This is a genomic window from Alsobacter sp., from assembly GCF_059501845.1.
Window position 1 is genome coordinate 1 of record NZ_JCACDK010000003.1, and the last position, 55,273, is coordinate 55,273.

At 67.4% G+C, this 55,273-nt stretch carries 55 protein-coding genes (1 of these 55 cut by a window edge); 31 read left to right on the plus strand and 24 right to left on the minus strand.

From position 1 onward, the window contains the following. Positions 1 to 127: 127 nt before the first annotated feature. Positions 128 to 970 (plus strand): alpha/beta fold hydrolase, encoded by an 843-nt coding sequence (locus tag AC5JCN_RS04160; RefSeq protein WP_495753763.1) that lies wholly within the window; start codon positions 128 to 130, stop codon positions 968 to 970. 72 nt (positions 971 to 1,042) lie between these two features. On the opposite strand, the gene AC5JCN_RS04165 is transcribed toward AC5JCN_RS04160, so the two are convergent. Both AC5JCN_RS04165 and AC5JCN_RS04170 read right to left on the minus strand, forming a co-directional pair. Continuing rightward, positions 1,043 to 1,324 (minus strand): hypothetical protein, encoded by a 282-nt coding sequence (locus tag AC5JCN_RS04165; RefSeq protein WP_495753764.1) that lies wholly within the window; start codon positions 1,322 to 1,324, stop codon positions 1,043 to 1,045. Between the two features lie 98 nt (positions 1,325 to 1,422). Next, on the minus strand, positions 1,423 to 1,545 hold the full coding sequence (locus tag AC5JCN_RS04170) for a hypothetical protein (protein WP_495753765.1): 123 nt from the start codon (positions 1,543 to 1,545) through the stop codon (positions 1,423 to 1,425). A gap of 140 nt (positions 1,546 to 1,685) precedes the next feature. Between AC5JCN_RS04170 and AC5JCN_RS04175 the strand changes: the two genes are divergently transcribed. After that, positions 1,686 to 1,823: a hypothetical protein gene (locus AC5JCN_RS04175; RefSeq protein WP_495753766.1), complete on the plus strand. Its 138-nt coding sequence runs from the start codon at positions 1,686 to 1,688 to the stop codon at positions 1,821 to 1,823. A gap of 46 nt (positions 1,824 to 1,869) precedes the next feature. Here AC5JCN_RS04175 and AC5JCN_RS04180 read toward each other — a convergent pair whose 3' ends face one another. From AC5JCN_RS04180 to AC5JCN_RS04195, 4 genes are all read right to left on the minus strand, one after another. Beyond that, entirely contained in the window at positions 1,870 to 2,280 is a 411-nt protein-coding gene (locus tag AC5JCN_RS04180) for a hypothetical protein (protein ID WP_495753767.1), read from the minus strand. Positions 2,281 to 2,409: 129 nt separating this feature from the next. Further along, a complete protein-coding gene (locus tag AC5JCN_RS04185; protein ID WP_495753768.1) occupies positions 2,410 to 3,483 on the minus strand; it encodes an NAD(P)-dependent alcohol dehydrogenase in 1,074 nt (357 codons plus the stop codon). A gap of 186 nt (positions 3,484 to 3,669) precedes the next feature. Beyond that, positions 3,670 to 4,611 (minus strand): dihydrodipicolinate synthase family protein, encoded by a 942-nt coding sequence (locus AC5JCN_RS04190; RefSeq protein ID WP_495753769.1) that lies wholly within the window; start codon positions 4,609 to 4,611, stop codon positions 3,670 to 3,672. A 61-nt stretch (positions 4,612 to 4,672) separates the two neighbouring features. Then, positions 4,673 to 5,449 (minus strand): LamB/YcsF family protein, encoded by a 777-nt coding sequence (locus AC5JCN_RS04195; protein ID WP_495753770.1) that lies wholly within the window; start codon positions 5,447 to 5,449, stop codon positions 4,673 to 4,675. Positions 5,450 to 5,533: 84 nt separating this feature from the next. On the opposite strand from AC5JCN_RS04195, the gene pxpB reads away from it, so the two are divergent. The 5 genes from pxpB (at position 5,534) to AC5JCN_RS04220 (ending at position 9,879) form a co-directional block, all read left to right on the plus strand. Further along, positions 5,534 to 6,274 carry a 5-oxoprolinase subunit PxpB gene (gene pxpB, locus AC5JCN_RS04200; RefSeq protein WP_495753771.1) on the plus strand — a complete coding sequence of 247 codons (741 nt, stop codon included), beginning with the start codon at positions 5,534 to 5,536 and terminating at the stop codon, positions 6,272 to 6,274. Beyond that, positions 6,267 to 7,313, plus strand: coding sequence for a 5-oxoprolinase subunit C family protein (locus AC5JCN_RS04205; RefSeq protein ID WP_495753772.1), 1,047 nt, complete (start codon positions 6,267 to 6,269; stop codon positions 7,311 to 7,313). Before pxpB ends, AC5JCN_RS04205 begins: the two co-directional genes overlap by 8 nt. Positions 7,314 to 7,379: 66 nt before the next feature. Continuing rightward, a complete protein-coding gene (locus AC5JCN_RS04210) occupies positions 7,380 to 8,249 on the plus strand; it encodes a CBS domain-containing protein (RefSeq protein WP_495753773.1) in 870 nt (289 codons plus the stop codon). A 54-nt stretch (positions 8,250 to 8,303) separates the two neighbouring features. Continuing rightward, on the plus strand, positions 8,304 to 8,669 hold the full coding sequence (hpf, locus tag AC5JCN_RS04215) for a ribosome hibernation-promoting factor, HPF/YfiA family (protein ID WP_495753774.1): 366 nt from the start codon (positions 8,304 to 8,306) through the stop codon (positions 8,667 to 8,669). Between the two features lie 163 nt (positions 8,670 to 8,832). Further along, positions 8,833 to 9,879: a sensor histidine kinase gene (locus tag AC5JCN_RS04220; RefSeq protein WP_495753775.1), complete on the plus strand. Its 1,047-nt coding sequence runs from the start codon at positions 8,833 to 8,835 to the stop codon at positions 9,877 to 9,879. 15 nt (positions 9,880 to 9,894) lie between these two features. On the opposite strand, the gene AC5JCN_RS04225 is transcribed toward AC5JCN_RS04220, so the two are convergent. The 5 genes from AC5JCN_RS04225 to AC5JCN_RS04245 form a co-directional block, all read right to left on the minus strand. Continuing rightward, positions 9,895 to 11,355: a pilus assembly protein gene (locus tag AC5JCN_RS04225; RefSeq protein WP_495753776.1), complete on the minus strand. Its 1,461-nt coding sequence runs from the start codon at positions 11,353 to 11,355 to the stop codon at positions 9,895 to 9,897. Between the two features lie 184 nt (positions 11,356 to 11,539). After that, positions 11,540 to 12,109 carry an SCO family protein gene (locus AC5JCN_RS04230; protein WP_495753777.1) on the minus strand — a complete coding sequence of 190 codons (570 nt, stop codon included), beginning with the start codon at positions 12,107 to 12,109 and terminating at the stop codon, positions 11,540 to 11,542. Then, on the minus strand, positions 12,106 to 12,657 hold the full coding sequence (locus AC5JCN_RS04235; RefSeq protein WP_495753778.1) for a hypothetical protein: 552 nt from the start codon (positions 12,655 to 12,657) through the stop codon (positions 12,106 to 12,108). The genes AC5JCN_RS04230 and AC5JCN_RS04235 overlap by 4 nt, the downstream gene beginning before the upstream one ends. Positions 12,658 to 12,659: 2 nt before the next feature. Continuing rightward, positions 12,660 to 13,088 (minus strand): hypothetical protein, encoded by a 429-nt coding sequence (locus AC5JCN_RS04240; protein ID WP_495753779.1) that lies wholly within the window; start codon positions 13,086 to 13,088, stop codon positions 12,660 to 12,662. 59 nt (positions 13,089 to 13,147) lie between these two features. Then, a complete protein-coding gene (locus tag AC5JCN_RS04245; RefSeq protein ID WP_495753780.1) occupies positions 13,148 to 13,999 on the minus strand; it encodes a CE1 family esterase in 852 nt (283 codons plus the stop codon). A 144-nt stretch (positions 14,000 to 14,143) separates the two neighbouring features. Here AC5JCN_RS04245 and AC5JCN_RS04250 point away from each other — a divergent pair, with 144 nt between their 5' ends. From AC5JCN_RS04250 to AC5JCN_RS04265, 4 genes are all read left to right on the plus strand, one after another. Then, a complete protein-coding gene (locus tag AC5JCN_RS04250; RefSeq protein ID WP_495753781.1) occupies positions 14,144 to 15,484 on the plus strand; it encodes a tetratricopeptide repeat protein in 1,341 nt (446 codons plus the stop codon). Continuing rightward, entirely contained in the window at positions 15,484 to 17,094 is a 1,611-nt protein-coding gene (locus tag AC5JCN_RS04255; RefSeq protein ID WP_495753866.1) for a thiamine pyrophosphate-binding protein, read from the plus strand. The genes AC5JCN_RS04250 and AC5JCN_RS04255 overlap by 1 nt, the downstream gene beginning before the upstream one ends. Further along, entirely contained in the window at positions 17,078 to 18,295 is a 1,218-nt protein-coding gene (locus AC5JCN_RS04260; protein WP_495753782.1) for an OpgC family protein, read from the plus strand. The genes AC5JCN_RS04255 and AC5JCN_RS04260 overlap by 17 nt, the downstream gene beginning before the upstream one ends. 104 nt (positions 18,296 to 18,399) lie before the next feature. Then, positions 18,400 to 18,795 (plus strand): DUF1622 domain-containing protein, encoded by a 396-nt coding sequence (locus AC5JCN_RS04265; RefSeq protein WP_495753783.1) that lies wholly within the window; start codon positions 18,400 to 18,402, stop codon positions 18,793 to 18,795. Between the two features lie 11 nt (positions 18,796 to 18,806). Here AC5JCN_RS04265 and poxB read toward each other — a convergent pair whose 3' ends face one another. The 3 genes from poxB to AC5JCN_RS04280 form a co-directional block, all read right to left on the minus strand. After that, positions 18,807 to 20,540: a ubiquinone-dependent pyruvate dehydrogenase gene (gene poxB / locus AC5JCN_RS04270; protein ID WP_495753784.1), complete on the minus strand. Its 1,734-nt coding sequence runs from the start codon at positions 20,538 to 20,540 to the stop codon at positions 18,807 to 18,809. Positions 20,541 to 20,655: 115 nt separating this feature from the next. Then, complete coding sequence (locus AC5JCN_RS04275) at positions 20,656 to 22,869, minus strand: putative bifunctional diguanylate cyclase/phosphodiesterase (protein WP_495753785.1); 2,214 nt, start codon at positions 22,867 to 22,869, stop codon at positions 20,656 to 20,658. Between the two features lie 142 nt (positions 22,870 to 23,011). Beyond that, positions 23,012 to 24,043, minus strand: a complete 1,032-nt coding sequence (locus tag AC5JCN_RS04280; protein ID WP_495753786.1) for an aldo/keto reductase — start codon at positions 24,041 to 24,043, stop codon at positions 23,012 to 23,014. A 265-nt stretch (positions 24,044 to 24,308) separates the two neighbouring features. Between AC5JCN_RS04280 and AC5JCN_RS04285 the strand changes: the two genes are divergently transcribed. Together AC5JCN_RS04285 and AC5JCN_RS04290 are read left to right on the plus strand one after the other, a co-directional pair. Beyond that, positions 24,309 to 24,770: a RidA family protein gene (locus AC5JCN_RS04285; protein ID WP_495753787.1), complete on the plus strand. Its 462-nt coding sequence runs from the start codon at positions 24,309 to 24,311 to the stop codon at positions 24,768 to 24,770. Positions 24,771 to 24,785: 15 nt separating this feature from the next. Continuing rightward, positions 24,786 to 25,976, plus strand: a complete 1,191-nt coding sequence (locus AC5JCN_RS04290; RefSeq protein ID WP_495753788.1) for an aminotransferase class V-fold PLP-dependent enzyme — start codon at positions 24,786 to 24,788, stop codon at positions 25,974 to 25,976. 15 nt (positions 25,977 to 25,991) lie between these two features. Here AC5JCN_RS04290 and AC5JCN_RS04295 read toward each other — a convergent pair whose 3' ends face one another. Further along, complete coding sequence (locus AC5JCN_RS04295; protein WP_495753789.1) at positions 25,992 to 26,177, minus strand: hypothetical protein; 186 nt, start codon at positions 26,175 to 26,177, stop codon at positions 25,992 to 25,994. 141 nt (positions 26,178 to 26,318) lie between these two features. Beyond that, positions 26,319 to 29,948, minus strand: a complete 3,630-nt coding sequence (locus tag AC5JCN_RS04300; protein ID WP_495753790.1) for a tetratricopeptide repeat protein — start codon at positions 29,946 to 29,948, stop codon at positions 26,319 to 26,321. A gap of 305 nt (positions 29,949 to 30,253) precedes the next feature. Between AC5JCN_RS04300 and AC5JCN_RS04305 the strand changes: the two genes are divergently transcribed. Then, positions 30,254 to 31,093, plus strand: a complete 840-nt coding sequence (locus AC5JCN_RS04305) for an alpha/beta fold hydrolase (RefSeq protein WP_495753791.1) — start codon at positions 30,254 to 30,256, stop codon at positions 31,091 to 31,093. Between the two features lie 26 nt (positions 31,094 to 31,119). Here the strand turns inward: AC5JCN_RS04305 and AC5JCN_RS04310 are convergent, their stop codons facing one another. Next, positions 31,120 to 31,518 (minus strand): (R)-mandelonitrile lyase, encoded by a 399-nt coding sequence (locus tag AC5JCN_RS04310; protein WP_495753792.1) that lies wholly within the window; start codon positions 31,516 to 31,518, stop codon positions 31,120 to 31,122. A gap of 88 nt (positions 31,519 to 31,606) precedes the next feature. Here AC5JCN_RS04310 and AC5JCN_RS04315 point away from each other — a divergent pair, with 88 nt between their 5' ends. Continuing rightward, positions 31,607 to 33,013, plus strand: a complete 1,407-nt coding sequence (locus AC5JCN_RS04315; protein WP_495753793.1) for an SNF2-related protein — start codon at positions 31,607 to 31,609, stop codon at positions 33,011 to 33,013. Positions 33,014 to 33,087: 74 nt separating this feature from the next. Here the strand turns inward: AC5JCN_RS04315 and AC5JCN_RS04320 are convergent, their stop codons facing one another. Then, on the minus strand, positions 33,088 to 33,567 hold the full coding sequence (locus AC5JCN_RS04320; RefSeq protein ID WP_495753794.1) for a VOC family protein: 480 nt from the start codon (positions 33,565 to 33,567) through the stop codon (positions 33,088 to 33,090). 253 nt (positions 33,568 to 33,820) lie between these two features. Here AC5JCN_RS04320 and AC5JCN_RS04325 point away from each other — a divergent pair, with 253 nt between their 5' ends. The 8 genes from AC5JCN_RS04325 (at position 33,821) to AC5JCN_RS04360 (ending at position 38,332) form a co-directional block, all read left to right on the plus strand. Further along, a complete protein-coding gene (locus AC5JCN_RS04325; RefSeq protein ID WP_495753795.1) occupies positions 33,821 to 35,761 on the plus strand; it encodes an amidohydrolase in 1,941 nt (646 codons plus the stop codon). 370 nt (positions 35,762 to 36,131) lie between these two features. Further along, positions 36,132 to 36,365 (plus strand): CsbD family protein, encoded by a 234-nt coding sequence (locus AC5JCN_RS04330; protein WP_495753796.1) that lies wholly within the window; start codon positions 36,132 to 36,134, stop codon positions 36,363 to 36,365. Positions 36,366 to 36,393: 28 nt separating this feature from the next. After that, the gene (locus AC5JCN_RS04335; protein ID WP_495753797.1) at positions 36,394 to 36,654 is read left to right on the plus strand and encodes a DUF1488 family protein; all 261 of its coding nucleotides are present in this window, start codon (positions 36,394 to 36,396) and stop codon (positions 36,652 to 36,654) included. A 37-nt stretch (positions 36,655 to 36,691) separates the two neighbouring features. Next, positions 36,692 to 36,820: a hypothetical protein gene (locus tag AC5JCN_RS04340; protein WP_495753798.1), complete on the plus strand. Its 129-nt coding sequence runs from the start codon at positions 36,692 to 36,694 to the stop codon at positions 36,818 to 36,820. Between the two features lie 32 nt (positions 36,821 to 36,852). Then, complete coding sequence (locus AC5JCN_RS04345) at positions 36,853 to 37,098, plus strand: hypothetical protein (protein WP_495753799.1); 246 nt, start codon at positions 36,853 to 36,855, stop codon at positions 37,096 to 37,098. Between the two features lie 131 nt (positions 37,099 to 37,229). Continuing rightward, positions 37,230 to 37,577 (plus strand): DUF6481 family protein, encoded by a 348-nt coding sequence (locus AC5JCN_RS04350; protein WP_495753800.1) that lies wholly within the window; start codon positions 37,230 to 37,232, stop codon positions 37,575 to 37,577. Positions 37,578 to 37,624: 47 nt separating this feature from the next. Beyond that, positions 37,625 to 37,885: a hypothetical protein gene (locus tag AC5JCN_RS04355; RefSeq protein WP_495753801.1), complete on the plus strand. Its 261-nt coding sequence runs from the start codon at positions 37,625 to 37,627 to the stop codon at positions 37,883 to 37,885. A 237-nt stretch (positions 37,886 to 38,122) separates the two neighbouring features. After that, positions 38,123 to 38,332, plus strand: a complete 210-nt coding sequence (locus tag AC5JCN_RS04360; RefSeq protein WP_495753802.1) for a cold-shock protein — start codon at positions 38,123 to 38,125, stop codon at positions 38,330 to 38,332. A gap of 124 nt (positions 38,333 to 38,456) precedes the next feature. On the opposite strand, the gene AC5JCN_RS04365 is transcribed toward AC5JCN_RS04360, so the two are convergent. The 3 genes from AC5JCN_RS04365 to AC5JCN_RS04375 form a co-directional block, all read right to left on the minus strand. Beyond that, positions 38,457 to 39,140, minus strand: a complete 684-nt coding sequence (locus tag AC5JCN_RS04365) for a spermidine synthase (protein ID WP_495753803.1) — start codon at positions 39,138 to 39,140, stop codon at positions 38,457 to 38,459. A 211-nt stretch (positions 39,141 to 39,351) separates the two neighbouring features. Further along, a complete protein-coding gene (locus AC5JCN_RS04370) occupies positions 39,352 to 41,766 on the minus strand; it encodes a YbcC family protein (RefSeq protein ID WP_495753804.1) in 2,415 nt (804 codons plus the stop codon). Between the two features lie 15 nt (positions 41,767 to 41,781). Further along, positions 41,782 to 43,341: a proton-conducting transporter transmembrane domain-containing protein gene (locus tag AC5JCN_RS04375; protein ID WP_495753805.1), complete on the minus strand. Its 1,560-nt coding sequence runs from the start codon at positions 43,339 to 43,341 to the stop codon at positions 41,782 to 41,784. A 107-nt stretch (positions 43,342 to 43,448) separates the two neighbouring features. Here AC5JCN_RS04375 and AC5JCN_RS04380 point away from each other — a divergent pair, with 107 nt between their 5' ends. Continuing rightward, on the plus strand, positions 43,449 to 44,333 hold the full coding sequence (locus tag AC5JCN_RS04380; RefSeq protein WP_495753806.1) for a LysR family transcriptional regulator: 885 nt from the start codon (positions 43,449 to 43,451) through the stop codon (positions 44,331 to 44,333). Positions 44,334 to 44,885: 552 nt separating this feature from the next. Here the strand turns inward: AC5JCN_RS04380 and AC5JCN_RS04385 are convergent. From AC5JCN_RS04385 to AC5JCN_RS04395, 3 genes are all read right to left on the minus strand, one after another. Further along, the gene (locus tag AC5JCN_RS04385; RefSeq protein ID WP_495753807.1) at positions 44,886 to 45,194 is read right to left on the minus strand and encodes a putative quinol monooxygenase; all 309 of its coding nucleotides are present in this window, start codon (positions 45,192 to 45,194) and stop codon (positions 44,886 to 44,888) included. Between the two features lie 301 nt (positions 45,195 to 45,495). After that, the gene (locus AC5JCN_RS04390) at positions 45,496 to 46,086 is read right to left on the minus strand and encodes an Hsp20/alpha crystallin family protein (protein ID WP_495753808.1); all 591 of its coding nucleotides are present in this window, start codon (positions 46,084 to 46,086) and stop codon (positions 45,496 to 45,498) included. 100 nt (positions 46,087 to 46,186) lie between these two features. Next, complete coding sequence (locus AC5JCN_RS04395; protein WP_495753809.1) at positions 46,187 to 46,630, minus strand: SRPBCC family protein; 444 nt, start codon at positions 46,628 to 46,630, stop codon at positions 46,187 to 46,189. A gap of 288 nt (positions 46,631 to 46,918) precedes the next feature. On the opposite strand from AC5JCN_RS04395, the gene AC5JCN_RS04400 reads away from it, so the two are divergent. The 7 genes from AC5JCN_RS04400 to AC5JCN_RS04430 form a co-directional block, all read left to right on the plus strand. Further along, positions 46,919 to 47,209, plus strand: coding sequence for a co-chaperone GroES (locus AC5JCN_RS04400; RefSeq protein ID WP_495753810.1), 291 nt, complete (start codon positions 46,919 to 46,921; stop codon positions 47,207 to 47,209). Positions 47,210 to 47,344: 135 nt separating this feature from the next. Continuing rightward, entirely contained in the window at positions 47,345 to 48,457 is a 1,113-nt protein-coding gene (locus AC5JCN_RS04405; RefSeq protein WP_495753811.1) for a baeRF11 domain-containing protein, read from the plus strand. 470 nt (positions 48,458 to 48,927) lie between these two features. Further along, entirely contained in the window at positions 48,928 to 50,139 is a 1,212-nt protein-coding gene (locus tag AC5JCN_RS04410; RefSeq protein WP_495753812.1) for an alkene reductase, read from the plus strand. A 99-nt stretch (positions 50,140 to 50,238) separates the two neighbouring features. After that, on the plus strand, positions 50,239 to 50,805 hold the full coding sequence (locus tag AC5JCN_RS04415; RefSeq protein ID WP_495753813.1) for a type 1 glutamine amidotransferase domain-containing protein: 567 nt from the start codon (positions 50,239 to 50,241) through the stop codon (positions 50,803 to 50,805). After that, positions 50,795 to 51,676: an aldo/keto reductase gene (locus tag AC5JCN_RS04420; RefSeq protein WP_495753814.1), complete on the plus strand. Its 882-nt coding sequence runs from the start codon at positions 50,795 to 50,797 to the stop codon at positions 51,674 to 51,676. Before AC5JCN_RS04415 ends, AC5JCN_RS04420 begins: the two co-directional genes overlap by 11 nt. Before the next feature lie 121 nt (positions 51,677 to 51,797). Further along, on the plus strand, positions 51,798 to 54,395 hold the full coding sequence (locus AC5JCN_RS04425) for an excinuclease ABC subunit UvrA (RefSeq protein ID WP_495753815.1): 2,598 nt from the start codon (positions 51,798 to 51,800) through the stop codon (positions 54,393 to 54,395). A 149-nt stretch (positions 54,396 to 54,544) separates the two neighbouring features. Beyond that, positions 54,545 to 55,273, plus strand: the 5' end (the start) of a protein-coding gene (locus AC5JCN_RS04430; RefSeq protein ID WP_495753816.1) for an aldehyde dehydrogenase family protein. It continues 813 nt past the right edge of the window; 729 of the gene's 1,542 nt are visible here — the first part of the coding sequence; the start codon lies at positions 54,545 to 54,547; the stop codon falls past the right edge of the window.

The window sequence follows — 55,273 nt, forward strand, 5'->3', positions numbered from 1 at the left end:
AAGCTCCGACGTCAACACCGCCATACAGGACACCATCGCCAAAGCCGAAGGGTGATCCCGCGAAACGGCGCCCGCCCCCGCGGGGCGGTCGGGCGCCGTCTCGACCGCCCCGCCTGGGAGGGCAGCCGTGGAACGGATCACCATCGCAGTGCCGGACGGCCCGGCCCTGTCGGCCCTCGTGGCCGGCAAGGGCCGTCCGCTCGTCATGATTCCGGGCTGGTCGCAGACGGCGGCCGAGTTCGGGCGGAACATCGAGGCGTTGGCGGACGCCGGCTCCCGCGTCATCGCGCTCGACATGCGCGGCCACGGCGAGAGCGAGAAGCCTGCCGGCGGCTACAGGATCGCGCGGCTCGCCCGCGATCTCGCCGGCGTTCTCGACGCGCTCGGGCTGGAGCGGGCAGACGTGCTCGGCCACTCGATGGGCTCTTCCGTCATCTGGGCTTACCACGATCTCTTCGGCCCGAGCCGGCTCGGCAAGATCGTCATCGTCGACCAGGCGCCCTCGGTGATCGCCAAGCCGCACTGGACCGACGCGCAGCGGCTCGACGCCGGCTGCCTGTTCCCGTCTCCGGCCGAGTTCGGCGGCTTCTACCAGGCCGTGCGGACGACGTCGGACCCGGCGGGCACCGCGGCCCTGCTGAAGGGCATGTTCACGCCGCAGGCCAGCGAAGCCGACCTGGCCTTCGTCGCCAGCGAGAACCTGAAGTTTCCCCGGCAGCAGGCGGCAGACCTGCTGCACGACCACTGCTATCTCGACTGGCGCGACACGATCGAGGCACTTCGCCGGCCCACCCTCGTCGTTGGGGGTGAAGCGAGCATCTTCTCGGCCCAGTCGCAGCGCTGGATCGCCTCGCGAATTCCAGGCGCGGAGGTCGACATCGTCCCCGCGGCCGAGGGCGGAGGGCATTTCATGTTCTTCGAGAACCCGCGCCGGTTCAACACGCTGGTCTCGAGCTTCCTGGCCCGTTGAGGGCACGCCAGCATGCGCATCCGCCGGGCGCCGCGCCCGGCGGACTATCAGACCAGACCAATTGGCGACCGACTACTTGCAGGTCGGGGACAAGCGGCTGGGCTGGCTGAGATCGCCAAACGAGTCGCAGCGCTGGATGGGCTCGTTCACTGCGTCATTCTGCTCCGCCGCGTTATTGCGGGAGATCGAGCCGGTCTGGTCGGAGTTGCCGCCGCCGGAGAAAGGCGCGTTTGGCGTGCCCATCTGGCCGTTCACGTCGTTGCCGGTGGCTCTGTTGTTCTGGTTCGTGGAGGTCTGGGCTGAAGCGAGCGTGGTAGCTGCGCACAGCGCCGTCGCGAGCAATAGGGCTCTCATCGCGGTCTCCCCTGTTTTCCATGTGCGGACCCGACGAACGCCGGTGCCCGCAAAAGGTTCGGGAGAGACCCGGTGCCGGAGAGGTCCCGGCGGCGCCGCTACACGCTTCCGTTGGCGATGGAGAGCAGGGTCGAGACCGCGATGACGACGGCGTAGGCGAGCAGGGAGACCTGGAGGACGCGAAAGAGCAGGCGGGACTGGGTAGTGCTGATCGGTTCCATGGCTGCCTCCTGTGTGGCAACCGGAGACTGACACCTGCCTGACCGCGTAGAGGTGCCGGCGCGCACAAGGCAGCGACGGGGCACAGCGGAACGCGCGAGGCATGGCCGCGTTATCGTATCCCCAAGCAGAGAAGGCGTTCATGACCGACTTTGAGATCGGCCGCGGGCGCGTCGAGCCCGACTGGGCTCGCGAAGCCCGCTTGCAGGCAACCCTGGCCGCGGCGGCCGTCCTGGCTGTCGCAGTGGCGGCCACGGGCTGGATGATCGGCTACTGGTAGCCCGTCCGTGCGGGCGCCGCCCGAAGCGGCGCCCGGTTCGCGCCCTTCAGAGAGGCGCCCAGGTGCCGAGGTCGTCGATGTTGTCGGGCGCGAGCCCGGGATCGATCTGGTCGACGGAGCCCGGCATCTGCTGGGTCATGATGTCCATCGTGTTCTGCATGCCCTTGTACCGGCCGAGTGCGGCCTTGTCGCCGACATAGACGCAACCGCAACCGTTGGGATCGGCATAGAGGTAGGACACCTTGCCCTTCTTCGTCTGCCTGACCATGGCGTTGGCGGGCAGGCTGGCGAAGTAGTTCGCCTGGGCCTCGTTGGTCGGACGTTTCGCCACGAAGCCAGCATCGATCAACGGCTGGTTCGCCGAGGCCACGGGAGCCTGCGCCGGCGGCGGCGCCGCGGTCTGGCAGGCTGCGAGCGTGAGGGCGGCGCCGGCCAGGACTGTCACGGCAAGCTTCATGGACACACCCTCGCGCTGGACCACACGCCGTCCGAAAAGGCCGGCACGGGGTGACAATGCATCCCGGACGCCGGCCGCGGCTTGACACTCCGTGACGGCGGCTTGTCCTTCCGGGACAGGATCGTCCTGCTAGGGCGTGATCGCGACCTTCAGCACGCCGTCCCGCTGGTGGGAGAAGAGGTCGTAGGCTGCCTCGATGTCCTCCAGCCGGAACCGGTGCGTCACCAGGGCGCCGAGGTTGGCCCGGCCCGACGCGACCACCTCCATCAGCCGCCGCATCCGCTCCTTGCCGCCGGGGCAGAGCGTCGTGACGATGCTGAGGTCACCGAGCCCGGCCGCGAACGCACCGAGCGGAATCGTGAGGTCGGAGGAGTAGACGCCAAGGCTAGACACCGTCCCGCCGGGGCGCACCACGCGCAGGCAGGATTCGAAAGTGCCCTGCGTGCCCAGCGCCTCGATGGCCACGTCGACGCCGCGGCCCTCGGTGAGCCGCATGATCTCCGCGACGGGGTCGCCCGCCGTGAAGTCCACAACGTGGTCGGCTCCCAAAGCCCGCGCCGTCTCGAGGCGCTTGGCCACCGTGTCGACTCCGATGATCCTCGTCGCCCCCATCAGCTTCGCGCCGGCCACGGCGCACAGGCCGATAGGCCCAAGCGCAAAGACCGCCACGGTGTCGCCGATGCGGATGCCGCCGCGTTCCGCGCCCGAGAAGCCCGTCGACATGATGTCCGGGCACATCAGCACCTGCTCGTCCGTGAGCCCGTCGGGGATGGGACTGAGGTTGACCATGGCGTCGGGCACGAGGACGAAGTCGGCCTGGCAGCCGTCGATCGTGTTGCCGAACTTCCAGCCCCCGATCGCCTTGAAGCCGCTGCGCGTTCCCGCCCCGTCCTGGGAATGGCATCCGCACAGGCAGGCATAGCTGTGGCCACTCGGCGTGATGGCACCGGCGATGACGCGCTGTCCCTCGCTGTACCCCGTCACGGCCGAGCCGAGTTTCTCGATGATGCCGACGGGCTCGTGGCCGACCGTGAGGCCGCTCGCCACCGGGTACTCGCCCTTCAGAATGTGGACGTCCGTTCCGCAGATCGTCGTGGTCGTGATCCGCACGAGGGCGTCCGTGGGTCCGACGTCGGGAACAGGCTTGTCGTCAAGGACGATCCGCCCCGGCTCGACAAAGATCGCAGCACGCATTCTGGCCATCACCGTCTCCTCTGCTGCGCCGGATGTAGCCCGGCGTCCGCAGCGGGTCGTTGACCTCCCTCAGTCATGTTTCCGTTATCGTGGGATGAGCGTCAGGGCCCGGAATCGATGCTTGTGGCCACCGTGTGTGGTCCGATTTTTATAAGAAGCCGGTCCGTTCGGCCGCCAGTGCGCTCGGGCCCAGCCTCAGCGCCGGCCGGTCTCCGCCAGCCGGCGTTCGAGCCTCGCCATGAGCTCGTCGAGTTCCTGCAGGTCCCTCGCCGTCAGCTTCGGGCCGGGATGACGGGTCGCCGCGCTGGCGATGGCGCCGCGCCGTCGCAGGATTTCCTTGCGCACCGCAAGTCCGAAGCCGAGCTGCTGCTCGTGCCTCACGATGGGCAGGTAGATGTCGAAGAGGTCCTCGGCTGCCTCCGGATCGCCTTTCGCAAACAGGCCGCACACCTGCACCAGCATCTCCGGGTAGCCGAAGCCCGTCATCGCCCCATCGACGCCACGGCGCAGTTCCTGCGGCAGGTGCAGCGCGCCATTGCCGACGAGAATGCTGACCCGCCGTCCTTGACCCTTTTCGGAGCGCTCCCGCATCCTGGTGATCTTGGCGAGCCCGGGCGCCTCCTCGTGCTTCAGCATGACGAAGCCGGGAAAGGCGTCGATCAGCCTGTGCAGGACGGTGACCGAAGTGACCACGGTCGTGGTCTGCGGAAAGTCCTGGTAGACCACCGGCACGTCGGGCCCGAGCCGCGTGAAGAGCTCTTCCCAGTAGGCGTAGACCTGGTCATCGGTCCGCAGGCCCGGGATCGGCGCGATCATCAGCCCGGCTGCGCCGAGGTCCATGGCGTCTTTCGAGAAGCGGACCAGATTGTCCGTGCCGGGATTGCTGGCGCCGACAACCACCGGAATGCGTCCTGACACCCGCTTCAGCACGTGCTCGAGGAAACCGCGCGATTCCTGCGCCGTCAGCTTCGGTGCCTCGCCAAGCACGCCCAGGATCGTGATCCCGTCGACGCCCTTCTCGACGTAGAACTCGATCAGACTGTCCGTGCTGGCGTAGTCGATCTCGCCCGTGTCCGTGAACGGCGTCGGCGAAATGATGTAGACGCCCTTCGTATTCTCGCTGATCCGCATTGCCATGTCCGTTCAGTCTCCAGCCTGCGGCCCGCCGCAACCAAGCGCGGACCAGCGTAGCCCTGCCTCAGCCCGCAACCACTTCGCTCATCGGCGCCAGAAGGTGCCCTGCTTCCGAAAGCCGCTCGCGAACGCGTTGCGCCATCTGCACGGCACCTGGCGTGTCGCCGTGCACGCAAACCGTGTCGATGCGGCCCCAGAGGCGCTTGCCTGTCGCCGTGACGACGGCCCCTTCCTCCACCATCTGGACCACCCGCCGCGCTGCCTCATCCGCGTCGTGGATCACGGCGCCCGGCGCCTTGCGCGGCAGGAGGTTGCCGGTCTCGGCATAGGCACGGTCGGCGTAGATCTCGCGCGCCATGGGCAGGCCGAGCCTGTCCGCCGCCTTCTCCGTTTCCATGCCCGGCATGACGACGAGGATCAGCGACGGGTCCACGGCCTTCGCCGCGCGGGCCACCGCCATGGCGAGGTCAGGCTCTTCCGCCGCCATGTTGGCGAGTGCGCCATGCGCCTTCACGTGCCGGATCGGGTGTCCCGCGGCATGAGCCAGCGCCTGCACCGCGCCGATCTGGTAGATGACCTGCCGCTCGATCTCGGCCGGGCTTTCGCCGCGAATGGCGCGTCGCCCGAAGCCGTAGAGATCATGGAAACCGGGGTGCGCGCCCGGCGCCACGCCGTTGACCTTCGCCAGGCGCAGGGTGGCATCGATCACGTTGGGGTCGCCGGCATGAAATCCGCAGGCGATATTGGCGGAGGTGACGATGCGCAGCATGGCCGCATCGTCGCCGATCGCATAGGCCCCGAAGCCTTCGCCCATGTCGCAGTTGAGATCGATGGCAGCCATCGCCGGCAATCCTGACACCCTCCCTCCCCTATGCGCCCCCCGGCCATGCCGGCGCAATGGTCACGGCCGCACGGGAGATGCGCGATGCGCCCCGTGACTAGGCCCCGCTATCTCAGCGCCGGCGACGCCGGGCTCGTCGTCGAACTCGGCAGCGAGATCGATGCCGCCGTGAACGACCGCGTCGTCGCGCTGGCGGCAGCACTGGAGGCCATGGGGCTGCCGGGGATCCGCGAATGCGTGCCGACCTACCGGTCCCTCCTGGTGCAGTACGACCCCGTCACCCTCCCCCGGACAGACCTGATCGCCGCTGTGGAAGGTTGCTGGCCGCCGACGCCGCTTGCCGGATCTGCGCGCACGCACTGGCGCGTGCCGGTGCTCTATGGCGGCGAAGCCGGGGAGGACCTCCCCGCCGTCGCGGCGCTGCACGGGTTGAGCGAGGAGGAGGTCGTCCGGCTCCATTCCGGCGCATCCTATCGCGTCTACATGCTGGGTTTCGCGCCCGGCTTCGCCTATCTCGGCGGGCTGCCGGAGCGCATTCACACGAGCCGCCGGGCTGACCCCCGCGCGCAGACGCCGCCGGGCAGCATCTCCATCGGTGGCCAGCAGGCAGCCATTTCGCCCCCGCTGCCGATCCCGAGCGGGTGGCACCTGCTCGGGCGAACCCCGGTGCGGTCCTACGACCCCGCCAGGAGCGCCATGCCCTTCCTGTTCGCTCCCGGCGACATCGTGCGCTTCGAGCCCGTCTCGGCCCTCGACTACGCGACGCTCCGTGCAGCGGCGGAGGCAGGAGACCTCGTTGCCGTCCGGGAGCCCAGCGATGGATGACGCGCTGCAGATCGTCGAGCCCGGCCCGTTCTCGACGGTCCAGGATTTTGGCCGCCTCGGCTGGCAGCGCTTCGGCATTTCCGCCTCCGGGGCGCTCGACATCCGCTCGATGATCCTGGCCAACGCGCTCGCCGGGAATCCGCCGGGGACCGCGGTCATCGAGACGACCGCCACCGGACCGGTTCTCCTTGTCCAGGCAGAAGCCTGCCGGCTCGGCTACGCCGGGATGGAAGCTCGCCTGCTGCTCAACGGCGTGCCCGTGCACCCGGGACGCAGCATCGACTGCGTCCGCGGCGACCGGGTCTCCTTCAAGGGCGGCAGCGAAGGGATGCGCGGCTACATCGCCGTCCAGGGCGGCTTCGCCCTCGCGCCGGTGCTGGGAAGCCGTTCGACACATACGCGATCGGGGATCGGCGGCGTGTCGGGCAGGCCGCTCCGCGCGGGCGACGTCCTGCCGCTGGCGGCGGCAAGACCGGTGGGCCCGCCCCGGGAACGACCCGGCGCAACGCTTCGCCTGCCGCCCGCCCGAGAGGTGCGGGTCGTGCCGGGGCCGCAGGACGATCATTTTACGCCGGAGGCCATGCGGGCATTCCTGGGCGAGACCTACACCGTCTCGCACCGCGCCGACCGCATGGGCATGCAGCTGGACGGCCCGGCCCTGGCGCATGCGGGAGGCTTCAACATCGTCTCCGACGGCATCGTCAACGGCAGCATCCAGGTTCCCGGCCACGGGCGGCCGGTGATCCTGCTGGCCGACCGCCAGACGACCGGCGGTTACCCGAAGATCGCGACGGTGATCGAGCCCGACCTCGGCCTTCTCGCCCAGATGCGGCCCGGCGCGCATGCACGCTTCCGGGCCCTGACGCCGGACGAGGCCGAAGCGGCTGCACGCGCCTGGCGGCAGGACATCGTCGACTGCGTCTCCCAGATCCGGGAGGCCGGCTCGGAAGGCCATCTGCTGGCGAGCGAGCGCCTGCTCGGCCTCAACCTAGTCGGCGGCGTCGTCGGCCCGGCCCACGACGAGGGCCCGCACTCCTGATCCCGGCCGGGAACCCGCTTCGCCCCCGCTGCATTGCATCGCATCCCCGGAGCGAGAGGACAGCCGATGCAGATCGCCGAGATCATGACCCGCAATGTGCGCGACATCGCGCCCCAGCGCAGCATACGCGAGGCAGCGCGGCTGATGGACGAGCTCAATGTCGGAATGATCCCGGTCTGCGACGGGGGCCGTCTGGTCGGCGTTGTGACGGACCGCGACATCACCGTGCGCGCCACGGCGGCCGGGTCGGCTCCCGACACGACCGCCGTCGTCGGAGTGATGACGACGAACCCGCGCACCTGCCGCATGTCGGACGACGTGACGGCCGCCGTGACCCTGATGAACGAGCTCCAGGTCCGCCGCATCCCGGTGCTCGACGACAGCGGCTGTCTCGTCGGCATCGTCGCGCTGGGGGATGTCGCCGAGGCCGAGCCGGCGATGGCCGCCAGGGTCTTGCACGAGGTCTCGACGCCGTCCGAGCCCGACCTCACCAGCGCCGCGGGCCGGCCTCTCACGCCCGCCAACGACCCGCTGACCGCCGAAGAGCGCGAGGAACTGCAGCGACGGGCCCGCAAGTCCGACGTCGCGGCTGGCAATCACCGTCCGGATGAGGGACGGGCCGCGGACCCGCCGTCCGACATGCGCGACGACGAGATCGTGCGCGCGGCCTTCGGCTCGGCGGGCGCCGAGCCCGGGGCCGGCGAACGGCCCGACGACACGCTGCCTGCTGCCGCCGCGGGAGGCCCGGGGTTCTTCCACGACGATTCAGCCGCTGCCTCCGCCCAGGCGGCAGGGTATGGCGAGGAGGATGTCCGCGACCAAGGCATCCGTACCGTAGCGCCCCGCGTCCGCCACGTTCCGCCGCCGGAGCCCGGCGAGGACGCATCGGGCGGCCTCGAGCCACCCTCGCCCACCCGTCAGCCGGGCGACCGGTAAGGCCTGCCGGAACATCGCGGCCAAACCGGCGTTCGCCCTGGACAGGAGGTGCCCATGTCGGACGACAACAGCCGCGATGCCGGCCTGCCCGATCCCGTGATCAGCGTCGGCAGCTCAAACGTCGACCTTGGCTCCGCCTTCCGGTCTTCTGCCGAGGCTGCAATCCGGAAATCCGTCGCCAAGCATATGGGCCGCCTGACGGCGGCGTCCGTGCACGTGGCCGCCGAGGGCAGCTCCTATCGCTGCTCCCTGACGATCCAGGTGGGCGGCACCCCGACCCTGGCGGCCGAGGGCGACGGCCCCGACGTACCTGCCGCATTCCGGGCCGCACTGGAGAAGGTCGACAAGCAGCTCAGACGCACCAAGCGGGCGCTCCGCGAAGATCGCCACAACCGCCCTGACCGCCGCACCACCGCCTGAGCGCGTGCGTTCGGGCTTTACGCAACGGTCGACCGGGAGCCCGACGCGTAAAGAGCGCAATGTTTTCCTCTCAAAAAGCAATCCGGCTCTTGACCTCGTCACCTTCAACGCGCCGTAACTACCTCACATCAGGTCGGGAGGATCAGGGGCGAGCGTGGTCGAGATGGCGAGTAAGGGAGGCGCGGCGAGCGCCAGCTGGGACGAACGTTCGCTCTGGATGAAGATGGTGCGGGGCCGCTGGGTCGCGGACCGGCCAGCCATTTCCTATTCGCTTGCCATCGCGATCTCGGCGGTGGCTCTCGCCCTTCGCGTTGCGACCGACCCGTTCCTGCCTCCGGGCTTCCCGTTCCTCACCTTTTTCCCGGCCGTCATCATCACGACCTTCGTTTGCGGGCTTTGGCCGGGCATCCTGTGCGGAACGCTTTGCTTCTTTGCCGCGTGGTACTTCTTCATCGAGCCCCGGACCTCGATGATCCTTTCGGGCGCGGCGGTCACCGCGCTGGCATTCTACGTATTCATCGTGGCGGTCGACATCGCTCTCATTCACGGCATGCGAAAAGCTGCCGAACGACTCGAGCTGAAGCAGCGGGTCGTGGAGGATCTCCTCGCGCGCCAGAACGTCATGTTCCAGGAGCTGCAGCACCGCGTTGCCAACAACATGCAGTTCGTCTCCTCGCTTCTGCTTTTGCAGCGGCGCAAGGTGGAAGCAGACACGCAGGCGGCCGAAGTCCTTGAAGAGGCGCGCTCCCGCATCGACACGATCGGGCGGATACACCGGCGGCTGTACGATCCCGACCGCGCCAACCTGCCCGCGGCGCCCTACCTCCAGGCCCTCTGCGACGACGTGCTCGAGGCGTCCGGACAGGCCCGGATCACCTGCACGATCCGCGCGCCCGACGTGTGCTTCGACCTGACCCAGCTCACGGCCCTGTCGCTTCTGGTGGCCGAACTGGCCACGAACGCCGTCAAGCACGCCTTCCCCGCCGAGCAGAACGGCACTCTCACGGTCGCCCTGGAGCCGCTGGAGCAACCGCGCTGGCGGCTCACGGTCTCCGACGACGGGCGTGGCCTTCCCGCGGAGTTCGGCACCACCTCGTCCCCGAGCCTCGGCCTGCGCATCGTCCAGGGGCTCGCACGCCAGCTCGGCGGCGAGATCCGCTTCGAGTCCGCGCGTGGCACACGCGCCATCGTGGAGTTCGCCCGCGCCTGAACGCGTCGCCTTGCCTCAATTGGCGAGGTAGGGCCGCTGCAGCGAAAACGCGATCGCCTCGAAGACGCTTTTCAGGGCATTCGCATCCGTGGCGTCGAAGGAGTGCTCGGTGTCCGTGGCGCAATTCCGCAGCATCTGCATGGCCGTCGTGTCGGTGACCATGAGCGAGATCGTGTAAACCTCGATGCCCTTGGCCTTCACGTTGGTGCAGAGCTGGGACGTATAGGTGTTGGCGAGCGTCGTGTTGGTGCCGGTATGGGTGGTCGACGTCGTGCTGGACATCGACTTGGTGTTCATGCCGTCGGTCATGAACACCAGCGCCTTGCGCGGCTTCCTGTTCTGCGCGTCGTAGGGCTGGGCAGTCGACAGCGGATCGGTCCGCGACAGGGCGTGCAGGCCCCAGACCAGCCCGGCCGGCATGTAGGTCTCTCCGGAAGGAACGAGCCCGCTGATCTTGGCCTTGATCGTCGTCTTGTCGGTGGACAGCGGCAGAAGCTCGGTGCTGCAGGTCGTATTGTTGTAGAGCGCCGGCCATTTCGTCGCCGGCTGGTCATCGTTCAGGTTCAGCGGGTAGCTGCGCGAGCCGACGCACCCCGTCCATTTGTAGGTGGACACCGGCGAATTGCACTGGTCGGCGTAATTCCAGGTCGTGCAGGTGTTCTGCGTCGTGTACTTCGTGCAGGTCGTGTCGCACTGCTGCGTAGTCTTGGTGGTCGGCACCCCGTCATTGTAGGTCGTGGTCGTCACGTCGCGGCAATTGGACTTCACCGACGTCTGGCAGACCTGCGTCGGCGTGTAGGTGGCACAGGTGGTCTTCTGGGGCGAACAGACCGGGGCGCCCGTGACGCTGTAGTCGTCGCTGCGCGTCAGCCACGAGGCGTTGCGATAGGCCGTCCCGACATTGACGTACTGCGCGAACGGCACGACCGCGATCGACACCTGGTTCGACGAATCCTTCATCAGAATGTCGACGAGGTTGTTGGCCGCGACCTTCAGCGTGCCGATCTTGTTGTCGGTGGTCATGGAATTGGTCGTATCCAGCACCAGGGCGAGCTCGACCGTGTTGTCGAGGCCACGCTTGACCGTGGCGCTGGTCTGGTAGGGCACGAGCGGCCGGAAGCTGCTGAGCAGCCTTGTCCGGAAATTCGTCGTCAGGACCACATTGGTCGTGCGCCCGCTGTCGGCCAAGGAGACCGCGATCGCCGGCTCGTCGTCGATGCGCAGGTCCGGGCTGACCTGCCCCTTCACGAAGCTGGTGACGACCCGCAGGGCCTGCTCGTTGGTGGTGACCTTGGCGTTGTTGGCGGCGAGCGCAGCAGCATCGGTGATCGCCTGGACGCGGGACTTGGACCGCGCCAGCGTCGCATAGTCGATCGCGACACCGGAGAAGAGCACGAGGACGGGAAGCGCGGCGGCGAAGAACACCGCCATGGCCCCTTTTTCGTCGGTGAGAAACAGGCGGGCGAGACGGGTCATGGCGGCATCTCCATCATTCGCGAGGGAGCGGAGGGATGCCACGACAATGCTACGTAGTTCTCAGGATAAAGTGAATCGAACCGCCGGAATCACAGTACTCAACAGCGCCGCAAGCTAGGGCTTGACAGTATTCGTAGCGTTTTCATTGAAGAGGGTTTACGCAGTATCTACGGGCAGGCAGCGCTTACCTCACATAGGTGGCAAGCGTTGCGGCCATTCGATCGGCCGGAGTTCCTGCTGGAAACAGCGTGAGGAACTTACCATCAGGCCCGAGCAGGTAGATCAGGGAGCCGTGGTCCACGTAATACTCGTCCGTGGCGCCAGGGCTCGGCAGCACCTTGCGGCGATGAACCTTGAAGACCATGGCGGCGGCCGCCACCTGCGCCTCGCTGCCCGTCAGGCCGACGAAGCGGGGATGAAACGACGACAGGTACTCGCGCAGCACAGACGGCGTATCGCGCTCCGGGTCCACGGTTGCGAATGCCGGCGTGACCCGCTCGCCCGCCGGCCCGAGCCTTTCGAGGGCCTGCGTCATGGCCATCAGGTCGGTCGGGCAGACGTCGGGGCAGTGCGTGTAGCCGAAGGCGAGCAGGAGGTAACGGCCGCGAAAATCCGCGTCGCTCACGGCAGCGCCCTGCTGGTTCACGAGCGTGAACGAGCCGCCGAAGACTTTCTCCAGCGGATCGCCCGCGCTCGCCGGTCCGCTGAACGCCAGCAGGACCAGCGCGCACAGGCCAGCCGCCAGCCGTGTCACGGATCAGCCCGCAGCTGAGGGTTAGAGACGTTCGGGCTCTTCGAGCGGAGCCCCGGAATGCCGAACACGCCGTCCTTGGCGATGATCTCGCGCACCGTCGGGTCCTTGCGCACCCAGTCCTGGTTGTCGCCATGGGCCGCCGACCATTGCTTGCCGAAGCCGTCGGCCGGGATCCACGGGTCGGAGGAATTCACCCGCACCTGCTGCACGAACATCAGCGGGATCCGCGGATCCTCGATGAGCAGCCCGTCCACCTCGATCTCCCTACCGCAATAGGGCGCGAGGTCGGCAACGGGACCCGCGAAGTCGAACGCGCCCTTCACCGCCAGGCGCAGAGTGCCGTCTGCGGTCAGGAGGGCCAGCTGGCGGCGCCCGGCGCCGCAGTCCTTGGGGCAGTCGCCCGTGACCCCGCACAGCGCGTCCACCACCTTCGCGCGGAAGGTCGCGACCTTTTCGTTGGCCAGCCCCCACGGATCGGCCGCGGCGGCGGGGAGCGCCTGGCAAGCCAGTGCGCCGAGGACTCCGGCAAGGAGAAAAGTGCTGCGCATGGTCATTCCCCGAACGGCTGAACGCCGTATTCGTCCTGCGTCATGTTCACGATGCCCTTGTCGTCGGCGACGCGGGTGACGAGCAGGTAGTTCACTCCGTCGCGCTCATGCAGGTCGCCGTCCACGGTCACGTGGTGCGTCTGGATCGTCGCGATGCGGGGGTTGGCGACCGTCTGGTCATCCTCCTCGATCCGCAGCAGGATGTAGACCTTGCCGTCATCGCCCGCGATGCTGACCGGAATTCCCCCGATCGCGCACCACACGGCGCATTGGTGATGGGCCGTGCCGTAGCCGAACATGATGCCCGATACCGAGCACCATGTGTCCGCGACCTCGCCGCTGACAGTGACCCGCTTGCCCTCGGCCGCCGTCGCAACGCAAGGCGCCACGGCCAACGCTGCCCCAAAGGCCAGCATCGTCAAGGCTCTCATCCATTCCCTCCCCACCTGGTGCCCGCGCGTTCTTCGCCGGCAACACACAGTTTGTTACGTCAGGGTGCGACGGCTTGATAGGGGGCAAGACGGTCGAGCCAGGAAACCGAATCCGCGACCCAGCGCGCGTCGATCTCGTGCTCGCCGGAATGAAGGCACAGGACGAACTCCCGCCCGGACGAACAATCCGATCGCGCCCACGTGCGACAGGTCAGGCCATCCTGCGTGGTCGTCGTCGACGGGTCCGCCCGGCACCCGTCGGTCCCGCGCAGGACGGCTGCGCTCTTCAGCACGTCACCCTGTGTCACCGGGCCGGCCAGTGTGTGGATGGTGCGTCCCGTCATCGGGACGGTCTTGTCGGCCGTGCCGTGTACATGGCGCAGCGAAACCGGACCGGCGCAGGTGTCCGGCTCGGGAACCCAGAACGCCCCTGCCACCGGTGCATAGGCCGCGAACGTACCCGGTGCGCGGCACGCGACATACCAGAGCATCGACGCTCCCAGCGAGAACCCCGCTCCGAGCAGCCGCGCCCGGTCGAGCGGATAGCGGCGCCCGACATCGTCGACGACACGCCCGACGAAGGCAACGTCGTCGCGTTGACTGTCGGTGAAGACAGGCAGGGACCAGCCTCTCTCGCCGCCAGGGGCCGCCAATCCCTGGGGTGCCACGAGCAGGACGCCGGCATCCGACATCAGACGGCCGAGGGCCTCGTCCTGCATCACCCCCTCGGACGAGCCGGAATAGCCGTGGAGGAACACGACGGCCGGCAGGGGCCGGTGTCCATCCCAATTCTTGGGGACGCGCACGAGGTACTCGCCGCCCTCCACGGTACAGGGCGTGGTGTCCGAGCAGGCCAGCGCGGCCGGCGCGAAACTGATGAGAATCAAGGCAGAAAGCGTACGAAGAACCAAGGGGAGAACTCCGGTCTGGTGCATGCGATGGTGACGCTGCGACATCGCTGCCGCGCACACGTTCGCGTGAGGCCGAAACAAATCTCATGATCCGCGCGAAGATTGTGAGGCGACGATACGATGGCGCGACGTGGGAGGTACCCGATGCGGAAGGACCGGTTCGCTGGCGAGCATGGCGGAGACGGCGCCGGAATTGCAGCCCATGAGCGGGCGGTCGCGGCGGTCCTCGCCCATCGCCCCGAAGGCGGTGCCGCGCTCGCCGAGGCACTCGCGGCGGATCCCGCCATGGTCGCGGCCCACGCGCTGAAGGGGTTTGGGCAGGTTCTGCTGGGGCGCTGCGAGACGGTGGAGGCGTCGAGCCACGCCCTGTCGGCCGCCAGAAACGCCGCCGAAGTCCGGGGATCCGCGACGGAGCACGAGCAGGCTCTCGTCGACGCGCTCGGCCTCGCATCGAGCGGCGCCATGCTGGCCGCCGCGGCCCGGCTCGAGGCGAGGCTGCACGATGCGCCGCACGATTTGCTGGCCTTCAAGATCGCCCACGCCCTGCGCTTCATGAGCGGTGACCAGGACGGCATGTTGCAGGCGTCGACGGCGGTCCTAGACGGGTGGAGCCCGGATGTCGCCGGGTTCGGCTTCGTGCTGGGCTGCCATGCCTTCGGCCTCGAGGAGGCCGGCCGCTATGGGGAGGCCGAGGAGTGCGGCCGCGAAGCCGTCCGGCGCGAGCCCGGCGACGCCTGGGGCCTGCATGCCGTATCGCACGTTCACGAGATGCAAAATCGGGCCGGAGATGGCATCGTGTGGCTCGAGGAGCAGCGTCCGGCCTGGAGCCGCTGCAACAATTTCGCCTTTCACGTGGCCTGGCATCTCGCGCTGTTCCACGTCGAGCAAGGCCGTCCCGACAAGGCGCTGAGCGTGTACGACGCGGAGATCCGTCCCGCCCCGACCGACGACTACCGGGACATGGCGAACGCCGTGTCGCTGCTCTGGAGGCTGCGGCAGGAGGGTGTCGACGGCGGCGGGCGCTGGCAGGAACTGGCCGCCATCGCCGGCCGCCGCCGGGATGACCAGACGCTCGTCTTCGCCTCCCTGCACTACCTTCTCGCGCTGGTGGCGGCAGGCCGCCTGTCCGCTGCGGCGGACCTCGTCCTGTCCATGGAGAGCAGCGCCATGCATGCTGCGGGTCCGGACCAGTCGGGCGTTGCCTCCCGGGTGGGAGCCGACCTGGCTCGCGTGATCGCCGGGTTACGGGGCACCTCCCCTGTCCGCCTGCAGCAGATCCTCGCGCGCCTGCCCGAGATCGGCGGCAGCAATGCGCAGCGGGACGTCTTCGTTCGCGCAATCGGCCTTGCCGCAGCCGAGGCCGGGGACCGTGAGGCGGTGGAAGCCGTGCGCACCGCGCGGCGGACGCTCAAGGCGGAGGACCGGTTCTCGCGAATGCTCGCCGCCCGCCTCGAGCAGGACCGTGCAAGGCTGTGCGTCGCGTGATGCGGGTCGCCGACATCGTCGCCCAGACGCTCGCGAGTGCCGGCGTCACCCACGCCTTCGGCATGCCCGGGGGCGAGATCCTGATTGCGGTCGATGCGCTGGAACGCGCCGGCATCCGCTTCGTGCTCGCCCGCAACGAAACCGCGGCGGCCATCATGGCAGCGGGCGCACACTGGACGACCGGCGCGCCGGGCCTTCTCGTCACCACGCTCGGTCCCGGGCTGGCCAACGCGGTCAACGGCATCGCCGATGCCTGGCAGGAGCGCGTGCCACTGATCGTGCTCTCCGCCGTCGTGGAGAGGCGTCTGCGCGCCCGCTACACGCACCAGATCGTCGACCAGGCCGCCCTGCTGCGGCCCGTCGTGAAGGCCTCGTTCGGGATCGAGGCGGAGGGGGCGGGAGCCGTTGTTCGCCGGGCTCTCGCCGTTGCGCTGGCCGGCCCTTGCGGGCCTGTCCACCTCGACCTCTCGCCCGACGTCGCCGCCGCGGAAGCGGCGCCGGACGAGACTGGCATCCTCTTCACGCCAGCCATTCCCGCCATGGGCGCCGATCCGGCGTCAGAGGCGATGGCCCTGCTGAGGCAGCGTGTCGCCAGGGCGGACCGCCCCCTGGTCGTGGCCGGCCTGGAGGCTGTTCGCAGCGGTGCGGGCGACGTCCTGCGCTCCATCGCGGAACGGCACGGTGTGCCCGTCGTCACCACCTACAAGGCCAAGGGGCTGCTTGACGAGACCCACGCCACGAGCCTGGGCGCGGCGGGCCTTTCGCCGCTGGCCGACTCCATCCTGCTGCCGCTGCTGAAGGCGGCCGACCTCGTCATCCTCGCCGGCTACGACCCGATCGAGATGCGCCCGGGCTGGCTCGATGCCGTCAGGCCTGAGGTCACGGTCGAGCTGTCCAGCCTGCCTCAGGACCACGGCATGCACGCGGCCGGCCTGCGCCTTGCCGGGCCTGTGGCCGGTCTTCTCGAAGCCGCCTTCGACGGGACCCCGGTCCGCGCCTCCTGGCAGGGCGGGGAACCGGAGCACGCCAGGAGACGCCTCGCCGACGCCTTCGCGGTGCGCGGCGGATTCGGCCCGCACGAGCTTGTCGCGACGCTTGCCGAGATTCTGCCGCCCCACGCCTTGCTCACGACGGACAGCGGGGCGCACCGCATCCTGCTCAGCCAGGCATGGCGCTGCACGCGGCCGCTCTCGCTGCTGCAGTCGTCGGGATGGTGCACGATGGGCACCGCCATTCCTCTCGCCCTCGGCGCCGCCGTGGCGGGAGCACCGGGGCCCGTCGTGGCCGTGCTCGGCGACGGCGGCTTCGAAATGACGGCCGGCGAGCTGGCGACGCTGCGCGACCAGGGAGTCCCCGTCGTCGTGGTCGTCCTCCAGGACGAGAGCCTCGGGCTGATCGCTCTGAAGCAGGAGCAGGCGGGGCTGCCTTCCGCAGGCACGGCGATGGGCGCGACCGACATCGCCATGTGCGCCCGCGCCTTCGGCGGCAGCGGCGCCACCGTCTCGACCTCCGAGGATCTCGCTGACGCGCTGCGCAGTGCGCTGTCGCGAGACGGCTTCAGCGTCATTGCGTGCCGGATACGGGCGGGAGCCTATGCCGGAGCGCTCTGAAAAGCAGAGGGCGGCTCGCGATCCGCGCCTCGACTTCTTCCGCGGCATGGGGATGTTCATCATCCTCATCGCCCACATCCCCTGGAATCCGTGGACGGAATGGATCCCGGCGCGCTTCGGCTTCAGCGACGCGGCCGACATGTTCGTCTTTTGCTCCGGCATGGCCTCGGGACTGGCCTTCGCCAAGATCTTCGACGTGCATGGCTGGCTCCTGGGAGCGCTCCGCATCGTGCACCGCGTCTGGCAGGTGTACTGGGCGCATATCGGATCGTTCCTGGTCGTCGCCGGGCTGATGGTCGGCGTCGACCTCGCGTTGGGCGGGGAGCACTACGCCCAGGAACTGTCGCTGCAGCCCTTCTTCGCGGCTCCGAAGGAGCATCTCGTCGGGCTGCTCACGCTGACCTACGTGCCCAACTACTTCGACATCCTGCCGATGTACCTGGCGATCCTCGCCATGGTGCCTGCCGTGATGGCGCTCGCTCGCATCCGCCCTGCCGTCGCGGGCACGGCGGTGCTGGCTTGCTGGGGCCTCGCCAATGCCGGGCTGCTGACCTTCACGGCCGATCACGAAACCGGCCGGGAGTGGTTCTTCAACCCCTTCGCCTGGCAGCTGACCTTCTTCACCGGCTTTGCCTTCGTGCGCGGCTGGCTGCCGGCTCCTCCGATAGACCGGCGCCTGATCATCGCCGCGGTCGCCGTTGTGCTGCTGGCCGCCCCCGTCGGCTGCCAGCCGGGGTTCAACTGCTATGCCGGTTTCGGCACGGTGCCGGCGCTTGGGCAGATCCACGACGGTTTGGGCTGGTTGATCGGCAAGCCGAACCAGGGCCCTCTGCGCTTCGTCCACTTTCTGGCGACCGCCTACCTCGCCTACGCGGCCGTGGGCCCGCACGGCCGGAGGCTGCGGGGCCGCGCCGTCGACGTCACGCGCATGGTGGGGCGGCAGACGCTGGCGGTCTTCCTCACAGGTCTCGTCGTCGCGCAGGCGGCAGGCATGGCGATGGACGTCGTCGGCCGGGGCATATTGACGAGCTTGCTCGTGAACGCCGCAGGCTGCGCCGTGCTGATAGCAGCCGCGAAGGTGACCGAGACATTCAAGTCCCCGCCCTGGCGCAAGGCACACGCGCTCAGCCGCGAACCCAGCCCCGGGCAAGCCGCCTCCGTCGAAGAGCGTTCGCCGGCCGGAAACCGGGCGGCTGCCTGAGCACCGCCGCTCTTTGCTGCGCGAATCGAGAAGCCGCGGCTAAGGTCGGTCTGCAGCCTCAGGTTGCGCAGTGTCGCGGCGCAAGGGCGCGCAGGAGTCGGCCGATGGAGCAGGCGGCAACCGGCATCAAGGCCATCATCGACCCGTGGATGCACACCGTGTCCTCCTGCATCGAGGTGGCGGGCGTGGCCCTGATCGTGGCCGGCGCCATCGCCTCGACGCTGGTGTTCCTCTATGGCGGGCTGGGGACGGTGGGGTGGCCGGGCGCCTTTCGCTCCTACCGCGCCAATCTCGGGCGGGCGATCCTGCTCGGGCTCGAATTGCTGGTGGCCGCCGACATCATCGGCACCGTGGCCATCACGCCGTCCTTCGAGAGCCTTGGAATCCTTGGCCTGATCGTCCTCATCCGCACCTTCCTCAGCTTCTCGCTCGAGGTCGAGATCGAGGGCCGCTGGCCCTGGCAGAAGGGCCGCGGGCGGGGCGAACCGGAGCACCTCTGAGCGCGCCGCGCCTACCGGCGCAGCAGGTTTTCCTTGGCGAGGTCGATCACCTCGTCGCCCCGGCCGCTCATCACGGCGCGCACCAGCCACAGGCTGAAGCCCTTCACCTGCTCCGACGAAATGGTGGGCGGGATCGAGAGTTCCTGCTTGGCGACCACCGCGTCGAGGAGCGCGGAACCATCATGTGCCAGGACCGATGCGATGGCTCCCGGCAGTTCGCCGGGATCCTCGACGCGCACGGCGTGGATCCCCATCGCCCGCGCCATGGCGGCAAAGTCGGGGTTGTCGAGGTCCGTGCCGACCTCGAGGTATCCGGCGGCCTTCATCTCCATGGCGACGAATCCGAGCGTTCCGTTGTTCACGACCACGACCTTCACCGGCAGGTTCTCCTGCCGGAGCGTGATGAGGTCGCCCATCAGCATCGTGAAGCCGCCATCGCCCGACAGCGAGACGACCTGGCGGCCCGGCTGCGAGGCCTGCACGCCGATCGCCTGCGGCATGGCATTGGCCATCGAGCCGTGCACCAGAGAGCCGATCAGCCGGCGCTTGCCGTTCATCGCGAGATAGCGCGCCGCCCAGATCGTCGGCGTGCCCACATCGAAGGTGAACACCGCGTCCTCGGCCGCCGCCTCGCTCAGGAGCCGGGTGAGGTACTGGGGGTGGATCGGCGGCCGTCCCCGCGTGCCCTCGGCCAGGTCGTCCAGCCCCTTGCGCGACTTCCGGTAATTCTCGAGGCAGGTGTCGAGATGCGCGCGGTCGGCCTTTGGCGCCAGACGCGGGAGCATTGCCCGCAGGGTGTGGCCGACGTCCCCGACCAGCCCGAGGTCGATCCGGGTCCGGCGCCCCAGGTTCTCCGGCCGCAGGTCGACCTGCACGACCTTCGCGCCGGTGGGATAGAACTGCTTGTAGGGGAAGTCCGTGCCGAGCATCACCAGAAGGTCACAGCCCTGCATGGCGTCGTGACCCGATCGGAAGCCGATCAGCCCGGTCATCCCGACATCGAACGGGTTGTCGTACTCGACATGCTCCTTGCCACCGAGCGCGTGAACGATCGGCGCCTTCAGGGCGTCCGCGAACGCCATCAGGGGCGCGTGCGCACCGGCGCACCCACGGCCGCAGAACAGCGTCGTTCGGCTCGACGCGGCGAGCATGTCGGCGAAGGCCGCAAGTTCCGGCTCGGACGGAATCACGACCGGTTCCGGCGGCAGGAGCCCGGCCCGCGGGGAGAACGGCCGGTCGGGTGCCTCGTGCAAGGCGAGATCGCCGGGGATCACCACGACGGCGACGCCGCGCCGGCCCACGGCAGCCCGCACTGCGTTCTCCAGCACGAACGGCATCTGCGCCGGGTCGGACACCATCTCGCAATAGACGCTGCACTCCCGGAACAGGTTCTCGGGATGCGTCTCCTGGAAGTATCCGCCTCCGATCTCGGCCGACGGGATCTGCGCGGCGATGGCCAGTACCGGCGTGCGCGAGCGGTTGGCGTCGTAGAGGCCGTTGATCAGGTGCAGGTTGCCGGGCCCGCAGGAGCCGGCGCAGACCGCGAGCCGGCCGGTGACCTGCGACTCGCCGGAGGCGGCGAAAGCTGCGACCTCCTCGTGGCGCACATGGACCCAGCGGATCGACTGTTTTGCGCGCAGGGCATCCGTCAGGGCGTTGAGGCTGTCGCCCACGACGCCGTAGATCCTCTCGACGCCCGCCTCGGCCAGGATGTCGACGATGGTGTCTGCGATGCGCTGCGTCATGGTGCTCCTCGGGGGCGGGATGCTGCGATAATGCAACTTGCCCGCGTGAGGTTACACCACGTCGACCGCGATCTGCCGGGACGCACTGATCACGTGTGGACGAGGACCACGCCCCTCAGGCCGCAGCCTGCGCGGCCTCCGCGTCGGCCATCATCTGCGTCAGCCCCGGCCCCGTGAGGGGGCGCGAGAAGAGGTAGCCCTGCAGCCGATCGCAGCCGGCATCGCGCAGGAAGGCGTGCTGCGTCTCGTTCTCCACCCCCTCGGCGGTGACGTCGAGACCGAGCGCGCGGCTCATGGCGATGATCTGGCTCACGAGGGTGTGGGCCTCGTCGGCCTTCTCCGAATCCTGCACGAACTGCCGGTCGATCTTCAGCTTGTCGAAGCCGAAGCGGCGCAGATAGAGCAGGCTCGAATATCCCGTTCCGAAGTCGTCCAGCGCCACCTTCACCCCGAGAGCCTGCAACCCCTTGATCTGCTGGTCCGCACGTTCCTCGTCGGCGATGAGGATCGACTCGGTGAGCTCGATTTCGAGGCGGTGGGGCGGCAGGCCGCTTTCGGCGAGCACCGCCGCGACTGTCGCCACCACATCGGCATTGTGGATCTGCTGCGCCGAAACGTTGACCGCGACGGAGAGATGATCGAAGCCGCTGGCATAGGCGACCGCCTTGCGCAGCACCTGCTCGCCAAGGCGGACGATGAGCCCCGTCTCCTCCGCGATGGGGATGAACTCGGAGGGTGGCACCGGCCCGAGGTCGGCATCATCCCAGCGCGCGAGAGCCTCGACGCCGAGCACCGTTGCACCGTCCTCGGCATAGATGGGCTGGTAGGCGACCCCCACCTCTTCGCGCAGCACGGCGCGGCGGAGAGCGGCCTCCAGCATCCTGCGCCTGACGACGGCCGCCTCCATAGCGGCGTCGAAGGCCACGGCCCGACCTTTGCCGCCCCGCTTCGCTTTGAACAGAGCGAGGTCCGACCGGCGCAGGAGGTCGTTGATCTCGTCGCCATCCGTCGGAGCGACGGCGTAGCCCACGGACGCGCCAAGCCCGGCGACGAGCCCGTCCGGCAAGATGAATGGGGTGCTGAGGATGCGGACCGTCTTCTCCGCCGCCGCGGCGACCACGGCCGGGTCGCCACCCGCGACCGCCAGCACGAACTCGTCGCCGCCAGTCCTGCTCACGAAGTGGTCCGGAAAAGCGCCCGCCAGCCGCTCTGCGACAGCCGCCAGGGCGGCGTCGCCGGCCTGGTGGCCGAGCGAATCGTTGATGTCCTTGAAACCGTCGAGGTCGATGCTGATGACCCCGACGAAGTGGCCGTCATTCGCCGATGCGATCATGGCGGGGGCGGTCTCGCTCAGCGCGAGGCGGTTCGGAAGGCCGGTGAGAAAGTCGGTGCGCGCCAGGCTCGCCTCGCGCTGGCGGCCTTCCGCCAAAGCCCGCGTTTGGCGGCGGACGGCCGCGACGCCGGTCGCCCCGAGAGCGACGAGCAGTCCGAGCGCGAAGAGGAAGCCGTTGCTCATTTTGCGCAAAAGAGCCTCGCCCGGCAGGTCGGCGTGCCAGGTCAGCGTTCCGACGACCTCGCCCCGCGTGTCCTGGATGACGGCGAAAGCCTGGCCCTCGACCGTCTCGCCGGCCGAGAACCATCGCAGGCCCTCGTAGCCCGATCGTCCGCCGAGTTCGGAGAGGAAGCCCGTATCGAGCCTGTAGGTGGCCACGAGCAGCACGGGCCGTTCAGGGATCTCGATGCCTTCGCCGGGGTCGGAGTCGGGCAGAATGGACTCGACCACGACGTTCGAGGGGTTGCCGTTCACGAGCCTTATGTCGCTGACGGCGCGGTGCTGCAGGCTGCGCCCATTGCCGAGATCGATGCGGGACACGGCGACCTGCATGCCGGGCTCCGGCTGGCGCAGTTGCGCCACGAGGTCCGCGAAGGCGGCACGGTCGCGAACGAAGCTCGCGCCCTTGTCAGGCTGCCCGTCGGCATAGCCGAAGATCGGCTGGTCTTGGCTGTCGAGAACGTCGACTTCGTCATAGCCCAGCAGCTTGGTGAGATAGCCGCCGTAGAACTCTTCCATCCAGTCGGAGCTGGGCGCGGTCGTCGTATTGCGGAACGCCTCGCCCCAGATGGTCTGGACCTTCAGCTCGCGCCGCAGGGCGATGCCGTGCTCCGTGATGGCATGGCTGACGGTCTGCGCCTGCCGGCTCTCGGCAAGGATGTCGACCTCACGGTAGGCCACCATGAACGACCCAGACACGACGAGCACGGCTGCCACGGCCAGCACGGCCATGAACAGCCCCAGACCGCTCTTGTCCGTCTTTCTGACGAGTTCCATCATGCCGCTCCGGGCACCGAGAGATGGCCCAAGCTAAGCGGCAAGCCATGAAAGCCCGCTAAACAGATTTGATTTTCGTATGTTTAACGTCTGCGATCCGTCGGCGTGAACCCGACGCCAATTCGGTGCACCAAAGCCGGCGCTAGGCCGGCGTCGGCGCTTCACCGGCGAGCAGGCCTTCGGCCTTCAGCTCCTTCCACAGCGCCGCCGGGACGCCCGCGGACATCTCCGCCGCGTTGGCACGCACCTCCTCCGGCTTCACGGCGCCGATGACCAGCGACACCACCGCCGGATGGGCGGCGGCAAAGGCGAGCGCGGCCCGGCGTAAAGGAACGCCGTGCCGGGCACACACGGCCTCGATCCGCCGGACCCGGTCCATCACGTCCTTCGGCGCCGGGCCGTAGTTGAATTTGGCACCCTCGACCGCGCCCGTGGCCAGGATGCCGGAGTTGAAGACGCCGCCCAGCATCACGCCGACCTTCTTCTCGACGGCCAGCGGCATGAACTCCTCCACGGCCGGCTGCTCCAGCAGGGAGTAGCGGCCGGCCAGCAGGACCGTGTCGAAGTCACCCTCGCGCAGGAACCGGGACGCCACGTCGGCCTCGTTCACGCCCACCCCGATCGCCTTCACGAACCCGGAGCCGCGCAGCTCGTCCAGCGCCTTGTAGGCACCAGCCATCGCTTCGCCGAAGCGCTTGTCGTAGTCGGGGCCGTGCGTCCAGACATCGACGTCGTGGATCAGCAGGATGTCGATCCGGTCGAAGCCGGTGCGCAGGAGCGACTGCTCGACGGAGCGCATGACGCCGTCGCGCGAGTAGTCGAAGTGGGCACGGTGCGGGAAGCCGCCGGCAAAGCCCGGGGATACCACGTCGGGACGGGGCTTCTCGACCGGGGTGAACGGGTCCATGACCCGCCCGACCTTGGTGCAGAACACGACCTCGTCGCGCGGAAAGCGCCGGAGCACTGCGCCGCAGCGCGCCTCGGCCAGGCCGTTGCCGTAATGCGGCGAGGCGTCGAACAGGTTGAACCCCGCCTCCCACGCGGCCTCCACCGTCGCTAGCGCCTCGCGTTCGTCCAGCCTCTGGAAGAGGTCGCCCAGCGGCGCGGCTCCAAAGCCCATGACGCTGACCGAAAGCTCGGCCCCGCGCGAAGTGGTGAAGGTGCGCTTCTGCATCGGCTGTCTCCTCCCGGTGTCGTCTTATCCGGCGCTTCGCCGGGCACGGCCAAATGAGGGGACCGGCACGGGACAATCGCCGCTCGAATTGCGTAAAGCAACGGCTGCCGGCGAGCCATCCGCGCCGGGGATGCCAGCCCCCACGACATCGCGGCCCCATGCTTCGGCCGCATCGCCGATCCAGCGCGGCGAGATCACTAGGCAGCCCCCCCTCCGGTGATGCTACCGTGCAACGCATGAAGCGCTGAAGGCGCGGGAGAACGCGATGACGCCCTACGACAGGCTCCAGGAACTCGGACTTTCCCTCCTGACCCCGGCCACCCCGGTCGCCAACTACGTGCCCTTCGTGATCGACGGCTCGACGCTCTACATCTCCGGCCAGGGACCGCGCGAGGCGGATGGCTCCCTGCGGACGGGCAAGGTGGGGGCGAACAGGACGACCGAGCAGGCCTATGACGATGCGCGTTTGACGGGGCTGAACCTGCTGTCAGTGGCGCACATGGCCCTGGGGGACCTCGGCCGCGTGCGACGCGTCGTCAAGGTGCTCGGAATGGTCAACGCCACGCCGGAGTTCGGCGAGCATCCCCAGGTCATCAATGGCTGCTCGGACCTGTTCGTGGCGGTGCTCGAGGACAAGGGCCGCCATGCCCGGTCCGCCGTGGGAATGGGTTCGCTCCCGCTCGGCATCTCGGTCGAGATCGAGGCCATCTTCTCGATCGATCTCTGACGGCAGGCACCCTGCATGGACACGGGCGGGACACGCGACATCCGGCGTGAACTCGGTCTGAGACCGATCATCAACGTGTCCGGCACGATGACGGCGCTGGGCGCGTCGATCATGGTTCCGGAGGCGGTGCAGGCGATGGCCGCGATCGCGACGGAGTTCGTCGAGATCGACGACCTCCAGCGGCGGGCCGGCGAAGTGATCTCCCGGCTCACCGGCGCGGAGGCCGGGTTCGTCTCGGCGAGCTGCGCAGCCGGCATGGCGATGAGCATTGCCGGGGCGATGACGCGGACAGACCTCGCCGCTGTCGAACGACTGCCCGACACCACCGGCCTGCGCAACGAGGTCGTGATCCTGGCGGGCCACTGCGTCAGCTACGGCGCGCCCGTCGAGCAATCGATCCGGCTCACCGGCGCCAGAGTCGTTCCCGTGGGCAATGTGAGCCAGGGCCACCGCTATCAGCTCGAGGCCGCCCTCGGCGAAAGGACGGCCGCGGCGCTCTACGTCGTCTCGCACCACACGGTGCAGAGCGGGATGCTCCCTCTCCATGACTTCAGCGCGGCATGCCGGGCCAAGGGCGTCCCGGTCATCGTCGATGCCGCCTCGGAGTACGATTTGAGGGGCTTTCTCGCTGCTGGTGCCGACATCGTGCTCTACAGCGGCCACAAATTCCTCGGCGGCCCGACCAGCGGGATCGTCGCCGGCTGCAAGGACCTCGTGCGGGCAGCATACCTGCAGAACCGCGGCATCGGGCGGGGCATGAAGGTCGGCAAGGAGAGCGTGGCTGGCGTCATGGCCGCGCTGGACGCCTGGGAGAGGCGTGACCATGCCGGGATCCGGCGGCGCGAGAGGGAAGCCCTCGACCTCTGGCTCTCGGCGCTCGCGCCATTTCGAAGTGTGGTTGCTCGCATCGTGCCGGACTTCACGGGCAATCCGCTCGACCGGCTGGAGCTCACCCTTCTGCCGGAGAGCGGTTTCACGGCGGCCGGGTTTGCCGCGGCACTGGCGCGAGGCACTCCGCCCGTCATGGTCCGCGACGATGAGGCCGACAGGGGCCACGTCCACCTCGATCCCTGCAATTTGCATCCGGGAGAGGCGGAGATCGTGGCACGAAGGCTGGCAGACACGCTTCGCGAGGCGCGTGGGCTGCCTTCGACGGAGCCGGACTGCGACGACGCGGTGAACCGGCTTCTGCGGTGGCCGGACTGACGCGGAGCGCGGTGGTCAGGCCTTGACGTCGACCCGCTGGCCGGTGCCGGGAGCCGGCGGGGGCGAGGAGGTCTGCGGCTGTGACTTCGGAGCCGCGCGCCCGTCGTCGGCATCCCCGTCGTTCTGGCGGACGGTCGGCGCACGCTGCACCGGGGCTGCCGAAGAGGCAGCCGAAGAGCTGGAGATGGAAGACACGGACATCGATCTGGACCCCTGCCGGAGCGGCTTACCCGGTGGGTCTACAGCACAGGCTTTGCTGAAGTCGCAACAAAGGTGGTGAACGTCCGGCGGCGGCAACGGATCGATTTGTCGGATCCGGCCGGCGAGGGTGCCGCCGGGCCGTCAGCTGCCCACCACTTTCTTCTTGCCGGACCATGGACGGCCGGTCACGTCGACTGCATTGGCCGAGAGGTCGGGGATGCTGCCCTGGAACATGTCGACCTTGCTCTTCGCCTTGGAGAGGCTTTCCTCGTCAAGGAGCCCAGTCACCATCTGCTTCTTCTTGAGCGCGTTGGTGTCGCCCTGCGCTGCCGCGAGCGAGAACCAGAGATAGGCCTCCGTCAGGTCCTGCGGAACACCGACGCCGCGCACGCAGAGGAAGCCCATATTGTACTGGCTTTCGCGCACCCCGTACTCGGCCGCCTTGCGGAACCAGTGAGCCGCGCCGGCCATGTCCGGCGTGCCTACGCTGGAATCGGAGAGCAGCGCGCCCAGATTGTGCATCGCTTTGACGTTTCCGCCGCGAGCAGCCTTTTCGTACCACTCCATGGCCAGCGGAATGTCCTTGGGAATGCCCGTGCCGAGTTCGTAGATGCTGCCCAGTTCATACTGGGCTGGCGCCAGTCCCTCCTCGGCCGCTGCCTGAAGCCAACGCGTCGCTGCCTTGCTGTCGCGCGGCACGCCCTTGCCGAGCAGCAGCCGCATGCCGGCATCGTAGGCCGCCACCGGATCGTCGGCGACCAGCGCCTCCTGCAACGGCTTCGAGAAGAACGCCTTCTCGACAGCCGTCAGGGTCGGCTTGTGCACGAGCGGATTGCCGGCGGGCAGCGCCGCAGGCGCGGGCGTGATCGATGCCAGGCGGCGCTTCTCGGGAGCCGCCTTGGGCGCAATCTCGGAGCGCCGCTCGGGAGTGACCGCCTGCCGCTCGGGCGCGCAGCGCGTCACGCCCGTGCTGATGACGGCGGTTTCGTAGTCGGGGCACTTCTGCACGACGGGAGATGCCGCGCCAGCCGACACACCATCCGCGGTACCGATGCTTCCCGTGACGCTCGCCTTCTCCTCGCGGCTGCGCTCCAGCCCGTCGGCATCCGGCGCCGATGTCGCGGCAGCCTCGACATCAGCCTTCACGGCTGCGGGCTTCGCATTTTCGATGTCGCCGCGGTTCTGGCTCACTTCCACAACTGGCGGGAAAGGCGCCCGCTCGGGCTCTGCCTTGGTGCTGACCCGGACGGGCGGAAGCGGCACGGACACAGGCACGGGCGGAGGCGTGTCGATCACCACGTGGGCCTTGGCGTCCTTCCGGTCGGACGCCCGCGAACCGCCGGACGGTTCCGCTGACGGAAAGGCGGCCGGCTGTGCCATCGGCGAGACCGGGTCGAGGGTGGCCGGCGGCGGAATGTCCGGCATGGGTGCCGGAATGGCGGCGACATGCTCCCTGCCGGAACGTGGCTCCTTCGCCTGGAAGAGCGCCAGCACCTCGTCGACGTGATCCATCGACTTCAGCCGGTCCAGCATGGCTGCGAGCTGGGGGCTGTCGCCATATTTGGCCGCCGCAGCCCAGCCGAGGCCAGCCATCAGCGCCACGATGGAAGCGGCCGCGATGGGGAGCTTGCCACGGCGCCCACGCTTCGCGGGCTCCCTTTCGACCTCGGTTGCGGGTGGAGGTGCCGGCGGAACCTGGTTCTGGAGGCGCAAACCCTCGGGGGCCGGCGGGTCGCGCAGCACCTGTGTGGCGGGAGCGACTTCCGGTTGCGGCGCCGAGCGCCTGACGGATATGTCGGCGCTCGCGGCGGCCGCCCGCATGGCAGGCTGGGGGCGATAGGCGCCGCCGGTCACCTGGGCGAGCCGCGCCGCATAGTCGTCCGGCTGCGGGGCCGCCGGTGCACGAGGCTCCGGCGGAACCTCGTCGCGGGCGCGCTCGGCCGCCTTGAGCGCCCTGGCCAGACGTGAGGCCTCGTCCTCCCGCGACACCGTTACCGGGGGTGGGGCCGGCTGCGCGGGCGCAGGCTGTGGCGCTGCGGCCGACCTCATGGTCGCGTGGACCGCTGCAGCGGCGGTCTGCGGCTGTGACTTCGCGAGATCTGGCGACTGCAGAACTTCGGTCAAGCGCGAATTGATCGTGTTCAGGATCGTGTCGCACTTGGTGTTGCGCTCGAACGTGTCGAAGACGCTCTTGATCGTGTCGGCAATCTGGTCGTTCAGGTTGGCCGCGACTTTGCTGGTCGCGTCCTCGACGAGCGAGTCGAAACCCGTGGTCCGGATCGCATTCTCGAGGCTGTCTAGCCGGCGGAGCACCTCGCGGGGTGCGGAATGGTCGGCCGACAGGCCTGACATCCGCTCGTGCAGCCGGTCCAGGCTCTCGACGACATTGGCCTGCGACGTGCCCTTCTTGGCCAGTTCGAGAAGCGTGCCGATGTTGCCGGGCAGGCGGGCGGTGATGTCGTCGACGGAAGACTGGATTTCGCCGATCCGCCCGATCAGCTCGACGATGCTGTCGTTCGCGGTCCTGCTCTCGCGGTAGCTGTCGTCGACGCGCCTGAACGAGTCGATGATGGTGTTGACGCTCTCCTCGAGCGCCTCGAGCTTCGCCTGCAGGTCCGGCTGCATGGCAGCCGCGATCCTGGCGAGCTCGGCCCTGATGCCGGGGATCTCGGCATTCAGCCCGGCGAGCGGGTCGACCTTGTTGCCGAGCGCGCCCAGCTGCCGGTCGACGGAATCCAGGCGGTGGGAGACCGCGTAGATTTCCTGCGGGATGGCCGAAGCGACGCTGGAAAGCACGCTCTCGGCCGCTGCGTTGATCTTGGGCACGGCCACGTTGATCGAGCCCTGCAGCTGCTGGATCGCTGCATGAACCTCCTGGAGCTCGAGGCTGCGCTCCGCCTCGCGGCTGTCCCATGCGGCGTGCTTAGCGGCCTGGGAGGGAGCCTGCTGGCTGCGCAGGCGAGCCGCATCGGCGGCTTGATCGGCGGTGGCCTCCATCCGCTTCAGCGCCAGCGCCAGCGCGGTCTCGATGACGTTCAGCCGTTCCGACTGACCCGTGGAGGTTCGCTGGGAAGCCTCCATGTATCGCGCGATCCCGTCGAGCCGCTGCTCGAATTCCGAGAAGGCTTCCGACAGTTCAGCGGGGTCAACGCCGGGTCGGCGCGTGTGCTCCAGCTGGGCGATCCGGTTCTCGATCCTTTGCAGGAGGTCCGGGATGGCGCCTCCATTGCCCGCCTTGACGGTATGCTCGACCGTGCTGAGCCGCTGGTTGATGACGTCGAGGGATGAGCGGACGCTGTCGGAGATCTTCCCGCAAGTATCGGCGATGCGGCCAATCTCGCCTTCCGTCCGCGACGATGAGGTCTCGACCCAACCGAGAAGCTTGGCGAGCGCTTCTGCCGTCCGCTGCTCGGACGCCTCCAGAAGACCACGAGTCTCGGAGACGACGGATGCCTCGGTGGCCCTCAGATCGGGATACCGGGGGTCGGGGTACCTGGGGTCGGGATGTCTGGCGTCGGGATGTCTGGGTTCGGCAAACCGGGGATCAGGATGGCGAGGCTGCTCGCTGAAAAAGCGTGGCCGGGCGAACGGGTCGCCCCCATGGCGCGGCGTCTCGCGAGGGGCCTCGGGAGCGGAAGACGGAGCGCCGTTGCGATCGGGCACCGAGGCCAGAGCATAGAGCCACTGCTCGAGGCTCAAACCGGCACGCGCCGCGAATTCGCTCGCCGCTTCGAGCTCCGATCGGGACAGGATCGTTTTGGGTCGCACCATTCTCGCCGCCTGAGGTGCTGGAATGCTTCGCGTCGTTGAGGAAGTCGCGACTCCACTGAACACAACTGCGGCGAGCTAATCGGAGGCCCCTGATTCCGTCCACGGATGAGTCGATCAAGCGTTGTGGATAACTGACGAACATCAACATCAAGCTTGGTTTGCACATCTGGCAGGCACTTTGCCCGTCATTTGAAGTGCAATCACAAGACGATCAGCGTGGACTGGACACGCCGGTGCACTTTACGGTCGGTGGCGGGATTGAGCCGGACAGCCGCTCAAACCGACGCATTCGCGGGAGCTGGGCTATGCGCGGATTACTCGCAGCACTCCTGATCGCTATCGTGGTCCTGCCGGTCGCGGCCGCCGAGCGCTGGCAGACGCTGCCCTCGACCCCGCCGCCCGTGCAAGGCGCGACCACGGGCTATGCAGAGGTCAACGGAGTCAGGCTCTACTTCGCCACCGTCGGCAGTGGCCCACCGGTCGTCCTTCTCCACGGCGGGCTCGCCAATTCGAACTACTGGGGCCACCAGGTGGAGGCGCTCGCGCCCGCCCACAAGGTCATCCTCGTCGACAGCCGAGGCCATGGCCGCAGCACGCGTGATGCGCAGCCCTTCGGCTATGACCTGATGACCGACGATGTGGTCGACCTGCTGGACACGCTGGGCATCGAGAAAGCCGACATCGTCGGCTGGAGCGACGGCGCAATCATTGGCATCGACCTCGCGCTGCGTCACAGGGACCGCGTGCGCCGGGTGTTTGCCTTTGCCGCCAACACCGTGACGTCCGGCGTCAAGGACGACGTGCTGACCAACCCGACCTTCGCCGCCTTCATCGCGCGCGGGCGCAAGGAGTATGAGGAGCTATCGCCAACGCCGAAGGAGTATGACAGCTTCGTCGAGCAGATCAGCCACATGTGGGAGAGCCAGCCCAACTGGACCGACGAGCAGCTGAAGGGGATCACCACGCCCGTCCTCATCGCCGATGGGGACCATGACGAGGCCATCAAGCGCGAGCACACAGAGTACATGGCCGCCACGATCCCCCTCGCCGGGCTGCTGATCCTGCCAAACACCAGCCACTTCGCGTTCCTTCAGGACCCGGCGCTGTTCAACGCCGCCGTGCTGAACTTCCTCGACGCCCCCTGACCTCCACTTGCGCCCGAGTGCCCTGGTCAGGACCTTTCGGCCTCGCCTTCGTTCACGTGTTCCATCCAGTCGGTCATGCGGCCGTCCAGCATTTCCTGGATGGCGAGCTGGGACGTGCCAGCCGTCTCCGTGGCACCGTGCCAGTGCTTCTCGCCCGGCTCGATCCAGACGACGTCACCGGGGGAAATCTCCTCGACCGGTCCGCCCCAGACCTGGACGCGGCTGCGGCCCGAGACGACGGCGAGGATCTGGCCGAGAGGATGGGAGTGCCACGCCGTCCGCGCGCCGGGCTCGAAGGTGAGGGTCAGCGCCACCGCTCGCGCCGGGGCCGGGGCGCTGTGGATCGGGTCGAGCCGCGCCGCCCCGCGGATCCAGCTCTCGGGCGGCGTGACGGACGGTTGCGAACCGCTGCGCTTGATCTCCATGGTGCAATGCACTCCCCCGGCGTTCAGCCCTGTGCGACGGACGATCCGCCGTCTCGACTTTCCCTGCAAATTGCGCTGAGGAGAAGCGGTGACCGCCGAGCCCAGCTTCACATTCGTCCCGCGCCCGCATCAGGATGCCGCGCGGAATGCCATTCTCGCCGCCCAGGCGGCGGGACGTCGAGGTTTCCTGCTGGGCGACATGACCGGGCTGGGGAAGACGCTCTCGGCCTGGAGCGCCGTCGCCGCCATGCCCGAGAAAGAGGTGCTCGTCATCTGCCCGAAGGGCGCGATGCCGCAATGGACGCGGACCATCGCGCATTTCCCGCCCGCGGGAAAATCGGTCACCCTCATCAACTTCGAAAAGACGAAGTCGCTGATGGCACCGCCGCCGGCGAGCAACAAGCGCTCGACGCGGGCAAAGAACAACGAACTCGCGAAGCTCGGCACGCTGAAGCGGACATGGCCCATCGTCGTGATCGACGAGGCGCACCGGATCAGGAACCCGAACTCACAGCAGGGCCAGGTATGCCGCAAGGTGGCCGGGGCCGCGGCCTTCACCATCTACATGAGCGCCACGGCCGGTCAGGCCCCTCACGAGCTGTCCTATCTCGCGCCGCTGCTGGCCGGATCAGGCGACGATGACGGCCTCGACGGGTTCCGCGGGCTGATGAAGCGGCTGCGGATCGGCAGGGCCAAGGGCCGCTGGAAGAACTGGTCCTGGGAGCCGAACGAGGCGGACCGCCGGACCATGGCGCGGCTGCTCTATGCAGGGCCCGGCGCGATCGGCCTGCGCAGGCGGCCGGAGGACATCGCAGGCTGGCCCGAAGTGCAGCGCGAGCTCGCCCCCGTCGCGCTCGACCGGGAGGGGCGCAGGCTCTACGACGCCACCTGGCGCGCATTCCGCCACGAGCTCGGCCTGGCCGGAGGCAGCACGCGGATGCCGCAGGGATGGGCCGCCGACCTGCGCTTCCGGCAGAAGGCGAGCCTGCTGCGGGTACCCGGCACGGCCGACTTCGCCTCCGACCTGCTGGACGACGAGTTGCAGGTCGCCCTGTCGGTCGCCTTCCTCGAGACCAGCGCGATGCTGGCGGAAGCCCTGCGCGGCCGCGGCTGGAAGGTGGGCGAGATCAACGGCGAGCGCCCGGGAAACGAGAACGAGAACACGCGGCTCGCCTTCCAGACGGGGCAGCTGGACGCCGTCGTCTTCACCGTGACGGAGAGCATATCCCTGCACCAGGGAGAGATGCCCGGCGGTGACAGGGAACGCTCGCTCATCGTGCACGACATGCGCCACAGCGCCATCCAGCTCGCCCAGATCGAGGGCCGCTGCCACCGCGACGGGCGGCACGCGCTCATCTACTACGCCTACGCCGAGGGCACCGTGGAGGAGAGGATCGCGGCGGTCGCGATCGCCCGGATGGCGTCGATGGGCGGCATGGCCGGCGACGATACGCAGATGCTGGACGCCATCGCCGCCCTGCTGGAGGAGGCCTAGAAGCCTGCTCAGCAGGACGGCGGCTTCCAGGTCTTCCGGATGGCCAGAGGCCCGGAGCGGGGCTGACCGCCGCGTCACCCGCGCCGGGCCGCCTCGATGGCAGCGATGTCGATCTTGCGCATCGTCATCATCGCCTGGAAAACACGCTTGGCCTCCTCGCCTCCGGCCGCCATCGCGCTGGTCAGCGCGCGCGGGGTGATCTGCCACGAGATCCCCCACCTGTCCTTGCACCAGCCGCAGGCACTTTCCTGGCCACCGTTTCCGACGATCGCGTTCCAGTACCGGTCCGTCTCCTCCTGGTCGTCTGTCGCGATCTGGAAGGAGAAGGCCTCGGAGTGCTTGAACATGGTACCGCCGTTGAGACCCAGGCAGGGAATGCCCGCGACCGTGAACTGCACGGTCAGCACGTCTCCGGCCTTGCCGGATGGATAGTCCGTCGGCGCACGATGCACGGCGGCGACTGCACTGTCGGGGAAAGTGGCGGCGTAAAAGCGGGCGGCTGCCTCGGCGTCCTTGTCGTACCAGATGCAGACGATGTTCTTGGCGATGGCCATCGGCGGTTCCTCCTGAAGCTCTTTCCTGCGGCCAGAGGACGATCCGGGAAACGAAAATCCGACATCGGTATCGTGCCGTCGTGGGGTTTTGCCGCGGAATCGAGCAACGGCCGGCGGCCGCCTTATCCCGTCGTTTCGCCGGAGCGCCCCTTTTCACAACTCGGTTGTCTGAACCGCTCCGCGCAACTTTGACTAGAAGCAGATAAGGCAAAGCTTTAGGTTTCCGGTGCCGCTGGTCGCAGGGAGATCTGTCATGGCCCGTATCCGCGCATGTCCCGCCGCGCTTGCGCTGTTCGTCAGCGCCATCGCCCCCGGTCACGCACAGACGCAGGCAGACAAAATCTGGACGGGCGGGCCGATCCTGACGATGAACGATGCCGCGATGCGGGCCGAGGCCCTCGCCGAAAAGGACGGCAAGATTCTCTCGGTCGGCAATACAGCCGACGTGATGGCGTTCAAGGGCCCCGACACCAAGACCATCGACCTCGCGGGGCGGGCGATGGTGCCCGGCTTCTTCGACGCGCACGGCCATGTCTTCGGCGGCGGGCTTCAGGCGCTTTCGGCAAACCTTCTCGCGCCCCCCGACGGCAAGGTGGAGAGCATCGCCGCTCTGCAGCAGACGCTGCGCGAGTGGATCGCCGCAAACCGCGACAAGGTCGAGAAGTTCGGTCTCGTCATCGGCTTTGGCTGGGACCCCTCCACCCTCGCCGAGCACCGCGCGCCCACGCGCCAGGATCTCGACGCGATATCGACCGAGTTTCCTGTCTACATCATCCACCAGTCAGGCCATCTCGGTGCCGCGAATTCCAAGGCGCTCGAGGACGTCGGCTACACCCGCGAGACAAAGGATCCGGCTGGCGGCGTCATCAAGCGCGAGGCGGACGGCCAGCCCAATGGAGTGCTGGAGGAGACGGCTCACGCCGCCGCCCTCATGAAGCTGCTGGCCCGCGTGGGACCTGCCGGCGCCAAGGAGATGGCGCGGGCAGGCGCCGAACTCTGGGCCCGTTTCGGTTACACCACCGCGCAGGAGGGCGCAGCGATACCGGCCACGGCGCGGGCCATGCGGCAGCTGGCGAGCGAAGGCGGCTTCAAGGTCGACGTGGCCGTCTATCCGCTCGTGGCAGCAGACCGCGAGTTCGTCCGCAAGAACACCAGCCGCGACTATGTCGACAGGATGCGCATCGCGGGCGGCAAGCTCGTCATCGACGGCTCTCCGCAGGGCTTCACGGCGTGGCGGGACCGCCCCTACTACGCGCCCGTCGGCGACTACCCTCCCGGCTATGTCGGCTACAATTCGACGACGCCCGTCGAGACGGCCGACGCGATAGACTGGGCCTTTGCCAATCACGTACCGCTCCTCGTCCACTCCAACGGCGAGGCCGCGACCGATTCCCTGATCGCCGGCGCGGACCGGGCGATCGCAAAGTACGGGACCGGCGATCCCGACCGACGCCTGACGCTCATCCACGGCCAGTTCCTGCGCGAGGATCAGGTGGACGCGATCCGGCGGCTGGAAATCTTTCCATCCGTCTTCCCGATGCACACCTTCTATTGGGGCGACTGGCACCGAGATCACACGGTGGGGCCGGACCTCGCCGACAACATCTCGCCGACGGGGTGGCTGGTGAAGCGGGGCATGATTTTCGCCTCCCACCACGACGCGCCTGTCGCCTTCCCGGATTCCATGCGGGTTCTTTCGGCGACGGTGACGCGGCGGTCTCGCTCCGGCGACATCATCGGCCCGGCACAGCGTGTCGACGTGATCACCGCGCTGAAGGCCATGACCATCTGGCCGGCCTGGCAGCAGTTCGAAGGCGCGCGCAAGGGGTCACTGGAGGTCGGCAAGCTGGCCGACCTCGTCGTGCTCTCCAATGATCCGACAGCGGTCGATCCCGAGACGCTAGCCGGCCTCAAGGTGGTCGAGACGATCAAGGAAGGTCACACGATCTTCGAGGCCTCGCCCGAACTTCAGAAGAAGACCGAGATGACCTGGCCGGGCGGGCGCCAGACGGCTTTCGCCGACACCTTGAAGGACGTGTTCGTGGAGCACAGGATGGGCCGCCTGCCCGAAGCGTATCGCACCGCCGACATGCGCGCGCGGATCGCCCGGGACTTCGACGATTGTCTTGCAGGCGCTGCCCTCAGCGAGATCATGCTGCCGGACTCCGGCGGCGAGGCGATGGCCGGACGGTGAGACCTGCTCACTGTAGAAGGATGCGATCGGCGTGATGTCGAGTGGGCATCTGCGGAACGTCTTCGCCAGCTTGCGCGTCTTCTGACTGCGCTTAGAAATACTTCCTGCGCTCGGGCGTCCTTTGTGCTATAGGATCCCTGCAGGCTGCGAAGGGCAGCCAATGGGCGGCTCATTCCCGACAGCAGGGCGGCCCGTGTTCGAGAATGCTTCTCGGCGCTCGCTTCTCCCGTGACCAGTCTCCGAGCGGACGCTTCCGGGCTTCCGCAGAAATGTCGTTCATGCCGCCTATGATCCAGTTGCCCATGCCGGCCATGTCCGGTGTGCGCGTGCGCATGAACGGCAGAGGCGCGGCCATGGATCCGGCTGCGCGATGAGCGGAAACGATTGGCCGGACTACATGGGCGCGCCGACGCTGGCGCCTGCCGAGACCCGGAAGCGGGAATTGCGGCTGCTGGCGAAAAAGTGGAGCAGGCTGACTGCGGACGACCTGGCTGCCGTCGAATGCGATGACGATCTCGTCGCCATGCTGGTCGCGAGGTACGGGCTGGAACCCTCGCAGGCCCGCAAGATCATTGAAGCCGCCATGCGCCCGTCTCCACGGTGAAGGCGGCAGGCGAGGCCGGGAGGTCATCATGCTCGCGTTCGTGAACCCCAGCTCGAGTTTCGACGGCGTCCACAGGGCGGTGCGCTTCTGGGGCCATGACGGCGCTTTCGAGGTCGCCTGCGTGGTGACCTGCGAGGCCCTCGGTTCTTTCCGGCCGGGCATGCCTGACGACGAGGCGAACTGCCTGTCGGTGTTCAATGCCAACCGGCACAGCATTCATGAGGCCGCGACGCGGGCTTATGGCGCCGGCGGGAAGACCAGGCTGGTCATCGATATCGGGGCGATCTGAGCGAGCGCCGCCGCACGCGGGGCAATCGGAGGACGACATGGCAAAAGGCGAACAGCGCGGTAATCGCGAGACCAAGAAGCCCAAGAAGGAAAAGCCGAAGACCATTGCGGCGGCGCCTTCGACGAAGGGCCTGATCATTCAGAAGCCGTCCGGCGGGAAGCACTAGGTGCAGCCGCCGTTTCCGGCGGGGCGACGGGCATGGACCTGATCGTCTCCCGCTCCGAAGGCGGGGAATGGACCCTCACCGATCTTCTCGGCCGGACCATGGGCACGGTCACCGAGAGCGAGCCGCGAGCCTTCACCATTCGCCCTGAGGGGCACGCCGTGGAAGCGATGGCCGGGCTCAGGACCGGCCCCTATACCTCGGTGGACGACGCGCTCGCGGCCATCGAGCGCCACACTCGCGGTGTCTGCCGGCGCAAGCCGGGTACCGCCAACGAATAAGCCGGGTTCATCCCGGAGACATGCCGTCCCGGCCGCAGCGCGTCGCGCCCAGGCTGGACCGGACACGACAGGGCCGCGCAAGGCAGCGGGGCCCCGTCGGGAACGAAGTGCCGCAAACGCAAGGAATCAGAATGCCGTCCTACAGGGAACCATCCCACGCAACCCGCGCCAACCAGGCCGCGGCAGCACGCAAGCAGGCCCTCTCCGCCTTCCAGGACAACCCGGCCCGCGATCCCGCCGCAGTGGAGGCCCGCCAGGCCGCCCTGCGTGAGCGCGAGGAGGCGCGCGCCATTCGCGCCGCCGAGAAGGCCCGCCTGCGCGCCATCAAAGAAGCGGAAGTAGCCGAGCAGAAGGCCGCCCAGGAGCGGGAAGCAACTCTGCAGGCCGAGACCAAAGCCGCCGAGGCCATCGAACTCGCAGCCCGGCAGAAAGCAGCGCGCGATGCGCGCTACAGCGCACGCAAGGCCAGAGCACGCTGAGCGGACGCGAACAGGGCTTCATCAACGCCCGGAGAGGAGAGATCGCGATGTCCAGCACAGGAACCGCAGCCCAACGCAGTGCGCGCCGAAAGGCGTCTGCCCTTTTCGACAAGACCGCACAGCGGCAGCTCGAAACAGACAGGCGCGTCGAGGAGCAGCGAATCGCCGAACGTCAGTTCGTCGCCAAGACGGAGCGCCTGCGCGCGCTTCGCATGGAGAGGGACGCGACGGCGGCCCGCGAGGCCGCAGAGGCGACGGCCGCAAAGCCCAAGCCTGCGCCGCGGAAGAAGAAGGTTGCGCCAGCGTGAGCGACTCCGTGCGGAAGCAAGTCTGCTGAGCAAGATTTTTCGATCTGCAAAGAAGACTTGCTTTTCCGGCCGGAAGCGGTCACAAGGTGTCCATCGACATTTGGCCGGAAAACTTGGCCGCTACGCCTCGCACTGCCTGGCGCACGTTCAGAGTCAATCTCTCCAAACATCGATCTATCGGAGTTCCGGGACGCTTCGAGCGCCTGGAAGAACGCGCCTTGCATGAAAGGACATCGCATGAACACGGGTACCGTCAAGTTCTACAACGACCAGAAGGGCTTCGGCTTCATTCAGCCGGACGACGGCAGCAAGGACGTCTTCGTCCACGCCACGGCTCTTGAGCGCGCCGGCATGCGCGGCCTCGTCGAGGGGCAGAAGGTTGCCTTCGACACCGCCGAAGACCGCCGCTCGGGCAAGGTCGCCGTCAACAACATCGCGGCGGCGTAAGTCACGACGCGACCGAGGCGCCCTCGGGCGTCCCACAAGCTGTGCCCCGCCGGTTGGACCTCCCCGGCGGGGCATTTCTTTTTGGGCCCTTGCTTTTCAGGCCCACGCGCTGCCAGCGCTGTCCTCAGGACCGCCCGGGCCGGGTTGCCAGCCAGATGACGTGCCGGGCCCCTCGCCTGCCGCGGTCGGCTTTGACGACGGCCTCCTCGACCATGAACCCGGCCCGCATGAGGCGCTGGGTGAAACTGCGGTCGGGCGACGCAGACCATACCGACAGCACACCACCCGGCCGCAGCGCGGCGAAGGCGTCGGCCAGACCGCGCACGTCGTAGAGAGCATCATTGGCCGCGCGGGTCAGCCCTTCCGGACCATTGTCGACGTCCAGCAGAATGGCGTCGTATCCCCTGGGCGACTTGCGGATCACGTCCATGACGTCACCGACGAGCACCTGAACGCGCGCATCGGCCAGACTGTCCCCGAACAGCGACGCCATCGGGCCGCGTGCCCAGTCCACCACCGCCGGCACGAGTTCCGCCACGTCGATGCGGGCTCCCGGGCCGAGGGCCTTCTGCGCCGCACGCAGCGTGAAGCCCATCCCCAGCCCGCCCACCAGCACGCGGGCCCGACCGGCATCGCCAAGTCTCTCGCAAGTCAGCGCCGCCAGCGCTTCCTCCGATCCGCTGAGCCGGCTGTTCATGAGGTCCGTGTGCCCGAGCCGGATGGCGTACTCGCCACCGCGCCGCATCAGGCGGAGCTGGCCACCTTCGCCCGGCATCTCGGCCGTATCCAGCAGTTCCCAGGGGATCATGCTCGCCTCGCCCACGTCGTGCGCCTGCATACAGGCCGCGGGCGGAGGCGGAAAGCAGGCTCGCCCGCCTCGTCGGGCCGAAGGTGGGCATTCCGCTCCGGCATTTCGCTGCGGTGTTCGCCCCCGATATCCATGCTCGCGGTTACTGACCGTGGCGGAGCGGCCAGGAGAAGCGACGTTCTGTCCAAGCCGTTCCAGAGTTCCGCACAGATCAGCTTGCGGCTCTCAGATACGCCTTCTCAGAACCATGGTGGCCCGATTCGAAGGGCGCCCATTCGAGATCGCCAGCATACCGCCAGGCCATGTGACCCCTTTCGTCCAGAGCGAACAGGTGCAGCCAGCCGTTGTCGAAGAGCGCGCGTACACCCGGGTTGCGCTTCAGGATGTCCGTCATCGCTTCCCGCGGCGCTTCGATGCACACCGAGAGCCGCAGCGGCTCGTGCGCATAGCGTTCACCGTCGTGAACCGACTGCCAAGGCAGGCCGGCCCGCAGGTTGCCGCCATTCCCTTCCACTACGCCCACGCCACCGGTGACGTTGTGCAGGAGCTTGTTGCCGGCACCGAAGACATCGGGCGAAACCGTCGAGCCGTAGTACTGCATGCTGATCCAGCTCGCGACCACCACTGGAGCCGTCATGATGAGCTCCAGCACCCCGAAAGTCTTGTCGTCCTCCCAGTCGTAGTCGTGAAGGAAGGCAAATCCGCCCAGCGACTTGCCTGCCGTCCGCGCCCGCGGGGCCGCGATGAAGGCACGGCACCCGGCAAGCGCCCATTCCGGCCGTGTCTCAGCCCAGTCCTTGCTGCGCTTCGGAACAGAACCGGCCTGGCGGGCCCGCGGCAGTCTCAAGGCCCTCTCGGTCCGGGCCAGATGACCGGCGGTCTTGAGCCAGGCCCTGGCCTGGTCGAGGTCGCGTGCGTGCGAAGGCAGCGGGACATCCTGCGCGTAAAGTGTGACATCGTCGGTCGTCGTGTCGTGCAGGGCTCCAACGAACACGGTATCCGCGGGGATCTCGATGCCGGAAGCGACGAGACCTGTCCGCACCTCCGGATCGTTCAGGAGGGCGGCGAGCAGCCTCGCGTTCACCTCGCCGGAATAACCGCCGCAGGCGCCGCAGTGCAGGGCGCTGGCATGCGGGTTGTTGACGACGTTCGCACCGTGCCCGGCCAGCAGGACCAGCCTCGCAAACGGCCCGGTCAGCGACATCGCCCGGAGTATCGTTTCAGCGGCCTTCAGGCGGGCTGGAAGGTCCAGCGCCGGATCGAGACGCGGGGCCGGATCGTTCGGAACCGGCGTGCCCTGAAGCCCGAGGGCGTCGGTCACGAGCTTCCCGGCATAGACCGGTCCGGTGGCCTCGACGAAGGCGAAGGACGAGACGGCGGCAAGCTTGAACCGCCCCCAGGCGCGCTTCGCCCTCGCCCTGAAGCGTGCCGACCGGTCGGCGTCGTCGGAGACGCCTGAACACGACCTGAGACCGGGATTGAGCAGCACGGGAAGCCGCAGTTCCTCGACGTCCGAGGCGAACCTCCGGTGAGCCGTGGTCAGGCCGAAAAAGCCGGCGAAACCCAGGGTCCTGATGTTTGGGCTGAGGCTCTCGAGAGCACGGCGGAAGACCTCGGAGCGCACGTCGATGCAGAAGGCAGCCTGCAGCGCCGGCCTGTCCGCCGGCATCTGCTGCGAGACGCCCTCCAGCGTACGGGCAAGCGCGCGTTGGGCGGACAATTCGGCCGCCTCCTGCAGGATTGCATCCACGACGAGATCCGGCGTGGCCGCAACCGGCGCGGCGTGCCCGGCCAGGGCCTTCTCCCAGTCCGCAGCCACCTGGGAGCCGTACTGGCGGAGCAAAGCGTCTTCCCACACGAGCCGGATCGCGAGCAGGTCGTGGATCGTCTCGTCGGTGCCGCCCGCCAGCTCGGCCTGCCACAGCCGATACCGCGCGAATTGCGCCCACCCTCCAAGGCCCGCCAGAAGCTGGTGGAAATAGGTCTGAAGCGCGTCGGGCCGGAGCCGAAGCCGGACCGCTATATGCTCGATCGCAGCCGAGGCGTTCTCGGGCAACTGCGCCACGTGGGACGCGAAGCCCGAGAGGCCGGCGATCTCGGGCGTGAGGTCGTGCATCGCCGTGGCGCGCCAGGCCCTGTACGCGCCACCGCCGCGCGGCGCCTGCCAGAGCGCCTGGCCCTCATCGAAAAAGCCGGCGGCCCATGCCCCAAATCCGGTGGCGATCAGGCCCGGCCAGTCAATGGAGGAGGCCCGGGCGGAGAGGTCCGCGATCGTCGGAAGTGCAGACGGAGCCGGGCTTTCCTGGCCCGCCGCCTGCTTCAGGGCGTCGACGCTCTTCGGGCGCATCTGCGCAGGAGCCCGCAGCAACGCGGCGGCGAGATCTTCGTCGGACACCTGCCCGGTGGCGATCTTCTCCCGGTACCAGCTGCGCGGCATGGTCACCCGGGCTCCGGCCACCCTGGCCAGCAGTGCTCCCGTCTCGGCGAGGCCCAGCCCGGTTTGGCCGAGATAGGGATTGACGGCGACGCTCGACGCCAGGGGCCAGACGGGAGGAATGGCACGGGCTGCGTTCTGAACTGCGTCCTGAAGGTCTGCGCTCGTCACGCTGTTCCGGATGCCGGACATCTCAAACTCCGTTCTTCAGGACGTGGCGCGAATGCGCCAGCCATTGACGATCCGGTCGAAGACCGCGTTGGCGTAAAATCCGTTGGAGAGGTGGACCCGCAGCCCGGCCGCGGCCGGGTGGTAGGCCCAGAGCGGGAACATGGCCTGCACGATCGCAGCCAGCCCGAAGCTCAACACGGCCAGGACGATCAGGCCCCATTCGAGCGGCCCGGGCGCGGGCGCGGGAGGCAGGATTGCAGAGGTCAGCCATGTCGCGATGCTCTGGAGCGCGAAGTAGCCGACCGACGTCGCAACCGCATAGGCCGCAGTCCTCAGCGTCAGCGCCCTCGGCGCGGCATCCGCAAAACCCTGGGCGAGCATATACGCCACGCCGAACACGAGGATCGCACCCAGCGCAATAGCCTGGGGTGACTTGCCTTCGAAGCCGAAGCTGAAGCCGACCAGCCCGTAGATGGCGCAGGCTGCCAGGAAGGCCCGGGCCACCGCGCCAGAGTCCGGTACCGCGACGGGACCCGGCCTCCGGATGGCCGCGACACGTTCGACCGCGCCGCCGGACGCCAGGAACGAATGTGCCTTGTAGAGGGAGTGAGCCACGATATGCAGCAGCGCCAGCGGGAACAGGGCGAGGCCGCACTCAAAGATCATAAAGCCCATCTGGGCGACGGTCGACCAGGCGAGGGACGTCTTGACCGCGGGCTGGGTCAGCATGACGAGGCTGCCGAACAGGGCGGTGAACCCTCCGACCATCACCAGAGCCGCGAGGACCCCGGGCGCGAGCAGAATGACGTCGGCGAAGCGGATGAGCAGAAAGCCCCCCGCATTGATGACGCCGGCATGCAGCAGCGCGGACACCGGCGTGGGAGTCTCCATCACCTCGGTCAGCCAGCCATGCGTCGGGAACTGTGCGGACTTCAGGCACGCTGCCACGGCCAGCATGGCGGCCGCCGCGACGGCCAGCCCGCCTCCGTGGCCCGCCTTGGCGGACGACAGGATCGTCCCGATGTCGAGCGTCCCGTAAGCGCCCGCAAGCAGGACGAACGCGAGGATCAGCGCCGCGTCGCCCAGCCGCGCCGTGACGAATTTCTTGCGGGCGGCCCGCCGCGCGCTGACCCGGTCGGCGTAAAAAAGCAGAAGCCGGTGGAGAAAGATGCTCGTCGCGATCCACGCGAGCACGAGCTGGACGAGATTGGCGGCCGTGACGAGGAAGAGCACCGCCGCGAGCGTCAGGCAGAGCCAGGCCGTGAACGCCCCTTGCCGCGCCTCGCCGTCCAGGTACACCTTGCTGTAGCGGACGACCACCCAGCCCACGAAGGTGACGAGGAGCAGCATCGTGGCGCTGACCGCGTCCAGCCTGACGGACAGACCCGCACCGGCCACCCCGATGAGAGGGCTGACGCCAGGACCGGAGGTGATCAGCAGGACCAGCGATGCACAGGCGATCCCGAATGCGACGAGCGCCGCGATCTCAGCCCCCAGCGGCAGCCAGCCGGGACGCCGGCCGGGTTTCGCAAAGCCGAGCATGGCCGCGGCCAGAAGCGGCAGGGGTGCGAGCATCGGAAAGAGATAGGGGAGCAAGAGAGCACCTCGCACGAGCTGGAACACGTCGGCGAACGCCTTGTAGATGAAGCGCGGTCCTACAAAAAATTCATTGTTTGCGATATATCGTTCGGTAAAATAGAACGATGAGGGACCTGAACTTCCATCATCTCCGCTATTTCTGGGCCGTGGCGCACGACGGCAGCCTGACGCGGGCGGCCGAGCGCATGAACCTCTCGCAGTCCGCGTTGTCCGTGCAGATCCAAAAGTTGGAAGACCAGCTTGGGCATCCTCTCTTCGAGCGAATCGGCAAGAGACTGTTCCTGACCGAGGCCGGACGCATCGCGCTCGACTATGCCGACACCGTCTTCGAAACCGGTGCGGAGCTCTTGAGCACGCTTCAGGGGAGGCCTGTGTCGAGCCGGCAGGTCCTGCGCGTCGGCGCGCTTACGACCCTGTCGCGGAACTTCCAGTTGCAGTTCCTGCGTCCGCTCGTCGGCCGGTCCGACGTCGAGCTCGTCGTCAGGTCCGGGACGATGCGTGAGCTCCTGGCGCAACTGGAGTCCCATGCGCTCGACGTGGTGCTCGCCAACAGCGCAGCGCCGCGCGACGCCCGGTCCACCCTGCGCAACCACCTACTGAACGAGCAGCCCGTCAGCCTTGTCGGGCAGCCCAGGCCGGGCATGCCGCCGCTCCGGTTTCCGGAAGACCTGCGCACCACGCCCATCCTGCTGCCCAGCCTGGACAGCGAAATCCGGATTGCCTTCGACCGGGTGATGGAGCTTGCAGGGATCAGGCCGGTCATCCTCGCCGAAGTCGACGACATGGCCATGCTGCGTCTGCTCGCCAGGGAACGCGAGGGTGTGACCCTGGTGCCGCCGATCGTGGTCAAGGATGAACTCGACAGCGGAGTGCTGGTCGAGCATTGCCGGATCCCGCAGGTCACAGAAAGCTTCTACGCCATCGTGCAGGCCCGGCGTTTCCCCAATCCGCTCCTGCCGGACCTATTGCCGGGCACAACCGGAGTTTAGCGGCGGCCTGCGATGGACGGGACCGCGCCCCGCTGGGCGGAGTGCGATCGGCATGTCCCGTCCCCGACGTCGCTCACGGAGGGCCATGCTGAGCGCGCTCGCGGGACTGCCGATGTTTGCGAGGCTTGCCCTGTCCGGACGACAAAAAGCCCGCCGTCTTTTTGGACTGGCGGACTTTGGGTTTGGTTGCGGGGACCCGCAGCCACCGAGAGTTGATTCTGAGTTGCCCAGTCTAGCGGTCCCTCTCGCAACTGACGCGGGCTATACTGATGCAACAGTCGTGGAAATGCTGGGCCACCCGTGATGTGGGGTCACGGCGCGCCGCCACATTCGCCGACCTGGTGCTGCTCTCCTGGCGGCGGCAGCGACTGCGGCAGAACGGATCCGCTTAGGCCCTCTCGGTCACGCGCAGGTCACCCCCAGATAATCGCGAAAATTCTGCCCTAAGCCGATGTCGTCAAAAAGCCGCCTTCCAGCAAGACCCCCTACGTCCGCTTAGATCCTAGAGGCGCCCGGAGAGAAAACGAGTTCTTCTTACAATCACCACCGAATTCATGTCTTCCGTTTGTCCGCGATGATTTGCAACTTATGAATTTGCGGAGCCTTGGCGAACATCTCGCCTGCCGCGGCCTTCTCCATCAACGCCGCTGCGACTTTTCCGTTGAGGTGCGCGTCACGCCCCGCCTCGTCATCGAATGTGTCAAAGATGGCAAAGGAGGAAGGTCCTTCCTGGATGGCATACCAGGAGATCGTGCCGGGCTCTGCGTTCACCAGGGGAACCGCCGACCGCAAGAAGTCCGCGACCTCGTCTTCCTTACCCGGCTTGGCCTCCAGGGGAACGTACAGCGCGAACTTGGTCATCCTGCTCTCCTGCGTGTCGTTGCGAATGCAACGGGTAGATTGCCGGAAGGGGCCGCGTGAGTTCTACGGCGGAGCTAGAGGAAAGTTCCCTTTGCCTCGATGCCATTTGTCCGAATGGCAATGTCGGACAGGGTCATGCCGCAAAGCGTCTTCGACACTTCGGACAGGTTGCGAACACGCTTTATGTCGGCGTCTCGGGCCGAGACGAGCGACGGGGGTGCCAGCCTGCCGCCCTTCGGCGGGCCAGGGGCGGCACGCCCCCTCGCATCAGCAGCCGAACAACCCCGAAGGAATTCGGTCCCTAACTGGACGCGGCGCCATTCTCGCCGGACGAGGATTGATCGTCGCGCGAGGACTGACTGCCGGTCGACGAATTGCCGTTTGAAGCTCCGTTCTGGATCGGCACTTTCTGCGGCCGGTTGACTCCCTGGGCTTTCGGGATGGCCAATTTGAGAACACCGTTTTCGAAGCGGGCCTGGATGGCTTGGGGATCGACGTGGAACGGAAGCTGAAGATTGCGCTGGTATGTTCCAAAACGCCGTTCCACGATGTGGAAGTTCTCCCTATCGTCTCTCTTCTCATCGGTTCGGGTCGCTCGGATGGTCAGGATGTCTCCGTCGACCGTCACGTCTATACTCGACTCGTCGACACCGGGGAGGTCGAGGCTGATGCGGAGTTCCTCGTCCGTCTCGCTGACGTTCATGGCCGGCCTGACGAGCTCGCTTGAATCCTCGAGTCCGGACAGCAATCCCCCGGCGAGCAGGTCTCGGGCAAACCGGCCGATGTCACGGTCCAGGTAGAAGAATGGCGCGGGTGCGATCCTCCGCTCCGCAAGGCCGGCGAAGGGCCTGGTTAGAGACTGTGCCATCGGAAACCTCATTTTCAGGAGCACGAGCAGTTCTGCTCTCGAGGCCGTGCAGTCTGACCGAACGCATTGGTTCGCGCCGTGACGGCCATCAGTAATTCCAGCGGACCCGGTGAAAGCGCCGGAGTCAGGTCCGCAGGGCTGCTGCAAAGTCTGCGATATCCGACTCGAGTTCATCGCTCAGCCGGACTTGCAGAACCAGCGAGAGAATGTCGACGAACGCGCGGCCCGCAGCGGCCCTTGAACCCGGTCGGATCGCAAGCGTCAGCCGCGTCCCGCTGTCGAGTGCGTCGATCATGAAATCCCGGTCGAAAGAGAGCTCGGAACTCACGACGAACAGCCGGAAGCGATGCGGGCGGGCGAACTCGATCACCTCTGACTCAAGAACCGCCTCGGCGCCCGGCAAGAGCCGGTGCTCGCGCAGGCGTGACCCCTCTCCCAGCGCACCGTCGGTCAACAGTTCCGCGCTTTCTACCGTCCGCAGGACGAGAGGCCACTCCACCGCGTTTGAGACCAGGCGGAACACCTTCGACGGTGACGCAGCGACCGTCCTGCTCGCAGAGATATGCATGGGTCACCCCGGGAGAGTCTGGCGATTGTGCCGCGGACGATGCAGCGCCGCGGCCGCGGCCATCCTCGTAGCCATGATGAACCGGATGTTCCCGCCGGGTCTGTGACGATGGTCAGCAAACGGGCATTCCATCCCGGGGCCAGTCCTGCCGCCGAGAGCCGCCGGTACCATTCCTGATGCCGGTCAGTGTCCTCCGGGCATCAGCCACCTACGGTGCGCGACGTGGAAGCCGAGCCGCCGCGCTATGCCACCGCGATCCGACGCCACATCGCCCTCGGGAGGCCAGCCATGAGATTGCGTCCCTTGCACGACCGGGTCGTCGTCCGTCGCATCGGAGTGGAGGAAAGAACGAAGGGGGGCATCATCATCCCCGACACGGCAAAGGAGAAGCCTCAGGAGGGCGAGGTTCTGGCGGTGGGGCCCGGTATCGGGAACGAGAAGGGGGACATGTCGGAACTGGGTGTCAAGGTGGGCGACCGCATCATCTTCGGAAAATGGTCCGGGAGCGAGGTTGTCGTCGGCGGAGAGGAAGTCCTCGTCATGAAAGAGGCGGACATCATCAGCGTTCTCGACGAGTAGGGACGGGCAGGCTGCGTTGCTGAACACCGAACCCGTAGGGGGTTGAGCCGCCGAGGTCATTGCGAGATGTTACACATCGACATCCCCGACTTGCAGGAGTTCAAGGCGATCGCGACGGCGCGGGGCGGGACGTTCGTGTCCCTCTACCTGCCGACCTCGCCCCTGAACCCCGAAGCCAACCGCATCGCCTTTGAGGATCTCGCAAAGGACGCCCTCTCTCAATTGCGCGAGTCCAGCATGCGGAAGGGCGAGGTCGATTGGCTCGAAGGAAAATTCCGGGCTCTGTCCGGCCATGCCCTGAACAGTCCGGATGACACGAAGCACCGGCTTCGTAGCGGCGACCCCCTCGCATCGGTCACGGCGTTCTGGAAATCACAGGCGCACGGACTTGGGGTGCTGGCCGAGCCAAGGGCGCAGTCCCTGCACACGTACCGCCTGCCGATCCGGACGAAACTCCTCGCCGAGGTTGCCGACCGGTTCCACATCTCTCCGCTGATCCGAACGATCACATCACCGCTGGAGATCTTCGTGCTTGCTGTCTCGAAGAGTGGAGCCCGGCTCATCCACGCGGTCGTCAACATGCCGCCGGAGCGCATCCCCCTTCCGCACCTGTCCGAGGATCCCGCCGAGGTCCTGGATCGACCTTCGATCCACGTGCGCGTCGCGCGCGGCCGGCTTCAGAACCTCGAGGGCGAGAAGACGTTTGAATTGCACTACACACGCGAGGTTGACCGTAGCGTTCGGGCAGCGCTCGCCGGGCGCGCGACGCCGATGGTGCTGGCCGCGACGGAGCCGATGGCCACCATCTTCCGTCGGGTGAACACGTATTCCCACCTCGTTGAGGAGGTTATCGAGGGCAGCCCGGACCACCGCAGCGACGGGCAGCTCGCCGACGCGGCGCTCCCGATCCTGGACCGCCTCTACCGGGACGAAGTGAAAAGGTTTCTTTCGCTGTACGACGAGTTGAAGCCGCATCGGGCCACCAGCGACGTCTCCCATGCGGCCCACGCCGCGACCGCCGCAGCTGTTGACCGGCTTGTCGTCGACCTCGATCGGGTCATCCCCGGCCTGGTCAGTGATATTGATGGGAGCGTTACGTATTCCGTGTCCGACGACGCCGAAGCCTATTCCGTTCTGGATGAAGTGGCCCGGCGTGCCCTGTGTACGGACGCCCGGGTCCTGTGCGCCAGGAGCGAGGAATTACCGGAGGGCGCTGCCCTGGCGGCAATCCTGCGCTACGCATTTTGAGGCACGAGGACGCAGCGCTGCCGGTCGCGTGTCACTCCCGCGAACCCCATCGCGCTTGGCTGGCTGCGGCCACCCAATCCTCCCACATGCTGGGGTCGGCGGGCGAGCCGTCTGCACACTTCAGTCCGCCGATCACGAAGTCGAGCGCCTCAGCGGTTACGTTGTGGCGCCGGCGGACAGCTTCCAGAAACGGCCCTATCGCGTCGAAGGCGTCAGCCACGGTTATCGGCTCGGACGCTTGCAGCATCTGCATGTCAATACCTGTCGAGTGTAGCCGACCGGAGTCGAGCGAATCTCCGGATAGTGGCGGCTTGGAGTTCGTCCAACACTGACGGCCATCAGGGCCTGCGATCTTCGCATGCCTATGGTCTGAGCCTGAGCGGATGGCCCGCCGGGTTGAAGGGCGGCCGGAGCGTGTGGTCCGGGCGGACCGGGCACGGCGGCCGCTATGCGCCCGAAGGAGGCTCTCCATGAATGCGGCAGCGACCCTCTCGCGAGCGCCCGAGCAAGCGACGTCATCCGGGACTGACATCCTGTTCCAACCCTACCGGCTGGGTCCCTTCGAACTTCCGAACCGTATCGTCATGGCGCCCCTCACCCGCTCACGCGCGCGGGCACCGGGCAATGTGCCGAGCGCTCTTGCAGCCTGCTACTATGCGCAGCGCGCTTCCGCGGCACTCATCGTGAGCGAGGCGACACAGATCTCGATGCAGGGGCAGGGCTACGCCTGGACGCCCGGCATCCACAGCAGCGAGCAAGTCGAGGCCTGGCGCCACGTTACCAAGGCCGTCCACGAGGCCGGCGGGCGCATCTTCTGCCAGTTGTGGCATGTCGGCCGGATATCGCACCCGGCCCTTCAGCCCGACAACATGCTGCCCGTCGCACCCTCCTCGATCATCCCGCAGGGCAAGGCCTTCATCGAGAACGAGCGGGGTGAAGGGGCACTGGTGCCGTTCGTCCGGCCCCGCGCCCTGGCTCCGGAAGAGATCCCTTATGTCGTGGGCCAATACGAGCGCGCGGCCAGGAACGCCCAGGCTGCAGAGTTCGACGGGGTCGAGATCCATGCGGCGAACGGCTACCTGCTCGACCAGTTCATGGAAAGCAGCACGAACCATCGCACCGACACCTATGGCGGTTCGGTGGAGAACAGAACGCGGCTCGTGCTGGAGGTCGCGGAGGCACTCTCGCGGATCTGGGGACCAGACCGGATCGGCGTTCGGATTTCGCCCCTCGGCATGATGAACGACATCAGCGACGACGACCCCGAAACCACCTTCGGGCACGTGGCGGAGCGGCTCGGCGAATTCGGCTTCGCATATCTCCACGTGGTCAATCCGGCAGTGGCGCAGATGCAAGAAGGAAGGTCGCCCGACCAGCGGTCTCTCGCGCTGGTCAAGCTGATACGCGACAAGTTCAACGGGACGGTGATCGTTGCCGGGGGGTTCGACGCCGCGGCCGCGGCGCAATGGATCGGCGAGGGAATGGCCGACCTGGTCGCGTTCGGCCGCAAGTTCATCGCGAATCCCGATCTGCCGGAGAGATTGCGCACCGGCGCCCCGCTCAACGCTGACGACCCGACCACCTACTATGGCGGCGGCGAACACGGCTACACATACTATCCCTCTCTGGCGCAGGACCGCGGCGAACAGCCCGGGGCCTGTGTCGACCAGAGCTGGCGGTGAGCCGCGACAGCCTGCTCCCGACAGCCGGGGCTCGCTTTGCTGGCCCCGAACGCGGGCACTCTTCGCACAAGACGGATTGGATCAAAAAGGAGCTGGATCATGGCAGAAAGCACCCTTGCAGGGCTCAACGTGGCCATCCTGGTCACCGACGGCTTCGAGCAGGTCGAACTCACCGAGCCGCGCAAAGCCCTGGACGAAGCCGGCGCCACGACCAGGATCGTATCGCCCAAGAGCCAACGCGTGCGGGCGTGGAACTTCACGGACTGGGGCATAGAGCTGCCGGTCGACGTGGATCTCGATCAGGCCAAGCCGGAGGATTTCGACGCACTGCTCCTGCCGGGTGGCGTGATCAACCCCGACTCGCTCCGGATCGAACCCAGAGCAGTTGCCTTCGCAAGGGCGTTCTTCGACGCCGGGAAACCGGTTGCAGCAATCTGCCATGGCCCGTGGACAGTCATCGAAGCCGGCGAGGCGCGGGGCCGCCGCATGACGTCATGGCCGTCGCTCAAGACCGATCTCAAGAATGACGGAGCTGACTGGGTGGACGAGGACGCGGTGGTCGACAGGGGATTGGTCACGAGCCGTAGCCCCAACGATCTTGCAGCCTTCAACCGGGAAACGATCACGCTGTTCAGAAGTGCACCGGGGCGCCGCCATGCCGCGTAAAGCCGGTGGAAGCGTGGGGACCAGCGTGCAGAAGCGTCGGTTCGGACCGCTGGCGCGCGGCGTGAGTGTCGTGGGCCAGGGGACGTGGTACCTGGAAGAAGGCGACTCCAACGCCGCGGCCGCCGCGTTGCGACGAGGCCTTGATCTTGGAATGAATCACATCGACACCGCGGAGCTCTATGGCGCCGGCGCCGCGGAGGAACTCGTCGGCGGCGCCATTGCAGGCCGGCGCGATGAGGTCTTCCTGGTCTCGAAGGTGCTGCCGCAGAATGCGTCCCGACGGGGGACGAAGCTTGCTTGCGAGAGATCGCTCGCCCACCTCAGGACCGATCGGTTGGATTGCTACCTGCTGCATTGGCGGGGAGCGCACCCGCTGGAGGAGACATTCGCCGCGTTCGACGCCCTGCGTAACGAAGGAAAGATTCTCTCGTATGGCGTCAGCAATTTCGACGTGCCTGACCTGGAAGAGGCGTGGAAGATTGCCGGCGGCTCCAGCATTGTGTGCAATCAGGTGCTCTATCATCTGCAGGAACGTGCGATCGAACATGCCGTACTACCCTGGTGCGAGCAGCACCAACTGGCAGTGACGGCCTACAGTCCATTCGGGCACGGCGACTTTCCGAGCAACCACACACCCGGTGGCACCTTGCTGGCGGACATCGCGAGGGCGCATGACGCGACGACGCGCCAGATCGCGCTGGCATTTCTAGCGCGACGGCCTTCCGTCTTCGCCATCCCGAAGGCGTCCAGCATCGAGCACGTCGAGGAGAATGCCGGGGCGTCCGATATCCGGTTGTCGCCAGCAGAGATCCAACGGATCGATGCCGCTTTCCCGCTTGGGCGGCGTCGCCAGGGACTGCCCATGCTGTGACGGTCGGCCCGACATGGCCAGCGCAGTGGTACGTCAAGAGCACGGACATGACTTCGCGATCCTTGGGGGGAATGGCAATGGGATACGCTGCTCGGCTTTCGTGCAGGGTGGGCTGGCTTGAATGCTAGAGATCAACAAGCCTCGGCCTCTAGACGACCCTGAAGGAGCTGTGCGGGGTTTCGTTCGCTTACGTGGGGCACGCGAACACAATCTGAAAAATATTGACCTGGCCCTTCCCCGCGATGCTCTGGTGGTGTTCACGGGCGTGTCCGGTTCGGGCAAGTCGTCGCTTGCATTCGGCACGCTGTATGCTGAGGCGCAGCGGCGGTACCTCGAATCTGTCTCGCCCTATGCGCGGCGTTTGTTTCATCAGATGGCGGTTCCCGAAGTCGACGAGATCGATGGACTGCCCCCGGCCGTGGCTTTGCAGCAGCAGCGTGGTTCGCCCACGACCCGCTCTTCCGTTGGCAGCGTCACCACGCTGTCGAACCTCCTTCGCATGCTGTACTCGCGCGCCGGGGATTACCCACGGCATCAGGGCCATCTCGATGCCGAGGCCTTTTCGCCGAATACGCCGGCGGGAGCCTGTCCCCGCTGCCAGGGCCTCGGTCGGGTGTACGAGGTTTCCGAACGCTTGATGGTTCCCGATGACACCAAGAGCATCCGCGAGCGCGCCATAGCAGCCTGGCCACCCGCCTGGCACGGCGGTAACCTCCGGGACATGCTGATTTCGCTCGGCCACGACGTGGATCGTCCGTGGCGCGAACTGCCGAAAGAAACCCGCGATTGGATCCTGTATACCGACGAGCAGCCGGTGGTCCCGGTCTACATCGGTTACGACGCAAACGAGGTTCAACGGGCGATCAGGCGCAAGGAGGAGCCCAGCTACCGGGGCAACTTCTCAAGCGCCAGACGACATGTGCTGAACACCTTCGCCACCACTGAAAGCGCGTCGATCAAGAAGCGGGTGTCGCGCTACATGGTGAGCACCGATTGCCCGCTCTGTCACGGCAAGCGGCTTCGCCGTGAATCGCTGTCCGTCAAGTTCGCCGGCTTCGATATCGCCGACATCTCGAGGATCCCGCTGGCCAGGCTCGCCGACCTCTTGCGTCCACACGCCGAGGGGTCAGCTTCTACCCTGACCCGGCTCGAGGCACAGCATCCCGAAAAGGCCTTGGTGGTGCAGCGGATCGCGGAGGACCTCGTCGAGCGTCTCGCTGTTCTCCTTGGCCTCGGGCTTGGCTATCTCACCCTGGAGCGGAGTACCCCGACGCTCTCTCCCGGCGAACTGCAGCGCCTGCGACTGGCAACCCAAGTGCGCTCCAATCTGTTCGGCGTCGTCTATGTGCTCGACGAGCCCTCCGCCGGACTTCATCCCGCGGACACCGAGTCGCTCCTGACGGCACTCCAGCAATTAAAAAACTCCGGCAATTCGCTGTTCGTGGTCGAACACGAGGTCGATGTGATCCGGCATGCGGATTGGATCGTCGACATCGGTCCAGGCGCCGGCGAACTCGGCGGCGAGGTGCTCTACAGCGGTCCGCTGCAGGGGTTCGAGGAGGCAGAGCGGTCGCAAACCCGCCGCTACCTGTTCGACGAGGACATCGTGCCGGACCGAACGCCGCGCTCGCCGCGCGGATGGTTGCGGCTGCGCGGCGTCGGCCGCAACAACCTTCGGGACCTCGATGCCGACTTCCCGCTGGGAGTTTTCACGACGGTGACCGGCGTTTCCGGCTCGGGCAAGTCGAGTCTGGTGAGCCAGGTCCTGGTGGAACTTGTTGCCAGACAGCTCGGCCATCCCGTCCCCTCGATCGACGATGAGGGCGACGAGCTCGAACGGACGGTCGTGACCACGCTCGGCGGCCGGATCGCGAGCGGAATGGAGGGCATCAAGCGACTGGTGGTCGTCGACCAAAAGGCGATCGGACGCACTCCGCGGTCCAATCTCGCGACGTATACAGGGCTGTTCGACTACGTCCGCAAGATCTTCGCGGCGACCGAGTCTGCGCGCGCCCGCCACTACGACGCTGGGCGCTTCTCCTTCAATGTTGCCAAGGGCCGCTGCCCGACCTGCGAGGGTGAGGGCTTCGTTTGCGTCGAGCTGCTGTTCCTTCCCAGTGTCTATGCGCCGTGCCCAAGCTGTCATGGCGCTCGCTACAATCCCAAGACCCTTGAAGTCGAATTTCGCGGCCAGAACATTGCCGGCGTACTGGGAATGACGGTCGATGGCGCGTTCGCATTCTTTGCCGAGGAGGCGCCGGTTCGCCGTTCGCTCGACGTCCTGCGGCAGGTCGGCCTCGGCTATTTGCGGCTCGGCCAGCCGGCGACGGAGCTTTCCGGCGGCGAAGCCCAGCGGATCAAGCTTGCCACCGAGCTGCAGCGGACCCAGCGTGGACAAACACTCTACGTGCTCGACGAACCTACCACGGGACTGCACCCCGCCGACGTCGAGAAGCTGATCGCGCAACTCGACGGGCTGGTCGAGGCCGGAAACACCGTGATCGTGGTGGAGCATGACATGCGCGTTGCCGCGGGCAGCGACTGGATCATGGATATCGGGCCTGGTGCAGGGGAGGAGGGCGGGCATGTGGTCGCGATCGGCACGCCTGCGGAGGTTGCAGGATCGTCCGTAAGCCGCACGGCGCCGTACCTTTCGCGATTCAGGACCCGGCCCGCGGCCGACGTGTCAGCATCCCATGACCTCGCGGCACCACAGTGACGTCCTCCATCCGCACCACTTCGAATTGGTCGCGAAAGTTGACTGCCGGCGCGAGAGCTGACTGGACCAATCTGACGGTCATCAGCGTCGGGCGCGGGCCCGCTTGATACGGTCGCTGCACAGTTGGATCTCCAAAGCGGGAGGCAGCCTTGACCGCGCAGGCCCCGGATAACACGACCTCCATGTCTGCTGCGTCACCCCGGCCCTACGGCGACTTCGACCGCCTGCCCATCGCCGGAACATGGCGCGAGGGCCGGTCGGGCAACGTGATGGCCGACAAGGATCCGTACACTGGGGCGGTGCTGGTCCAGATCCCACAAGGCAACCAGGAGGATCTGGACGCGGCTTTCGAAGGTGCTGCAAAGGCGCAGGCAGCTTGGGCCAGAGAGCTTCCGAGCACGCGCGCCGATGTCATGCGTCGGGCAGCGGCCATCTTTGAGGCTCGGCGTGAGGAAATCGTGTCCTGGCTGATCCAGGAGGCGGGCAGTACCCGACTCAAAGCCAATCTTGAATGGGCTTCATCCCATGCGATCCTGATCTGGGGAACATCCGCGCCTGACCTGGTGGAGGGCAAAAACCTGCCGACGGACATCCGCGGCAAAGAGGGGCGAGTCCATCGCAAGCCTGTCGGCGTCGTCGGCGTGATCAGCCCATGGAACTGGCCGTTGCATCTCGCCAGCCGCTCCATCGCGCCGGCACTGGCGATCGGCAACGCTGTTGTCGTGAAGCCGGCCAGCGATACTCCCGTCACCGGCGGCCTTCTGCTGGCAAAGATCTTCGAAGAGGCTGGGCTTCCCCCCGGGGTTCTCAGCGTCATCGTAGGGGCCGGCGGCGAAATCGGGGACGCGTTCGTGAGCCACTGGGTGCCACGCGTCATT

Bases quoted from the DNA above. Each gene is read 5' to 3' on its own strand.
- AC5JCN_RS04165 (WP_495753764.1), bottom strand. From the start codon at position 1,324: ATGAGAGCCCTATTGCTCGCGACGGCGCTGTGCGCAGCTACCACGCTC.
- AC5JCN_RS04170 (WP_495753765.1), bottom strand. From the start codon at position 1,545: ATGGAACCGATCAGCACTACCCAGTCCCGCCTGCTCTTTCGCGTCCTC.
- AC5JCN_RS04175 (WP_495753766.1), top strand. From the start codon at position 1,686: ATGACCGACTTTGAGATCGGCCGCGGGCGCGTCGAGCCCGACTGGGCT.
- AC5JCN_RS04180 (WP_495753767.1), bottom strand. From the start codon at position 2,280: ATGAAGCTTGCCGTGACAGTCCTGGCCGGCGCCGCCCTCACGCTCGCA.
- AC5JCN_RS04185 (WP_495753768.1), bottom strand. From the start codon at position 3,483: ATGGCCAGAATGCGTGCTGCGATCTTTGTCGAGCCGGGGCGGATCGTC.
- AC5JCN_RS04190 (WP_495753769.1), bottom strand. From the start codon at position 4,611: ATGGCAATGCGGATCAGCGAGAATACGAAGGGCGTCTACATCATTTCG.
- AC5JCN_RS04195 (WP_495753770.1), bottom strand. From the start codon at position 5,449: ATGGCTGCCATCGATCTCAACTGCGACATGGGCGAAGGCTTCGGGGCC.
- pxpB (WP_495753771.1), top strand. From the start codon at position 5,534: ATGCGCCCCGTGACTAGGCCCCGCTATCTCAGCGCCGGCGACGCCGGG.
- AC5JCN_RS04205 (WP_495753772.1), top strand. From the start codon at position 6,267: ATGGATGACGCGCTGCAGATCGTCGAGCCCGGCCCGTTCTCGACGGTC.
- AC5JCN_RS04210 (WP_495753773.1), top strand. From the start codon at position 7,380: ATGCAGATCGCCGAGATCATGACCCGCAATGTGCGCGACATCGCGCCC.
- hpf (WP_495753774.1), top strand. From the start codon at position 8,304: ATGTCGGACGACAACAGCCGCGATGCCGGCCTGCCCGATCCCGTGATC.
- AC5JCN_RS04220 (WP_495753775.1), top strand. From the start codon at position 8,833: ATGGCGAGTAAGGGAGGCGCGGCGAGCGCCAGCTGGGACGAACGTTCG.
- AC5JCN_RS04225 (WP_495753776.1), bottom strand. From the start codon at position 11,355: ATGACCCGTCTCGCCCGCCTGTTTCTCACCGACGAAAAAGGGGCCATG.
- AC5JCN_RS04235 (WP_495753778.1), bottom strand. From the start codon at position 12,657: ATGCGCAGCACTTTTCTCCTTGCCGGAGTCCTCGGCGCACTGGCTTGC.
- AC5JCN_RS04240 (WP_495753779.1), bottom strand. From the start codon at position 13,088: ATGAGAGCCTTGACGATGCTGGCCTTTGGGGCAGCGTTGGCCGTGGCG.
- AC5JCN_RS04250 (WP_495753781.1), top strand. From the start codon at position 14,144: ATGCGGAAGGACCGGTTCGCTGGCGAGCATGGCGGAGACGGCGCCGGA.
- AC5JCN_RS04255 (WP_495753866.1), top strand. From the start codon at position 15,484: ATGCGGGTCGCCGACATCGTCGCCCAGACGCTCGCGAGTGCCGGCGTC.
- AC5JCN_RS04260 (WP_495753782.1), top strand. From the start codon at position 17,078: ATGCCGGAGCGCTCTGAAAAGCAGAGGGCGGCTCGCGATCCGCGCCTC.
- AC5JCN_RS04265 (WP_495753783.1), top strand. From the start codon at position 18,400: ATGGAGCAGGCGGCAACCGGCATCAAGGCCATCATCGACCCGTGGATG.
- poxB (WP_495753784.1), bottom strand. From the start codon at position 20,540: ATGACGCAGCGCATCGCAGACACCATCGTCGACATCCTGGCCGAGGCG.
- AC5JCN_RS04275 (WP_495753785.1), bottom strand. From the start codon at position 22,869: ATGGAACTCGTCAGAAAGACGGACAAGAGCGGTCTGGGGCTGTTCATG.
- AC5JCN_RS04280 (WP_495753786.1), bottom strand. From the start codon at position 24,043: ATGCAGAAGCGCACCTTCACCACTTCGCGCGGGGCCGAGCTTTCGGTC.
- AC5JCN_RS04285 (WP_495753787.1), top strand. From the start codon at position 24,309: ATGACGCCCTACGACAGGCTCCAGGAACTCGGACTTTCCCTCCTGACC.
- AC5JCN_RS04290 (WP_495753788.1), top strand. From the start codon at position 24,786: ATGGACACGGGCGGGACACGCGACATCCGGCGTGAACTCGGTCTGAGA.
- AC5JCN_RS04295 (WP_495753789.1), bottom strand. From the start codon at position 26,177: ATGTCCGTGTCTTCCATCTCCAGCTCTTCGGCTGCCTCTTCGGCAGCC.
- AC5JCN_RS04300 (WP_495753790.1), bottom strand. From the start codon at position 29,948: ATGGTGCGACCCAAAACGATCCTGTCCCGATCGGAGCTCGAAGCGGCG.
- AC5JCN_RS04305 (WP_495753791.1), top strand. From the start codon at position 30,254: ATGCGCGGATTACTCGCAGCACTCCTGATCGCTATCGTGGTCCTGCCG.
- AC5JCN_RS04310 (WP_495753792.1), bottom strand. From the start codon at position 31,518: ATGGAGATCAAGCGCAGCGGTTCGCAACCGTCCGTCACGCCGCCCGAG.
- AC5JCN_RS04320 (WP_495753794.1), bottom strand. From the start codon at position 33,567: ATGGCCATCGCCAAGAACATCGTCTGCATCTGGTACGACAAGGACGCC.
- AC5JCN_RS04325 (WP_495753795.1), top strand. From the start codon at position 33,821: ATGGCCCGTATCCGCGCATGTCCCGCCGCGCTTGCGCTGTTCGTCAGC.
- AC5JCN_RS04330 (WP_495753796.1), top strand. From the start codon at position 36,132: ATGAGCGGAAACGATTGGCCGGACTACATGGGCGCGCCGACGCTGGCG.
- AC5JCN_RS04335 (WP_495753797.1), top strand. From the start codon at position 36,394: ATGCTCGCGTTCGTGAACCCCAGCTCGAGTTTCGACGGCGTCCACAGG.
- AC5JCN_RS04340 (WP_495753798.1), top strand. From the start codon at position 36,692: ATGGCAAAAGGCGAACAGCGCGGTAATCGCGAGACCAAGAAGCCCAAG.
- AC5JCN_RS04345 (WP_495753799.1), top strand. From the start codon at position 36,853: ATGGACCTGATCGTCTCCCGCTCCGAAGGCGGGGAATGGACCCTCACC.
- AC5JCN_RS04350 (WP_495753800.1), top strand. From the start codon at position 37,230: ATGCCGTCCTACAGGGAACCATCCCACGCAACCCGCGCCAACCAGGCC.
- AC5JCN_RS04355 (WP_495753801.1), top strand. From the start codon at position 37,625: ATGTCCAGCACAGGAACCGCAGCCCAACGCAGTGCGCGCCGAAAGGCG.
- AC5JCN_RS04360 (WP_495753802.1), top strand. From the start codon at position 38,123: ATGAACACGGGTACCGTCAAGTTCTACAACGACCAGAAGGGCTTCGGC.
- AC5JCN_RS04365 (WP_495753803.1), bottom strand. From the start codon at position 39,140: ATGATCCCCTGGGAACTGCTGGATACGGCCGAGATGCCGGGCGAAGGT.
- AC5JCN_RS04370 (WP_495753804.1), bottom strand. From the start codon at position 41,766: ATGTCCGGCATCCGGAACAGCGTGACGAGCGCAGACCTTCAGGACGCA.
- AC5JCN_RS04380 (WP_495753806.1), top strand. From the start codon at position 43,449: ATGAGGGACCTGAACTTCCATCATCTCCGCTATTTCTGGGCCGTGGCG.
- AC5JCN_RS04385 (WP_495753807.1), bottom strand. From the start codon at position 45,194: ATGACCAAGTTCGCGCTGTACGTTCCCCTGGAGGCCAAGCCGGGTAAG.
- AC5JCN_RS04395 (WP_495753809.1), bottom strand. From the start codon at position 46,630: ATGCATATCTCTGCGAGCAGGACGGTCGCTGCGTCACCGTCGAAGGTG.
- AC5JCN_RS04400 (WP_495753810.1), top strand. From the start codon at position 46,919: ATGAGATTGCGTCCCTTGCACGACCGGGTCGTCGTCCGTCGCATCGGA.
- AC5JCN_RS04410 (WP_495753812.1), top strand. From the start codon at position 48,928: ATGAATGCGGCAGCGACCCTCTCGCGAGCGCCCGAGCAAGCGACGTCA.
- AC5JCN_RS04415 (WP_495753813.1), top strand. From the start codon at position 50,239: ATGGCAGAAAGCACCCTTGCAGGGCTCAACGTGGCCATCCTGGTCACC.
- AC5JCN_RS04420 (WP_495753814.1), top strand. From the start codon at position 50,795: ATGCCGCGTAAAGCCGGTGGAAGCGTGGGGACCAGCGTGCAGAAGCGT.
- AC5JCN_RS04425 (WP_495753815.1), top strand. From the start codon at position 51,798: ATGCTAGAGATCAACAAGCCTCGGCCTCTAGACGACCCTGAAGGAGCT.